The sequence below is a fragment of the Marinicrinis sediminis genome (assembly GCF_042685085.1).
Lineage (GTDB): Bacteria > Bacillota > Bacilli > Paenibacillales > KCTC-33676 > Marinicrinis > Marinicrinis sediminis.
Map to the genome: position 1 here is coordinate 1 of NZ_JBHUMM010000009.1, position 57,671 is coordinate 57,671.

The following is a 57,671-nucleotide window of genomic DNA, read 5'->3' on the forward strand; positions in this document are numbered from 1 at the left end:
AAATCCTTCTCCAGCTATCCGTTTTCTATCCAGAGCGTATTGGTCAGCATTTACCCTGAATCATCAGGTCAATCTCCCTTATGGGAGATTCCTTATAAATGAGTTTACACAAAATTATTGACAGACTCAAAAGGAACTTGAGATTTGGTTATCCAATAATCAAGATATATTCAACCAACAGATTATCCATGAAAACATCTCAATCATATACAAATAAAATGAGAAGGAGATTCGTATATTCACCAAGCATACTAAATACATTCATTGAGGTATACATATAATCATACCTGAGGTCAAAACCATACATGTCTAATATGTAACATTTCCTTATTCTTGAAAGAAATAAAAAAGTCTAGTCTCTTTATATTTCGAGACTAGACTTTTCATTAAAAATTATTGATAAATTTCATCTTATTATTTTTTACATATTATAAACATTAATTAGTAGTTCTAATCGATGTAAGTCCTAATGTGCTTTTAACATTTTGAATATAAGAGTATATTTGTCCATATCCACCAGATCCAACTATACCTTTATGAACACCTCTTAAATATGGATAATCTGTTCCACCTGCATAAGTAATACTGTATACTGCAGCTCCGCTGTCACCACTGGATGTAGAAGCATCAGTTACAGTTAACCCACTAATACTATTAAATCCATTGCTATTTTGATTAAGCACAGCATTTGTGTGAGTGATTTTACCGCTTATCGTAGTATTACTGCCAGCACCAATCGTATATACAATTTGTCCAGCAGATTCTGATCCATTATGAACACTAGATATCAATTTCCCAGTACCATCACAACACGCTCTGGCAGTTGCAATGTTTGAATTAGTTAATGATATATACCCAGCGTCAGCAGTTGTATTCCCGCTTGTACGATACTTCCAATATCCAATCAGATTGGAACTACTCATTGTAGGATGATACCAAGCATTAGTTGAACCAACTGAATCACAGTGGCCTGCCGTTACCAACACAGTTAAATAGGTGCCAGGACTTGATACATTGGGAATTTGACCATACAGACCTGTAGAACATTTATTCCCGGTGTTATCTCTAACAATCTTTGAACCTAACCATATTTTTGATTGACTACTATTTTGCTTATCGTTAGGAGTTGATTGATCATGAAAAGAGAATTCTTCTACAAAATCAATAATGCCAGGTTGCAACATCGATTTTATTTTTATTTTTTGTTTATCGTCAATTTCACCCTGAATGACGACTTTATTTGTCTTTACATCCATGTAAACTAAAGTCCCTTTTAAGGTGAAATGATCTAGAAGGACATTGAAAGCTTCTGTTAATTCACTTTCAGAAAAATTAGTATTTACCACTGTGATTTCATCTTTTAGTGATTCTACTAAATTATTAATGATTAATTCATCGTGTTTCTTTTTGTTTTTTACGCTAACAATAATTTTACCTTCCTCAGATGAGTAATACATTCCAGAGAGCTTTAGCGAAGTATTATGATTTATTTTTTTAGTTAACAGTGGAATGGCATCTTCAACTTTTTGTCTTTTTTCTAAAATCATTCTTTCTTCATCCGTAATAGGGAAACCAAAGAGTTCTTCTGCAGGTGTATTAATATCTTCTTGTAATGATTTCATAATGTACTCATCTGAGATCTCGAAGCCATGAAGTTTTCTAAATTGAACAGCATTCCTAAAAGCATCGGAGTTTTTAGTAACTTCTTCACTATTGGAATCTAGTTGGTTTGATTTTGCTGATACAGAAGTTACAAACACAAGGAGAAGAATTATTAAATATACGAATGTACGTTTCATGTGATTCCTCCTGAACATGATTTGTGATTTGATATGATTGTAAGGAATTTGGCCAATGCTTCATTTACAATATATTAGGAATAATACCATGATATTAAAAAACACACAAGAACATCTTGCACCTATTAGAAAAAAAAACTAATTTGAACTTTTTTTTCTTTTTGGTTTGGTACCATCCTCGGAAATAAATTCACGAGCATCTCTCTATTATCCCTATTACCATTAGTCACCCATTAACGCTCCTGTCCAGTAAAGCGTGTAACATCATGATCTGAAACCAGTATGAGGGTAAAGCTAAACCCATTGCCAGTTTGATATTGACATTTCGTACACGAATAATCATTCTCCTTTCTGTCAATGAATGTGACCTCTGAATCACTTCAATTCATCTCCCACGAAATAACCCCACATTTCAATCCACATATATCGTCAAATCCATCACCATGTACATCGATGTCAATTAATTATTTATATTGGCAACGAGCCCCGGTATTCATATAACGTTGGCAAAGATCATTTTGATGCACCAAATCGCTATGATTGCGAAATAAATTTCTCCAAGCGGCCAGTAAAATTAAACGGTTAACTCAAATAACCAAAAATATAACGCTTACATTCAAAAAAACGTTGATAATTTGATTATTATCGGTTATTATTTAGTTAAGCGATTAACTTAATAGAAGGTGAAGGAATGAAACGAATTACGATGAAAGATGTGGCACTGAAGGCCGGCGTCTCGACCGCAGCCGTTTCCTATGTGCTCAACGGAAAGGAAGGCAAGGTCTCTGAGACGACATTGCTGAAGATCCAGCAGGCGATGGCAGAGCTGAATTACATCCCGGATTATTCAGCCCGCAGTCTGGCCAGCAACAGATCCAATCTGATTGGTGTCGTGATCCCACAGACCGAAGATCAGGCACAGCTGCTGCTGGAGAATCCGTTTTACAGTGATCTCGTATGCGGCATTGAATCTCAGCTGAGGTTGAAGAATTACCACCTGATCCTCTCCGGTGTGGACAAGGACAAGGGGTATCTGGATGTGTCGATGCAACGCAACCTGGACGGGGCCATCATCATGGGTATTTATCAGGAAGGCTTTTACGAGGAACTGAAGAAAGTGGACATCCCGATTGTACTCGTAGACAGCTATATCGAGGATGCCTATTTTACCACTTTGGGCATCGATGATGAACATGGCGGGAAAATGGCCACAGAGCATCTTCTTGAAAGCGGTCACACCAATATTGCGCTCGTGACCGGTGCGATCCGTAAGGGAGGCGTTATCGAGAAGCGTTACGCCGGCTACAGACAGGCCCTGAGGGAGGCCAACATTTTCTACAATCCCGACAACGTTTTCGAAGGCTCGGTTTCGTATGAATACGGTGTCGAAGCGGGAAGACTGATTGCCCAGGATCATCCTCATATTACGGCGGTCTGTGCAACGAGCGACATGGTCGCCATTGGGGTCATTAACGGCTTGAATGAATTCGGCAAGCGTGTTCCGGATGACATCTCCATCATTGGCTTTGATGACATTTCCTACGCCAAGACCTTTATCCCCCATCTCACGACCATCGGTCAGCATATATCCAGCCGCGGCGTCATGGCGGCACAGCTGTTGATTGAAGCGATCGAAGGTAAGAGGGAATCGAAGCAGTCCAATATCGTGCTGCCGATTGAGCTGATCAAGCGGGACTCCGTGAAGGTCATCCCATAGCGGCAGGGTATCAGGCAATAACCATGCAAACTTGCAGCAACAATGACAGCAACAGATCATGCAGAAAGGATGGTTGCACATGGTGCAGAACAACAGATGGGCCCGGCGAATCGCCATATTCGTCTTTTTGCTTCCCAGTCTGATTGGACTGTTTTTGTTCCAGCTCGGACCGATGCTGGCTTCACTGTACATCAGCTTTACCGACTGGGACTTATTGACGGAGGCCTCCTTCGTCGGGCTCGACAACTACAAGGAATTGTTCGCCAACGACAAGTCCTTGACCTCACTCATCAACGTTTTCAAATTTATTGCCGGATACATCCCGGCGGTGCTCATTCTCGGACTATGCTTTGCGGTTCTGCTTAACCGGAAGGTGGCGGGCATGAAATTTTATCGGGCCTCTATCTTTATCCCGGTCATCACGTCCTGGGTGGCGGTATCCATCGTATGGAAATGGATCTTGAACGGAGAGAGCGGCATGCTCAACTACCTGCTCTCGCAAATCGGGATTGAGGGTCCGGTCTGGCTTCAGAGCTTTACGTGGGCGATGCCATCCATTATTGGAGTCAGTGTCTGGAAGGACCTTGGGTTTGTCACCATCATCTTGTTAGCGGGACTTCAGGAAATCTCGGAAGACTATTATGAAGCTGCTGAGATGGATGGGGCGAGCGGATGGACTCAGTTTTTCAAGATTACCTTGCCCTTGCTTACACCCGTGCTGTTCTTCGTCGTCACGATTTCGATGATCAATTCCTTCCAGCTGTTTGATCAGGTGATGATCATGACCGATGGCGGTCCGGCGGGCAGTACGAGCACCCTCGTGGAGCAAGTATATAAAAATGCCTTTGTGAATTACAAAATGGGCTTTGCCTCTGCGCAGTCTTGGGCGTTGTTCATCATCATCTTTGCTGTGACATTCCTGCAATACCAAATGCAGAAAAGGTGGGTCGTCTATGACAGGTAAAAAGAAACGCATCGCAGACGTCATGACGCACGTGATCCTGCTTGCGGCAGCCGTCACCTTTATCTTCCCGTTTGTCTGGATGCTCTCCGGTTCACTCAAGGACAATCTGGAAGTTGTGAAGATGCCGCCTAATCTCATCCCGGAAACGCTCCGATTTGAGAACTTTACAGAAATTCAGACGTACTTTCCGATTTACCGCTTTTTACTGAACAGTGTCGTCGTTGCGGTGATCACGACGGTCTTGCAGCTTCTCGTCTGTGCCATGGCAGCCTTCGTGTTTGCCAAGCTTCGCTTCAAAGGCAGAGAAGTGCTGTTCTTTGTATATCTCATTACACTCATGATTCCGATGCAGGTAACCCTGACTCCGCTGTTCATCATTTTCAGAGAACTGAATCTGTACGATACGTATGCGGGCTTGATCCTGCCAGGCATCTTCAGTGCCTATGGCGTGTTTCTGCTCAGACAGCAGATGATTACGGTACCGGATGCCTTGCTGGAAGCAGCATATATTGATGGCGCCTCCTATTACCGCGTATTCGCTACCATTATGTTGCCATTATGCAAGCCGGCGCTGGCGACCCTCATGATCTTTTCCTTCATGAGTTCCTGGAACAACTTCCTCTGGCCGCTCATTATTACGCAATCTTCTGAGCTGATGACCCTGCCGGTCGGGCTGAGCAAACTCCAGGGAAGATGGGCGACAGAGTGGAATATTCTGATGGCTGGTAATGTGATCAGCTTTGTTCCGATCTTCATCGTGTTTTTGTTTGCACAGCGATTCTTCATTCGAGGCATGACCATGAGTGGAATCAAGTAACCCTAAGCGCACAGACTTTGAGGAAAGGGGGCGCGCAGCCAGGCGAAGCATTCAGATGGGCAAGCTAGTAACAGGTTGAACATGGGCACTAGGAAACAACGGTAACACTTAACGATGGTAACACGGTAACAACGGAAACCATGAGGGTGGTCCACATCATATTGACTAAGGGGAGTGTTCAGATATGACGAAAAAATTGGCCTTGTTTTTGATGGTAATCAGCTTGATCTTTGTCGCAGCTTGCGGCTCTAATAACGGTAACGATGCATCGAACCAGTCGGGAAATGATGCCTCCAATACGAACACGAATGTCGAAGGTGAGAAGAAAGATCCGGTTACGATCAATTTTATGCAGTACACCGCTAGCGGATCTCAGGAAGATACCCTTGAGGCGATGATCGCCAAGTTCGAGGAAACGCATCCGGACATCAAGGTAAACCATGAGGTCGTTGACTATGGAAACTATTACACCAAGCTCAATGTCGGCATTGCTGGCGGGGATGCACCGGACGTATTCGAGGTAGGCTATGAGAACTTTGTTTCTTATGCAGCCAAGGATGTACTTGCAGATCTGTCACCGGTTATTGCCGCAGACAGCGAATTTGATCCATCCATTTACAAGCAGCTGGCGTATGACGCATTCAACTACAATGGCAAGCAGTACGGCGTCGTGCAAAATTTCTCCAATGTCGTACTTTTCTACAACAAAGATCTGTTCGATCAATATGGAGTCGAGTATCCGACAGCCGACTGGACATGGGAAGATGAGCTGGAAGCCGCTCAGAAATTGACCCATCCTGAAGACGGAATCTGGGGCACCTATGCGCCGATTCAGTTCTGGGAGTTCTACAAGACCATTGCCCAAAATGGCGGCGGGATCTGGAATGACAACAACGAGCCTGTCGTGAACAGCAAGGAAAATGTTGAAGCCCTGCAATGGATGATCGACAAGGCATCCAAATATGAAGTCTCTCCACCGCTGAACAGTGACACCTTCAATCAGGCGGATGCCGATTTGAATGCCTTCAGAGATGGCAAGCTGGCCATGCTGCGCGGAGGGATCTGGAACTTTGGACGTTTTGCAGATGCGGATCTGAACTGGGATATTGCACTGGAGCCTGGCAGCAGCCAAAAGGCGCATCACTTCTTCGCGGACGGCCTGGTCGTATCCAAACAAACGGATCATGCAGAAGCGGCATGGGCATTCATCAAATTCATGTCCTCTGACCCGTATGTGGTAGACCAGCGTATTGAGAAAGGCTGGAGTGTGCCAGCAGTCGCAGATGAAAAGGTACTGGAAGCCTTCTATGCCCAGACCCCGCCAGCTTCCAAAAAGGTCGTCACAGATGCACTGGACAGTCTGGTCCTGCCACCAGTTGGACCACTCGCTGAGCAATGGGGAGAGCTGACCGGTGCGGTCGGAGAAGAGCTGGACAAAGCGAGATTGGGTGCAGCAGACGTTCAGGAAGCGTTGGACAATGCACAGAAGCGAGTAGAAGAATTGTTGAGTGAATAAGCCGAAACATAGGAATGTATCTATAAAGAAATCTAAGAAGAAATCTAAGAAGGAATCTATGATGATCATCTGAACAGGCAGTGCCATCGAGTGGGATGTCGGGGGAGTGAAACCCGCATCCCACCTTTATTACAGGCCATGGTGGTCAGAAGTAGGTAAGCAAGAGACCATCAGGCAATAAGAGCCTGGAATGTATAGCGGGAGGGATTCGGAATGTGGGGAGAAATCAATCAGCTCACGACGCGGGATGCTGCGTTTTGGGCCGTTTATCAGATACGAAGAGGGGCTGCGGGAGAAGTAAAAGCTTTCCTGACAACCGAACAGGCTGAATATGTACAAACGCAGCCCTCTGCACTCGACACCAGCTATTGGCTGTGGGTGCTGGGAGAATATATGAAAGCATCAGGAGACAAGGAATTGCTGGAAGAAATGTCAACATGGACGCAGTCCGCCATTCAGCGGGTGTTGTCAGCGTGGCAGCAACCGGAAGCTCATTGGCTTGGAGTCAGGGAACCCGCGATCTATTTGAGTCATTTTGCCATCCACTATGGGGCGCTGCTGTCCATGCAGCCTTACGTGATGACAGAGGAGATCCAACAAGGGCTGAAAGCCATCCGGGAATGTGTATTTGCCCGATTCATCAAGGAAGGTCGGGTCGTCAGCAAGCTGGGCTCCACCGATATTTATGGCGATATCGTGCTGGCCGCCGTTCCGTTTGGCATGCTGGGCATCGAAGATCGCATTCTCATTGAAGCCTTGATGGTGGTACAAGAAGAACTCGTTCACAAGGGCGTCCGCTTTGCACATGACGATACGTATTTTGGCGGTTGTGAGCATACGGCTTTGTCCGGCTTGCTGGCCTGGTACTACATTGAAAAAGGAGAGCTGAGCAAAGGCAAGCGTCTGCTGGCTCAATTGGACCAGCTTGCCGATGAGCAGGGAAGATTGCCGGAGATCGATCCCGCCACCACGCGTGAACCGTTGTATGTTGACCCGCACTTGAATCAAGCGAGTGGACAGCTGAAGCCCGGTCATCTTGCCAGTATTTTAAAAGCCATGGCTCAACTTGTGCTGGAAGAAAGGGCGGCGGAACAGGCGGCATCATCCGAGTCAGCAGTGAAAATTCTGCATGAACCTACAGGCAAGGATGATCCGTACCTGACCTTTCCATATGAGCGGTATCCGAGACAGCCTCTCGCTTCAGATTTGGTACGCATCCGCATGCAGACAGAACCGGTTTCTGCCAGCCAGCAGGTACTTGTAGAATACAAAGTGAATGAACAGGAGGGTCCTGCGATCTCGATGACGCTGGAGGCCACGCCCGATGGCGAGCAGTATTGGGAAGCTTTTCTGGGCCGTTTCGCATGGGGCGATCAGGTTCAGTACCGTTTCCGGGTGGAGGACGACGGTGAGCAGGTCACTTCCAAATGGTATGCGTGTGAGATCTCGAAATGGCTGCCGCTGGAAGACGTAACCGCCATCTACCGCGATGGAGACGCAGCGAAGATTCATTTTGCACCGCTACCTGCGCCGTTCGGTAACACGGCATCCAGCCAATCTGATAATGCGGGGTCACCGGTGTTGACCTGTCACACGGGTACAGGTACAGATGCTTCCGTGCGTATGCAGATTGCGTTCGACGAGCCGGCACCCGGTCAGCAGACAGCGCATATGCCGGAAGAGGCAACGGGACTGTCATGGATGATCGGGGAATACGCAGTCCGAATTGAACGGGCGGCATCGGGGTGGACGTATCAGATTGAGCGGCAGGGGCAGCCTGTCGTATCAAGCTACACGGAGATGAACGGCTCTTTCCTGGAAGTATTGACGGATGGAAGAGGCCATATGAGCAAGCTGCGTGTAAGGCTTCACCTGCAATCTGATGAGCGTGTATTTGGCATGGGGGAGCGTTTTTCCCGCATCGAATACCGAGGATTGGAGCTGGATAACTATGTGTACAACGAGTATCGCAGCCAGGGTTTGAAAACCTACATCCCGAATCCGTTCTACCTTAGCTCGGCTGGATATGGCCTGTATGTCGATACGATGCATTATACGAAGTTTCGCTTTGGCTCCCGGATCGGAGATTTGCTGGAGGTGGAAGTGAACCTGGCGCAGGGCAATCAGCGACCGATTGCTGATATGAATCTGTTTCTCGGTCAGCCGCTGCAAATCATGGAGCAGTACGCGAACGTGTCCGGCAAGCCCGTGTTGCCGCCGAAATGGGCGTTCGGCCCCTGGATGTCCAGCAACAACTGGGACAGTCAGCAGGAAGTAGAGAAACAGGTCGCCCTGACGAATCAGTATCAGATTCCCTCTACGGTACTTGTACTCGAGCAGTGGAGTGATGAGGCTACCTTCTATATATTCAACGATGCCCAGTACGAGGTGAAGGACGGAAATGAGGCACTCACGTATGAGGACTTCACGTTCCCGGAGTGGGGGAGATGGCCGAATCCGAAGCAGATGGTGGACGATCTTCATGCCAATGGACTGAAAGTGCTGCTGTGGCAGATTCCGATTCAGAAATACATGTATGGCATTGCCCACGGACAACGGGATGCGGATGAGCAGGCCATGCTGGATAACGGCTATTATGTCCGAATGGCAGATGGTCAGCCGTACCGAATTCCATACAACTGGTTCAAGGACTGTCTGGTGATCGACTTCAGCCATCCGCAGGCGAAGGAATGGTGGTTCCGGAAACGGCGTTATTTAACGGAAGAGATTGGCTTCGACGGATTCAAGACAGACGGCGGAGAATGTATTTTCGGCGATGATCTGATGTTTGCTGATGGCAGCACTGGTGCTGAATTGCGCAACCGCTATCCATTGGATTACATCGGCAGCTACTATGAATTCGTTCAGGAGCAAACGGGCGGAGACGGCATTACCTTCAGCCGGGCAGGTTACAGCGGGGCGCAGAAGTTCCCGATGCACTGGGCGGGTGATGAGCGCTCGACCTATGAGGCCTTCCGGGCTTCGATTCGGGCCGGGCTCTCATGCAGCATGTCAGGCATCCCTTATTGGGGCTGGGATCTCGGTGGCTTTCATGGCGATATTCCGACGGCGGAGCTCTTCGTACGCTCTACCCAGATGGCGGCATTTTGTCCGGTGATGCAATACCATGCGGAGACAAAAGGGGAATTCAACCAGGATCGCACTCCTTGGAATATTGCCGAGCGGACAGGCAAGCCCGAAGTGATCGGATTGTACAAACAATATGCGGATATGCGGATGAACATCCTTCCGTATATCTATGATCAGGCCATCAAGAGCAGTCGGACCGGTCTGCCGATGATGCGGGCGATGTTTGTGAGTTTTCCGGATGATCCGCGCGGCATGATGCTGGAGGATCAGTATATGTTTGGCGATCATCTGCTCGTAGCCCCTGTGGTGGAGGAAGGACAATTTACGAGATCCGTCTATTTCCCTGCCGGATCATGGATATCTCTGCTGGGCGAGCACGAGGTGCGAGACGGAAAAGCCTGGCAGACTGTAACAGCAGATCTGGATGAGATTCCGGTCTATATGCGGGAGAACAGCATGCTGGCTCTCAATCTGGATGACAGTCTTCAGCTGGCTTCCCATGTCGGCAACCGCGTGGATCAATACGAGCAGCTTTGTTTCATGTTGTATATCACAGATCATCTGCAGGAAACATTCGAGGATGATTTGGGCAAACAGGCGGCATTCACGGCAACCAGGCACGAAGGTCATGTCGATTTGACATGCAGGCTGGCGGTCGATCATCCGGTTACCCTCATCTTCAGAGGGTTGGACAAGGTGGAGACGATCTTCATCGATGGCGAGCGTGCTCGCATGGTTCACGGTAGCGAAGATCTGGCAGTCGGCTGCTGGATGAGACAACATCACAACTGGATCGTCAGACTGGATCGTGCAGCAGCGTCATTGCAGATTCGTCTGAAGTCCTGATGAGGAGAGACACACCATGCAGACAAGTGAAACCATACATCCCGACAACATTGGACCCAAATCCCAAATGGACATGAAGCCAGCAAGAACACCTGGACGTCTTCAGTCATGGACCTTTGACCCCGAGCAAGGTATCGCTTTGCTCTACGGGGATCATGCCAACCTGGCGATTCGCTTTGTGAGTGAGGAGATCATTCGGGTGCAGCTGTTTGAGCAGGAGCAGCCTGACTGGTCTGCTACCGTAGCTGTGCTGGACTTGGAACAGGCAGTTCCGGTAATGGACGTTACAGAGACCGAAACAGAGCTGTGGGTGAGCGGAGCGAAGCACACCGTGCGGGTCTCACGTGCTGAGCTGTCCTTTCAGCTCTTGCGATCGGATGGAGAGCCGGTGACAGGCGCTCATCAGCTGGAATGGGATCGGACGGGCACCCGATGTATCGGGGAGCTGTCACCGACTGCCCAGCTGTACGGCTTGGGGGAAACGACGGGGGATTTGAACAAGCGGGGCGAACAGTACACAATGTGGAACTCCGATGTGTTCGATCCCCATGTACCGGAAACGCCGTCTCTGTATCAATCCATACCGTTCCTCGTCCATTTTGATCAGGGGCAGAGCTATGGCTGTTTTCTCGATAATCCGGGCAAATGCGACTATGATTTGCGGAATCGGCCAGACGCGTATGAAATTCAGATTTCGACCGGAAAGCTGGATATGTACCTGATTGCAGACGAGGAATTGAAGCAGGTGCTGACCCATTATACGGCGCTGACAGGACGGATCAGCATGCCACCCCTGTGGGCGCTCGGCTATCATCAGTCTCGTTACAGTTACAAGAGCCAGGAAGAAGTCATGACCATCGCGCGTACCTTTCGTGAAAAGCAGATCCCGTGCGATGTCATTTATCTGGATATTCATTACATGGATGGGTACAGGGTATTTACCTTCGACAAGGAACAGTTTCCCGATCCGCAGCAGATGATGACAGAGCTTGTGGAAATGGGCTTTCGTGTCGTGCCGATTGTTGATCCAGGCGTGAAAAAGGATGCATCCTATTCCGTCTACCGGGAAGGGATTCAGCACGATTATTTCTGCAAGAAGCTGGAAGGTGACCTTTATACGGGCGAAGTATGGCCGGGGGAGAGCGCCTTTGCCGATTTTACGAAGGAAGAGGCCGCCCGGTGGTGGGGGCGCCAGCATCAATATTACACGGACATGGGCATATCCGGCATCTGGAATGACATGAACGAGCCCAGTATATTCAATGTGGACAGTAAAACGATGGATCTCGATGTGATCCATGAGCATGATGGCCGATACAGCACGCACGAAGAAATTCACAACCTGTACGGACTGCTGATGTCACGGGCGACCTTTCTCGGGTTACGGGAACTGCTGGAAGGAGAGCGGGCCTTCGTGCTGACGCGGGCAGGGTATGCCGGCATTCAGCGTTATGCCGCTGTCTGGACAGGCGATAACCGCAGCTATTGGGAGCACTTGGCGATGGTCATGCCGATGACCCTCAATCTCGGCCTGTCCGGCATCCCGTTTTGCGGCACGGATATCGGGGGCTTTGCCCATCATGCGTCTGGCGAACTGGTTGCGCGCTGGACACAGCTGGGTACCTTCTCGCCTTATTGCCGCAATCACAGTCTCGATGGGACTCGCTATCAGGAGCCATGGCAGTTCGGAGAGGAGATCGAAGCGATCTGCAAGCAGTACATTGAGCTGCGTTATCGCTGGCTTCCTCACCTGTACTCGCTGTTCCATGAAGCTTCCCGCACGGGTTGGCCGATTTTGCGTCCGCTCCTGCTGGAATTTCCGCAGGATGCAGAGACCTATGGACTGTCCGATCAGATGATGGTGGGCAGCCAGGTGATGATCGCTCCAATCTATCGTCCCAATACGACGCGACGAGCCGTCTATTTGCCGCAGGGCAGCTGGGTGGATTACTGGACGGGTGAAGAACTGGAGGGGGGACAGTATCATTTGGCGACCGCGCCACTCGATACGATGCCCATCTATATCCGGGGCGGCGCGATTTGGACCGAAGCCGAGCTTGCGTCAAGCACGCAATACCAGCAATGGGATACGATTCATATCCAGCTGTATGCGAACGGGACGGGAGAGAGCGCGACATCGTATTATGAGGATGACCGGCAGACCTACGATTATGAGTCAGGAGCCAGTCAGATGTTTGAGCTGAAGCGGGTCCAGACAGAAGATCGCCTTTCATTCAGCGTCTCTCGTACCCATACGTGCGAGGATGCGGCATCGGTCAAGAAATGGAAGCTGACAGTCAGACATTTGCCAAGAACGCCACAATCCGTTGAAGGGCTTGAGCAACAGGGAGATAGCTGGCGGTATGACCAGGAGCGGCATGAAGTGATCGTAGAGACTTCCCGCATCGAATTTGAAATCAACATTCACTTCCCCTCCTTCCTGTCAGGTCATTCCTGTCCCAGACCTTCCGGTGATTGAAACACGCATCCCTTTCCTGCCTGATACGGGCAATGGAAGGGGATTTTTTTCATTTCTTTTTCTTGCAATATCCGGCATAATAGAGTCAGTCACTCCGGCCAAGACGGGCACGGACTGGTTTGCGTTTAAGCGATACGCTGAACGGGTACATACAGGAGGTATGAGAAATGAACGGATCAACGGACCGACCTTCATCCAGTCGGTGGAACGAATATATGAAACAGAACGGGTTGTATCTCGCGTTTATGGTGGCCCTCATCTCCACACTGGGCTCTCTTTATTATTCGGAGTTGCGTGAATTCATTCCTTGCGAATATTGCTGGTACCAGCGCATTCTCATGTACCCGCTAGTGTTGTGGTTCGCCATCGCAGCCGTTCGGAAGGATTTGGGCGTCATCATGTACACCCTGCCATTATCCATGCTCGGAATGGGCTTTTCCATGTATCACTACCTGACGCAGAAGGTAGCCTTTTTCCATGAACGTGCCGGAGCTTGTGCCGGTCTAATCAAGTGCAACGAAGCCTATGTCAATTATTTCGGATTTGTGACCATCCCGTTCTTGGCATTCATCGGATTTACCCTCATCACCCTTGTCCTGTTGCTGACCTATCGGGCTGCAAAAACCGGACAAGTATAAACCCTGTGGACAAATGAACGTACCTTTTCGCTTGCTTTGTCATAAAGTAGGTAAGGAAAGTCGTTTGAATAACTAGTAAAGGAAGCGGTGTACGTGCATCGACCGATAGCCATCTTAGATTCAGGAGTAGGCGGTCTGACGGTAGCGAGAGAGATTATGCGTCAGCTGCCGAAAGAAAAAGTCATGTATTTCGGTGATACAGAAAGAACGCCGTACGGACCCCGCTCAGCTGATGAAGTGCGCGCTTTTACCCATCAAATTGTAGACTATTTGCTTCAGTATAATCCGAAAATGATCGTCATTGCCTGCAATACAGCTACCGCAGCTGCGCTCGATGACATTCGTGCTGCCGTCGATGTGGAAGTCGTCGGTGTCATTGAACCTGGTGCCCGTTCTGCAATCACACATACCCGGACCGGGATGGTAGGCATCATTGGAACGGAAGGCACCATTCAGAGCGGTGCTTACAAGCGGGCCTTGCATGCCTTGTCTCCCCAAATCGAAGTGTACAGCCTGGCTTGTCCGGCCTTCGTACCCTTGGTGGAGAAGGGACTCTTTGATTCGGAACAGGCGACGGAGGTTGTGGCCGATACCCTCTCTGTCATGAAAACGTATCCGATCGATTGCCTGGTGCTGGGTTGTACGCACTATCCATTTCTCCAGCCCACCATTGCCAAAGTGATGGGGCCGGAGGTAGAACTGATTAACTCCGCGGAAGAGACGGCCAGGGAAATTAGCACCATCCTTAGCCACAAGCAGTTGCTGGCCCAGTCGCTGGAAGTGCCGCAGCACCAGTTTTTTTGCAGCGGAGACCCGAAAATGTTCCGCAAGATTGTACAAATCTGGCTTCATGAGGACGTGCAGGTCACGCCTGTTACCTGGCCTGTCTCCAATATGATGTAACCCTGAGATTTCGTTCACCGTATTCACGATTCCCAGATCGACTTCATGATTCCTAGATCGACATCATGATCCCTAGAGCGTCTACATGATCCCTAGAGCGTCTACATGATCCCTGGAGCGTCTGCATGCTCCCGGAATCATGACAAGCACCGAGGCATTTTCCTGCCTGGGTGCTTTTTTATTTCACCATCGCATATATATGGCAGAGGAATACGATCAGGAGGGATACGCAGACCATGTCCTTTAATTATGTAGTCAAACAAGGCGATACCCTGTATCGGCTTTCAAGAAGATTTGGCGTCAATATGCCGTCGATCATTGCCATCAATCCGCAGCTGAGCAATCCAGCGCGCCTGGTACCCGGCCAGGTGATCCAAATACCGGGTCGCATGAATCAATACTATGTGATTCAACAGGGGGATACCCTCTACAGCATTGCGATGAGCATGAATGTTTCATTGCAGCGTCTGCTGGCAGCCAACCCGGGCATTCTTCCTCAGTCTCTTCAGATTGGACAGACTATCGTGATTCCACCTGGAGCTGGCAGCGGCATCGTGGACACCCAGACAGACTATGGCTATCAGGAGATGATGAATGATATCCGTCTGCTGAAGCAGCGCTATCCCTTCCTGGAAGTGACCGATATCGGAGCCAGTGTGATGGGGAAGCGGCTTCCGCTCATCAAGATCGGGCAAGGTCCCGTTCACGTTCACTACAACGGCTCCTTCCATGCCAATGAATGGATCACAACGGTCCTGTTGATGAAATTTCTGGAAGACTATGCACAAGCCGTGGAGAACGGCACCTCCATCGGCGGCCGTTCAGCCAATGCGCTCTACAATCAGACCAGCCTGTGGATCGTGCCGATGGTCAATCCGGACGGCGTCGAGCTCGTTCAGGACGGACTCACACCGCAGCATCCTTATTATCAGCAACTGCTGGCCTGGAATGAGAATTCCCTGGATTTCAGTGGCTGGAAGGCCAACATCCGGGGAGTGGATCTCAATGACCAGTATCCGGCCAACTGGGAAGAGGAGAAGAAAAGGCGATCCCCGGCAGGTCCGGGTCCCCGAGATTATGTGGGTACCGCACCCTTGACCGAGCCCGAGGCGATTGCGGTGGCCCTGCTGACGCGCAACCTGCCGTTGTCGCTGGCCATCGCCTTTCATACACAAGGGGAAGAGATTTATTGGAATTACCGTGATCTGGAGCCACCGGAGTCTGAGAAACTGGCGGATCGGTTTGCCAGCGTGAGCGGATATCGCGCTGTGAAGCTCACGGGAAGTGATGCGGGCTACAAGGATTGGTTCATTCAGGATTTCCGCAAGCCGGGCTTTACCGTCGAAGCGGGTCTTGGACAAAATCCGCTGCCCATTGAAGCCTTCAATCGCATATACAAGCAGGTCTTGCCCCTTATGGTAGAAGGGCTGAGCCCTTGAGCAAGCCGACTGGTCGGTACCTGCCAGTTCGTCAGCATTGATTTTCCCCGTTCCTTTCTATACAATAGTGAGAGTTTACATCTGCAAGAATAGAGAGGAATACAGAATGGCGAATGATATTCGAATTTGCGATAAATGCAAGCATATGTCTATGAAGACTACCCAACAAAAACTGGCCAAGCTCGTCCCCGATGCCGAGGTGAAGGTTGGCTGCAAGTCGTACTGTGGTCCGTGCGCGCGCTATGCGTTTATTTATATTAACGGACGATATGTAACGGGGAAGACCGAGGACGAGGCCCTGGAAAAAGCCAAAAAGTATATCAAGTAAGTTCGTCAGGCTTGATTCTCCAGCATGTCCAGCACTTCATTCAACTTGCTTTTTGAAATATAGGCGGACTGATCGTACTGGCGGAAATAGACCAGATGCGTATCCCCGGCTGATTGAATCGTATAGATATATTCCAGATTGATCAGATATGAGCGATGGGACTGGATAAATCGGTTGTCCAGCCTGTTTGTCAGGGCCCCCAATGTATCATTGATCTCGTACATTCCGCTGATCGTATGCAGGATGCATTTTCGATTATGCTTCTCCACAAAAATCAGATCGGCAACCGGGATAAAGTGAGTGGTCGTTCCGCTTCGGAACACGAGTCGGTTTGTCTTCGAGTGTGGGGATGACGTCCGTCCTTGACGCGGCTCCTGCTGAACATTCAACAGTTGTCTGGATTTCTCGACCGCCTGGTACAGGCGGTCTTTTTGATAGGGCTTGACAATATAGTCAACGGCAGACACATCAAAGGCCTGCAGGGCATAATCATCATGGGCGGTAATGAAGACCACCTTCAAATGAGGCGCGATTTCCACGCATTGTTTGATTGCTTCCAGACCACTGAGCTTGGGCATGCTGATATCGACAATGACCAGCTGCGGGTCCTTTAATTTCACGAGCTGGACCAGTTCTTCCCCGTCCTCAGCCTGACCGGCCAGTGTAAGGTATGGAATGGGCTCGAGCAATCTGCATAAAATGTGCCTGGATGATTCGTGATCCTCCGCAATGATGACTTTCATTTCATCCATATGTAATCCTCCCTCAATACGCAAGGTTAAAGTCTTGATGTTTCTGAGTCCGCTGCTGGACATGTCTGATCCGTGTGCAGGATTCTCGTGATCGCTTCCAGCAGTTGAGGCACATCGATGGGTTTCGTTATGTAGTCTTTGAAGCCATAGGCTTCGGCCTGTTTGATCGATTTGGACATCGTATTCGCACTGACGGCGATGACAGGAATATGTTGGGTGGACGGCTGAGATTGCAGAACTCGCATGGCCTGCAAACCGCTCATCCCCGGCAGATGAATATCCATCAATATGAGATCAGGCTGCTCGATCTCGGCCAATTCGATGCCGATCAGGGCTTCCGGTGCGCAGATGAGCCTGACATGGGCATAGGCTTCGAAAATGCGCTGCACCAGCAGCATATTTGCTTTGTTGTCCTCGATATACAGCACCGTATAAGGCAGCAGGGTGGGCTGGAGTGCGTGATTGGGCTCTTGGTATGTCAGCGTCAGGCGATAGGGATCAGGTCTTGGCTCCAGCAGAGGAGACCGGGCATAATTTAGTTCGATCCAGAAGGTTGATCCGCTGTGAAGCTGGCTGGAAACCCCGATATCGCCTTCCATGAACTGCATCATGCGTTTGGCAATGCTGAGTCCAACCCCGGTTCCCTCCACATTGGAGTTCGGGTGGATGCGGTAAAAGGGCTCGAAGATTTGCTTGAGTTGATCTTCGGCCATGCCCTGTCCGGTATCCTCAATCCAGAATCTGAATCTCCCCTGCTCCGTTGTCCCGCATCGTAAGTAGACCTTTCCTCCGTCGACATTGTACTTGACGGCGTTGGACAGAATATTCAGCAAGGTCTGCTTCAGTCGGGTATAATCCGCATACACATAGATGTCCCGGCATTTTTCCGGTGAGAGGACCAGCTCGACGTTCCGTTTGGCAGCGGTCGACTGAATAAGGGCGATACAGTCCATGACCAGTTCTTTTACCTCCACCGGTTCCATGGAAAGCGAGACTTTGCCCGCTTCGATCTTGGACAAGTCCAGCACGTCGTTGATCAGATCAAGCAGATGATTGCCAGCTTTCATAATTTCGGCAATGTCCTGCTGCTGGGAGGCAGACAGATCTGACAGTTCCAGCAACTGGGCAAACCCCAAAATGGCATTCATCGGAGTGCGAAGCTCATGGCTCATACTGGACAGAAATTCAGATTTAGCCCGGCTGGACGTTTCGGCTTCTTCCTTGGCCAGGATGAGGGAGGCCTCCATTTTTTTGCGTTCCGTAATATCCATCAGCGTACCGGAAGTCCCCTTAATCGCGCCATGTTCATCCACATTTAGCGCCGCGTATATCTCTACCCAGCGAAAGCCGCCCTTTTTGGTTACGTACCGGATTTCATGCCGGCATTCCGTTTTCAATCCGGTCAGCATCGGCTCAAACAGTTTCAAGTTCATCTCCCGATCATCCGGGTGTACGTATTGCAGACAGATCTGCCCCAGACTCTCCTCTATCGTGTAGCCCGTAATCTCCTCCCAGGCCGGATTGAGAAACAGCCACCTGCCTTGCTCATCCGTCTGGAAGATCACTTCCTTGATCGTATCGACTACGGAATGGTACTGCGCCTGGGTTTCCCGAATGCGGGTCTCGGCCAATTTCTTGTCAGTCAAATCGCGAATATAGGCGGTGAATATCGGCTTTTCTTCTACCATTACAACCGTTACAGCCAATTCCACCGGAAATTCTTCGCCCGAGGATCGAATGAAATTAACCTCCATCCGTTTCCCCAGAATATCGTGCGCTCCCGTCTGTTTGTAGGCGTCCATCGCTTTTACATAGGGCTCTCGCAAATAAGGGGGGAGCAGCATATCTTTCATATAGGTACCGAGTACCTCGTCTTTCCGGTAACCGAATATTTTCTCTCCTGCCGAGTTAAATTCCAGAATTTTGCCTTCATCATCCACGATGACAATACAGTCGAGTGCAGCATCGAGTATAGCCTGATTGCGTGCTTCACTGATTTTGAGTCGTTTGCTGGAGTAAACGCGTTCTGAAATGTCCTTCGTAATCCCGATAATAAATGCCACCTGTTCGTCCCGAATGGCCGGAATGACCGAGACCGAGATATCGACTTCGTGACCTTGCCTGTGGCGTAGCTGGGTTTCAAAATGCTGGGGCAGGCCCTGGACGGCTTTTTGAAAATAATCAACCGTTTGCGGGAGCGCCTGTTCGGTAATCAATTGGGTGAAGGATTTGCCGATGATCGAATCGGCCTTGAAGCCAGAGATATTCTCTGCGCGTTTATTCACATATAAAAAATGCCCGTGCCGATCCAGCAAATAATTGATTTCCTCACTCTGATCGAACAGTTCCATGTAATGATGGATGCCCCATTGTTCTTGCACTTCCATCTTCTCGCCTCCCTGCCTTGTTCATGCTGTCAGAAGTAGAATCATGCTTACTACAAATCAATTCGACAAATGTGCGGAAATTCCTATTTCCAAATTGAAATTGTGACGTGCTCCAACGGCATCATGGCATGTCTGAATAGCCTGAAACGCGTATGTACAAGCCCAAATTCCCAACGTGAATCGACATTTTTCGATTCGACAGGTACTTGGAACTATCTTATATTGAATTTATTGGCACGATCGGAGGGATTCGGATGCAGGAAATCAACATGAGGCATGCAAAAATCATGGTGGTGGATGACCATGAGTCCAATGTTCGATTACTGTGCCGAATTTTGGAGCACCACGGGTTTCCGTATGTATGTGCAACGAGCGATGCCAGAGAAGTCATGCTTCTTATAGAACTTTGCCAGCCGGATCTTGTTCTGCTTGACCTGAACATGCCCTATTTGAACGGATTCGATCTGTTTGAACAGATCAAAGGAAGCGATCTGAAGCGAATATCGGTGCTGATGATGACGTCAGCAGATGATCGGGACAACAAGCTGAAAGCACTGGAGCTTGGATTTGATGATTTTATCGGCAAGCCATTCGATCAGGCAGAGTTGATGCTGCGGATTGAACACGCCCTGAAGATCAAGCTGATGAGTGACCAATTGCAGACGGCGAACGAACAACTGGAGCGACTCGTACAGGAGCAGAAGCAACATGCCGAGAATGCACAGATTGAGATTCTGGACCGTCTCGGGCTCGTAGCCAGCATGTATGACGACAACACGGGGATGCATATCAAGCGAATGAGTCTGTACGCAGAGGAACTGGGAAAGGCAGCAGGTCTTGACCCTCAGCAGTGCAGGCTGCTTCGTTATGCCAGCACCCTCCACGATATTGGCAAAGTCGGTATACCCCATCATATTTTGATGAAGCCATCAAAGCTCAACGAAGCAGAATGGCAGACCATGAAATGGCATACGAAACTCGGAGCCTATTTGCTGTCCAACAGCTCCAGCAAGGTGATACAGCTGGCCGAAACAATCGCCCTTACACATCACGAGAAATGGAACGGCAGCGGGTACCCGCTTGGACTGAAAAGATATGAAATTCCCTTATATGGTCGAATTACGGCCATCTGTGACATGTTTGATGCCCTGGTCTCAGATCGACCCTATAAGCAGGCATGGGAGGTGGATGATGCGTTTGAGGAGATTGAAGCACAGAGCGAGATCGCCTTTGACCCTGAACTGGTCCAGTTATTCGTACATATCAAGCCCCAAATCGTAGCGATCAAGAAGCAATTTGACCAAATGCCGCCTTTGTCCGCTTTCACGAGATCGTCCATCATCTCGTCCAATTATGATCAACAGGAGGATTCCATATGCTAAACAGTTTTACACTCAGGAAAAAAATGATGACCATGTTTGTCATCCCGCTCATTGCCCTCATCGTTGCCGCCACAATTGGGGCGAACAGTCTCAATCAGGTATACAAGGATCTCGTCTATTCCCTCTATTCCCAGACTTTTCAGATCAGCAACCTGATTCTCAACGGAGACCGTGATCTGTATCAGGCGCTGGAAGCGATGGATCGTTATCAATGGGAAGGAGCCGTCAATCAGGAGGAACTTCAACAATCCTATGATGAGAACATGGTGCAGGTACTCGATCGGGTTCAGCAGGCCGAAGAACTGGTCAATGGCAACACACACGGCCTGGGTGAATACCAGGGTAGTTCCAGTCAAGAATTAACCGAGCATTTCCAATTGTTCCAGGAGAAGATTCAAGCCTGGATGACGGGGAATGAAGGGTTGTTTGGGCAAATCGGTGAGTATGACGCAGAGTTGCAAATGACACTGTTCGAGGATGCTAGGCAGCATCTCAACGTGATCGGTGAAGGACTGGAGATGTACGCAGCGGAAGAAATGCATGTCAATGAAGATCGCGTCAATCAATCGGTGACGAGCATGATCGTCATATCCGTGGTGTCCTTGGCCGCAGCCATTGTAGTTGGGTTGTGGATGATCCGATTGATTATTCGAAATATACAGCACGTCGTCGATGCAACCGGAAAAATTGCCGAAGGGGATCTCAGTCATCCTCCACTGGTGATTACGACAAAGGATGAGCTGGGCACACTGGCTAATTCCGTCAATGACATGCAGCATAACCTGAGGGCGCTTGTTGAACGAGTGAAGCTGTCTGCCGAAAGCGTCGCTGCAGGCAGTCAGCAAATTTCATCCAGTACCCAGCAGATCGCATCGGGGAGCATGGATCAATCCAAGCATACACAGAACGTCAATGAGTTATTGACCGAACTGTCCAAGGCTATCAACTCGGTTGCGATCCATGCTGAATCAGCGGCTGAGATATTTGAACAGACTGCCAAAACAGCCAACGAAGGCGATAGCATTTTGAATCAGTCCAAGGAAGACCTGCTTCAGGTGAATGAACATATGCTGAAACTCGGGGAAGATGCCAATCAGATCGGAGACATTATCGAGATGATTGATGATATTGCCGAACAGACCAATTTGCTCGCACTGAACGCGGCGATTGAAGCCGCGCGCGCAGGAGATCAGGGCAGGGGATTTGCCGTAGTGGCGGATGAAGTCCGCAAGCTGGCAGAACGCAGCAGCGATGCGACCAAGCAGATTGCAGCCCTCATCAAGAAGATGCAGCAAAGCACACATTCGAGCTCCGAGGCGGTTCAGAAGGGCGTTCAATCTTCGGCTGAATCCAGCAAGGCATTCGCTGGTATTGTACATATGATCCACGATACCTCCGGCAAAGTAGTGGAAATTGCTTCTGCAAGTGAGGAACAGGCTGCACAGTCTACGGAAGTTCTGCAGACCGTTGAGAACATTGCAGCGGCTACCGAACAGTCTGCGGCAAGTGCAGAAGAGACGGCCCATGCCTCACAATCACTGGCCACCCTGGCAGAAGAACTGAACGAATTGATTAATCATTTCAAATTGAAATAAGGGCATATTCAGCATCCTGTGCAGGGAGTAAAGTAAGTGATGGAAGGAGGGGTGACCGTGTCAGAGGCACACAGCCACCAATATGTAGAAATTACCGTGGATGACGGAAAATACGCGCTGATGATTCAGGATATCCACGAAATTATTAAAATTCAGGATATTACGCAGATTCCGAACAGTCGTCCTCATATTAAGGGTGTCATCAATCTCCGGGGCATCATCGTGCCGGTGATCAGTCTGCGGAACCGATTTGGCTTGCCGGAACTGCCCTATGACAAGGCGACCCGGATTGTCGTGGTCAACCTTGAAGACGACACCGTCGGGATTGTCGTGGATAAAGTCAATAAAGTCACGTATTTTTCACAGGTTCAGCCTTCGCCGGTGCAATCGGACGATATCAGTGGCGAGTTTCTGAGTGGCGTCGGTGTGACAGATGACGGACTGGTCGGGATATTAAAACTAGAGGAAGTGCTCCATCAGTGAGGTGAAGAAAATGTCATTCGACATGGCAGAACTCAAACATATGTTTCTGGAAGAATTCGATGAACAGCTTCAGCTTATGGACGAGCAGGTGCTGAGTCTGGAACGGGGAGAAGAGCCTGGAGAGGCAGTGAGAACTTTGTTTCGCGCTGCGCATACAGTGAAAGGCTCCTCCGCCGTCATGGGCTACGAGGAAATCAAGGAATTGACGCACACGATGGAGCATGTCCTCGACAAGGTGCGCTCCAATCAGCTCACTGTTACGGACAGCTTGACGAATCTGCTGTTCGAATGTACCGATGGGTTGCATACTTTGAAGAAGCAGGTTGAGCAAGGTGTGGAAGAATATCTGTCTATTGCGCAGCTGGTGAGCAAGTTGCAGTCCTTTATTCAACCTGCATCATCGGCACAGGAACCGACTTCTCCATCTTCATCCGTTCAATCTTCTGATCCAGTGAGAAAGGGTGCTGACGAAGACGTCGCCGATTCGATGGAATCGATCGGAGGATCAGGTACGGCCTATCACCGTGGGCTCAGTCTGGATGAGCAGCTGAAAATCCAGGAGTACGAGCAACGGGGCTGGCACGTGTATGTCATCGAGCTGCATGTAAAATCGGACTGTCTGATGAAGGAAGCACGCATGCAAATCATCTACAACGAAATGGCCGCTTCTGGTGAGTGGGTGCTGACTCATCCGGCTATGGATGAACTGCTCACCATGGAAGAATCAGTCGGAAACGAACTGGTTGGCCTATATGCCTGTGAGGGCACGGCAGCGTCTATACAGACCAAACTGCAAACCATGACAGACGTGGACACGGTCAAGGTCAATCGGGTCGAGGGGATAGAGCTGGGTAGCATCGAGCGGAAGGAAGCGGCTTCCAAGGAAACCAGCTCGGCTTCCATCTCAGGCTCAGCAGGAGGCATGTCTGTCCACAAAAAGCAGACGATTCGAGTGGACGTGGATCGATTGGAAAATCTCATGAATCTCGTCGGAGAATTGGTCATTGACCAGACACGCCTGCAGCAGGTCGAGCACACGCTTAACCAGCGGTATCGCAACGATGATTCCATCGTTCAGCTTGAACAAATCTCGGATCATTTCTCCCGCGTCATTGAAGACTTGCAGGATCAGGTGACCAAGGTGAGAATGCTGCCGATTGATCAATTGTTCAACCGCTTTCCGCGCATGATTCGTGATCTGAGCAAGAAATTGGACAAGGAAGTGGAAGTCGTGCTGCTGGGAGGCGAGACCGAGCTGGACCGCACGGTTATCGAGGAAATCAGTGATCCGCTCATTCACTTGATCCGGAATGCGCTCGATCACGGACTGGAATTGCCCGCACAGCGAGTTGCAGCCGGCAAGTCTGCACAGGGCAGGCTGACGATCCGGGCATCCCAGGAGGAGAACCAGGTCGTCATTGTCGTGGAGGATGATGGGAAGGGAATCGATCCGGACCGCATTCGTCAATCCGCCGTCCAAAAAGGGGTCATCAGTGAACAGGAAGCAGAGGGACTGTCCGAGAGAGAATCGATTCAGCTTATTTTCCGTCCGGGCTTCTCTACCTCGGCCGAGCTGAGTGACGTGTCCGGCAGAGGGGTCGGAATGGATATCGTCAAATCTCATATCGAGAAGCTGAACGGCATTATCGATATTGCCTCTACCGTCGGACAGGGGACGAAGTTCAAGATCAAGCTGCCGCTTACACTCGCTATTATTCCCGGCTTGATGGTCAAGCTGGTGGATCGGAAATACGTGGTGCCGATGAATCACGTCATGGAGAGTGTCAGAGTCGCAGCAGATGAGATCCAGTGGCTGCAGGGTCAGCCTGTGATCCATATTCGTGAGGAAATTTATCCGCTTATCAGTCTTCATCAGCATTTTGGCATCGATGAACCCGTCCAGACGAAGACACACAAATCGATCGTCATTCTGGGCATGGCGGAAAAAAGGGTCGCGCTGGTCGTGGATGAACTGATCGGCAACCAGGACATCGTGGTGAAATCCCTCGGCCGTTATGTAGGGGACGTGCCTTGCATTTCGGGTGCGACGATTCTGGGCGACGGACAAGTTGCCTTGATTCTCGAGGTTTCCGGCATCTTCAAAATATAAGCATCTCATCCTGGCAAAAAGGGCACTTAAGCTGCCCTTTTTTTGCTGATTTCACAGATTCCTTGATCCTCAGGCAGGAATTTCAGTAGGTCATAGGGAAGAACTTCATACCATTTTGATATTTCCGCATCGCAGAATCTGCGGATTTGAGCGTTGATTTTGGAATGTGCATTTCTTGAAATGTGCATTTTTTGTAAAATAACATGATAGAATGAGGAAGACAATTGCAATTCAAGGGGTAATGCTATGGAATGGACATTGCTGAATGAGATCCTGTCGAGTGTGAAGGATTTACTGCTGCAAGTATTAATTGTCTTATTTCCTGTGTTTGTACTGCAAGCTTTCTGGATTCGGGAAAACAGTTTGCAGACACAGGGGAAATGCCGCTATCATCTTGTCGGTCTCGTATGCAGTCTCGGCATTCTGCTGTGTATCATCTTCCCCGTTTCCGTACAGGGGGATCTCCTCTTCGAGCTGTACAGTGTTCCGCTGGTCATCTCCTTTCTGTATGGGGGATGGGCCGCCGGAGCGATTGCCTTCTTCTCCCTTATCGTGTTTAAGCTGGTTGTTTCGGCCCAGGACCTTTGGTTTGCCATGCTCAATAACGGATTTGTCCTGCTGTTTACCTATCTATTCCAGCGACGTTATCCAGATGCCAACCGACTGTTGAAGATCTCTTTCTTTACGACACTGATCTGTCTGGCTGCGATCTTCCATAGTCTGTATAATCTGTACGTCATGTCGATGTATCGGGGCGCGGTGATGACGACAGAATCGGCTATCCTGTATATCCTCTATCCGCTGGTGAGCATGATTTCCATCTGGATGATTATTCACATGGTCGAGAACATCCGGGAGAAGCAACTGATGGAACTGGAGATTCAGAAAGCCGAGAGATTGAACATTATCGGTCACCTGGCGGCATCCGTCGCCCATGAAATTCGCAATCCGATGACGGTTGTTCGCGGTTTTATGCAAATTTTTGATAGGGAAGCCTTCGTGCCGGACAGTAAAAAGGTATATTTGAAGCTGATGATTCAGGAGCTGGACCGGGCTGAAAGTATTATCAATGATTACTTGACCCTCGCCAGACCGAGACTGGAGAAGCAAGAAAAGATCAATATCGGCGAACAGATTCAGTCCGTCATGGAGATTATCTCCTCCTTCGCCATGCTGAATAATATCTCTATTACCTATGAAGTAGAAGAGAAAATGCTCGTTTCCGGCATACCTGAGAAGCTGAATCAGGTGCTGATCAACTTGATCAAGAACGCCATCGAAGCCAGTCCGGAAGGGGAAGCCGTGCATATCACCGCCTATCGGAAGGAAGACAAGATCTGGATCGAGATTCAGGACAGCGGGATTGGACTCAGTCCGGAGGAAGTCAAAAGGCTGGGCATGCCCTTTTACACCACCAAGGAAAACGGTACGGGCCTGGGTCTGATGGTCTGCTTCCAGATTATCAAGGCGATGAACGGAAAGATCGAGGTACTGAGCCAGAAGAACATCGGAACCCACTTTATCATCAAGCTGCCAGAAGACACTTCCTCTTTTCAACCGGTAGGGAGTACAGTATAATAGTTCTGGTATCAGGCTTAAGAACCAGAGAGGAGTCTTGTTTTGAAACTGAAAAACCTGCTCTATCTTGCTCGCTTTTCCGGTTATATGGTGACGACATTGCCGAACTATTTCAAAGCGAAACGATTAAGTAAAAAGGGAGACATCGCGGGCAGCACAGCCGTTGCCTATCGTCAGTCCAAGGACTGGTCCCGTTATATATTCAAACTGATTCAGTCAGAGGTCGTCGTGAAGGGGCTGGAACACGTCCCGAAGGATCAATCCGTCTTGTTTGTCAGCAATCACCAGGCCATCTTTGATATCCCGATTATTATGCACGCGGTACCGGCACCATCCGGTTTTATTGCCAAGAAGGAACTCGAAAAAATGCCGATTATCGGGAACTGGATGAGCTATATCCATTGTATCTTCATGGATCGAAGCAACCCGAGGCAATCCTTGAAAGCGATTAACGAAGGGGCTCAGGTTTTGCGAGACGGCTATAATATGATTATTTTCCCTGAGGGAACGCGGAGCAAGACGGGTGAATTGAAAGATTTCAAAGCGGGCAGCTTCAAGCTTGCCTTGAAAGCCAAAGCGCCCGTTGTACCGGTCGTAATCAAGAATTCTTATCGGCTGCTGCAGGATGGAAAGCTGAACAAGCATCAGCAGGTAGAAGTGATCTTCACCCCTCCGATCGAAACGGCAGAATTGACCAAGGAAGAGTCTGCGGAGCTTCCGGATCGTGTACATGCACGGATCAGGCAGGAGTTGGACAAATAGCACAGTCCATGCTACGATGAGACAAGTCAAGATCAAGATAAACGAAAATGCTAGATTCATAGCCAAATAGACAAGGTGCCGCAAATATGTGATCCTCCGGATTGCATCATTGCGCTTAAAAGGGAAGTTCGGTGAAAATCCGACACGGTCCCGCCACTGTAATAGAGCAGTTCGCTGCATGCACGTCACTGTTTCAACAAACTGGTTGAAGCGGGAAGACAGCAGCAGAACGATGATGCTTGAGTCAGGAGACCTGCCTTGTGTATGCAACACCAGCAAATCCTACGAGGAATAGGAGGGTGTTCAATCCGTGACAGGTGACGGTTAGAGCGTGAGGATCTTTGTTCCAAACGCGCGGCCACTGCATATTGGATGAACATTCTTCTCCCGCACAGGAGAAGTTTTTTTTATGTCTTTTTGAGGCAGCACAATGGAGAGAGGGGAAACAAAGGATGAGAACACACGCATTTCAAAAAATGATAGCAGGCTGGATGGTCATGTTGCTGATGATCAGCACCCTGTCCACCGCTGCAATCGGAGCGGCTTCTGATCAGTCAGCCGCATCCGTACACAAGCAGGTAGAGGAAAGCCTGGCACAAGTGGCGGGTATGCTGGAGAAAAAGGAGCCGCTTTCGCCATGGGCCGCAGCAGGACTCGTACGTGCCGGATACACGCTGCCTTCGAATTATCAGGCACATATCCTTGCATCTGTGGTTGAGAAACGAGGCCAGTATCGGCTGGTAACGGATCTGGAGAAAACCCTGATTGCCCTAGTTGCTAGCGGCTGGGAGGACGAACAGGTATACGGCTATCCGTTGCTGAAGGATCTGCTGTCGCACGAAGGGATGACGAAACAGGGGACAAACGGGGTCATGTATGCCCTGATAGCCCTGCAAGCCATGGGCTACCCGGAGATGGCCACTTCTGAACAGCTGGACTGGAACGTGGAGAAACTGGTCTACTGGCTGGTACAGGCGCAGCATGAAGATGGCGGCTGGTCCTTGACCGTAGACGGAGACAGTGATCCGGATATGACCGGGATGGCCTTGTCCGCGCTCAGCGGGTTCGATGCCTATGCGGGCGTACAGGACGCGATGGATCGCGGTGTACAGTGGCTGGATGAGCAATGGCTGGCAGACGGATTCCAGAACAAGACCGCTTCGGAAAGTATTGCCCAGGCTGTGATTGGCCTGGCTTCCGTCGGCATAGATCCGGCTGGTGAGCGCTTTTCACGAGACGGCGTCAGTCTGATCGAACAGCTGTTGTCTTACCGTACCGATTCGGGACAATATGCACACGTTCAGGGAGAAGTCGGTAATGACATGGCCACCGAACAGGCGTTTTTGGCTCTCACGGCCTACACCCTGTATCTGCAGGAGCAGCCAGGACTGTATGAAGGGCTGGCTGAGGCAGATGTCGTGGTGCATATCTCTGGTCCGCAGCTATGGTCGGCAACCAGTGAGGTTGAGGCAGTAGAGGCACTGGAGGCGTTGCAGGATGCGTTGAAGCTGGAGAATTGGCCGTATACCATCCAGGATTCCTCCTTCGGTGCTTACGTGACCATGATCAATGGCTTGGAGCAAGGGACATATGGCGGCTACGACGGCTGGAATTACGCGATTGAGCGTAGTGGAGAGTGGCTGCCAGGCAATCAGTTTCTGGCGATGGCCGATTTCCATTTGCAAGATGGGGATCAGTTGTACGTCTATTACAATATCGGAACCGGACTGACTTCCGTACAGGCACCGGACATGATTCAGGCCGGGCAGGATGCGGTTCTTACTGTAGAGAGACAGGTGTGGAATTGGGAAGAAAGCCGCTATGAGGCGCAGCCGCTTGCAGATGCGCAGGTGAAGATCGGCAGCAAACAATGGAACACGAATGAACAGGGACAGATTCAGGCAACTGGATTGGCAGCAGGCCAGCATACGGTTGAAGTGAGAACGGAAGCGGACGATTCATCATGGGCCGCGATTAATTACCGGACGACGCTGCAAGTTGCACCGGAAACGGTTCCCGTCCATGTGCGGGTAGAAACGACCGACCGGACGTTGACGAAGCAGGCAGTAATGGCAGGCGATGCACTGGAGGCGCTGGAAGCCGCTCTTGAGCAAGCAGATGTGGCGTATGAAGTGGCAGACTCCTCGTTCGGCACCTATGTAACCGCCATAGATGACCTGGAGCAGGGAAAGTATGGCGGATGGGACGGCTGGAATTATGCGGTGAAGCGGGATGGGTCCTATGTGCCGGAGAGCACCTATGGGGCGATGGCCGATTTTTCGCTAATGGCAGGTGATGAACTGATTGTCTATTACAACCATGGTACAGCAAAGATTGCTGATGTGGCCATTCAGCCAGCGGTTCCACAGGCAGGCGATGCGGTCACCTTCACTGTCCGGCAGCAGAGCTGGGACTGGGAGCAAGGTGTGCCTGTTGTTACTCCTGCAGCCGGGGTGGATGTGTGGATGGGCGAGAAGTTCGTGACCACCGACGAGCAGGGAATCGCTGCTTTTACAGAGATGGAAGCGGGAACTTTCAATTGGGAAGTTCAAGCTTACCGCGATACAGGCGCCAAGGTGATTAAGGAAACCGGCACGCTACATGTTGCTCCTTCCCGTGCTGCGCAGTTCACCGATCATAAGGAGATCGCAGCCTGGGCCTATGAATCTGTGGAAGAAGCAGTTAAACGGGGATGGCTGTATGGCGTTCGAGCGGATAAACTGGTGTTTGCTCCGAAGCAATCACTCACCAGAGCTGAATTTGCAGCGCTCCTGAATCGAACTCTGGGCTTTGCGGCAACATTTTCGGAAGGGATGTTGCCAGATGTACCGGTGAATGCCTGGTATGCGGATGAAGCTGCTGCGGCGCTGGAAGCCGGATATGTGCAGGCCGATATGGCCTTCCGTGGACAGGAAGCCATTACGAGAGCAGAAATGGCGACCTGGATTGCCAAGGCGCTGAAGCTGGAGTCTACTCGAACCGCTTCGGATTATACGGATCTGACCGGAATCGATGCGGCCTATGTGCCATACATTGAAACCGTAGCAGAAAACGGATATATCATCGGCTATCAGGATTCGTTTATGCCGCAGATGTCCGTAACGAGAGAAATGGCAGCAGCCGTCATTCTGCGATTGCCGTAACGTATAAATGAACAAAATGAGAGATTGTTAGATTGCATATAGACTGAGGATGACAGGCAACGATTGCATCTGGTGAAAGAGCCCGAAAAGAGGGGCTCTTTTTCCCCTTTTCAGGAGGATGAATATGAACGAGCGTAGAATCAATGAAAAGAGCGTGAAGACAAGTTTGACGAATAGGATGGGCTGGCTGACCGGCGTGCTGTTACTGGTTCTCTTGCTGTCCGCATGCGGAGTGAAGGATCAGACTACGATTCCGGCAAACGTTGAATCGACTCCTCCTAACGCTCAGACCCAGGCAGCAGAATCCCCTTCTGATCCGGCAAGCGAATCACCAGTGGAAACGCAGTCGGAATCCTCCACAACCGATACTGAACCCGTACAATCTGCGGATGAGTGGACGAACGATTCCGATCACAAGGATGTCGGAAAGCAGGCTGATGCCGAGCGATCAGATACCCGTTCGGAAGAGAAGGATCAATCCCCGTCTGATCAGCAGCGCTTTGCAGGATCAGCCAGCTCGGCAGGATCAACTGCTTCATCAGGATCTAAGGGCTCTTCAGGCTCTTCTGGATCTTCTGAATCATTGGGTTCTTCAGGATCTTCGGGCTCATCAGAAACATCAAAATCAAATTCAGATCAGAACACACCGGAATCGAATAGGTACTCGTCTACGCCTGTGACGTCGGATAAGCCTGCTGCCTCCACCGCTGCTCCCCAAAAGCCTGCTGGCGAATCTTCCAAGCAAGCACAGACCGAGCCGCAGGTTGCCTTGATGATTCAAGGATTGGACGGCGAGGAGATTCTGAATGTGCAGGTGGAAATCGAGGACGGAGATAGCGTCCTGGATGTGCTCAAACGGGAAACGAAAGCGCGCCGTATTCAGATGGAATATCGCGGACGTGGAGCCCTGGCCTATGTAGAAGGTATTGATAATCTGTATGAATTCGATCATGGCCCGACTAGCGGGTGGACGTATACCGTCAACGGGGATGATATAGACAAAAGTGCCGGAACGATGGAGTTGTCGCCAGGCGATACGATTGAATGGCGTTATACGAAAGAGGCGAAAGCCTCATGATTTCCTATGGCTTCAGACATTTGCATCCGTTAACGGGCTGGCTGTATATGCTTGTCAGTGCCGGCACAATCATGCTGTTTTTTCATCCCTTGCTGCTGCTGGGTGTCGCACTTGTGCAAGCGGCATTGCATCTCGTCTGGCACGGGTTATCGGGTAGTGGACGCAGATTTCTGCTGCTGCTCGTCGTCTGGCTCTTTGTAACGTTGATGAATCCTTTATTTAATCACCGAGGAGCCATGATCCTGTTTTATTTCATGGATCAGCCGATTACAGGTGAAGCGGTATGGTATGGGGCCACCAATGGTTTGTTGATCGTTTCGATGCTGCTGTTGTTTGTAAATATGCAGGCGATCCTGTCCACACCCAAGCTGCTGTATCTGTTTGCCCGTGTATCACCTAAGGTAACCCTGATCCTGTCCCTGGCTGTTCGCTTTGTGCCGCTGTACCGCAAACGGTTGAAATCGATCGCCCAGGTCCATGCCGCCAGGGGGATGAGTATTCGACAGGGGCCTCGCAAGCAACGCATGCAAAATGGTATGAAGCAGGTGCAGACCCTTCTCAGCTGGTCGATGGAGTCGGCAGTACAGACGGCGGATTCTATGGCAGCCAGAGGGTATGGTTCAGGCCACCGAACCAGCTATGCCAGATACCGCTGGTCCGTGGCAGATTCTGTCCATGCCGCTGGATTTGTGGTCCTGGTTACCGCATTGCTGACGGGTTGGATGCTGCAACATGGGCGACTGGAGATTTATCCCGTTATGGAACAGGAAATGATGCACAGTGGAGACGGATGGATGATGGGCTTGCTGCTTATGCTTCATGCCCTGCCGCTGTGGATGGAAACAAGGGAGGGACTTCGATGGCGTTAATCGAGATCGATCAGCTTAGCTTTACTTATGCAGGCGAAGAGCGGCCTGCCCTGTCTGCTGTCGATCTCAGGGTCGAGGAAGGGGAGATGGTGCTTCTGTGCGGAGCTTCAGGCAGCGGCAAATCCACCCTGCTCCGACATCTGAAGCCGGAACTGACTCCGGCAGGTTCCTTTCAGGGCGCCATTCGGTTTCAGGGAAAGCCGTATCTACTCCAGGAACCGCGAATCGGATTGGTCATGCAGGACCCGGACAGTCAGATTGTGTCCGAGACGGTGGAACATGAGTTGGCTTTTGGTTTGGAATCCAATGGCGTTCCCCAGTCGATCATGAGAGAGCGAATTGCGGAGATTGTCCAGTTTTTTGGCATGGCGGACTGGATGCATCGTTCCGTTCATGAACTGTCTGGCGGGCAGAAACAGAAGGTGAATCTGGCCGCAGTTCTCGTGATGCAGCCGCGAGTGTTGCTTCTCGATGAACCGACCGCTCAGCTCGATCCGGTGGCAGCGAAGGAATTCATGCAACTGCTCCAGCGACTGCACGAGGAGATGGGCATGACGATGATCGTAAGCGAGCACAGACTGGAGGATGTGCTTCCGATGGCTGATCAGGTGGTGATGATGCAGGAAGGACGCGTTATGGCCAAGGCGAAGCCTGCTCCCTTTCTGGAACAGCTGTGGTGGCAGCATAGCATGGAATATCCGACAAGACGATATATCCCGCAGGTGCCGAAGCTATGTCTGAGTCTTCATCGGGAGTTGGAATGGAGCCAGGGAGTGAATCAATCTGACAGCAGGTGGGTCGGTACAGTCCCCTTAACGGTGAAGGATGGACGGAAATGGTGGATGGAGTCGGGCCAGTCGATTTGTCAGCTGCGCACAGAGGCAGATCACGAATCGCTGAATTCCCATTCTTCCCGTTTATTTGCGGATGTTCCACCCGATTTTAGTGCGGATGCCCGTAGAGACCGCAAAACCCCGTTGCTCTGCTGCAAGGATGTGTCCTTTAAATATGACAAGCACGCGCCATGGGTATTGAATCGACTGGAAATGAAGATTGAGCAGGGGGACTGGGTGTGTATGCTTGGCGCGAATGGCTCAGGCAAATCCACCTGGATGAAACTGCTTGCCGGACTTGAAGATCCGATCCATGGGCACATCGAATGGCACGGCAAGAAGCTGGGGAAATGGCCGGCACAGGATCGAATCGGGATGATCGGTTATATGGCCCAAACTCCGTATCTGCACTTCCTGCATGAAACGGTGCGCGAAGAACTGCAGCAGGTTGCTCTGACATCTCAAGGCGCTCAGTCCCCTCGGGGCTCCCAGACCTCACCGTCCGGGGAGTCAGATGCAAAGCTCGAGAGATGGACCCAATTTTTTGGCCTGGAGCCACTGCTGGATCGACACCCTTACGATCTGAGCGGGGGTGAACAGCAGAAGCTTGTTCTGGCCATGCTGCTGTTGCAGGAGCCACAGCTCTTGCTGCTCGATGAGCCGACGAAGGGACTGGACCCTGCAGCCAAAGAGGAGCTTGGAGCAGCGTTGCAGCAATTGAACGGCGACGGAATGACCATCGTCATGAACACCCATGATCTGGAGTTTGCCGCTGCCTTCGCCAGCCGCTGCGCGATGCTGTTTGGCGGTGAAGTGACAGCGGAAGCGAGCCCGAGAGCATTTTTCAGTCAGCAATACTTTTATACGACCAGCGTAAATCGGGTCGTTCGACAGCAGTTGCCCGAGGCGCTGCTGGCAGAGGATGTGATTCGACTGTGTCGACAGTAAATACCCGGATTTGGTACAGTCTATACTTTCTGCTTGGCGGACTGCTCTTTCTGCTGTTAATCTTGCGTCCCCAGCAATATGTTCTGCTGATGCTCCTGCTTGTCACCCTGTTCTTGTTGCCATTCTTTCATCGTTTTGAGCTTCGTTCGCTTGAAGCGAGAGAGGTCGTGCCCATTGCGGTACTGGTAGCGGTAGCCGCGGTCAGCCGAATTCCGTTTGCTCTGCTGCCAAGCATTCAGCCTACAACGTTTGTCATCATGATCACGGCGGCTGTGTTTGGGGCAGAAACAGGATTTCTGGTCGGTGCTCTCGCTGCGGTGGTTTCCAACCTGTTTCTCGGACATGGGCCTTGGACGTTGTGGCAAATGCTGGCCTGGGGGAGTGTGGGAGGTGCAGCGGGCATGCTTCGACATACCTGGCTGATGCGTACGTTGTCCGGCCGTCTGATCTTCGGCGTGCTGGCCGGTTTTTTATTTGGCTGGATCATGAATCTGTCGGGCGTCATCATTTTGCTCGGAGATTTTTCCTGGAGCGCTTTTTTTGCCTATTATGCAGCCAGCTTTTATTTTGATCTCATGCATGCGCTGGGCAATGTGTTCTTCATCTCGCTCTTTTCGGTGAGCTGGATGAAGGTGCTACATCGCTACAAGCGGAAATACCAGATTTTAAAATGATCGTGTCCAAAATAGGGTCCCAGCGCTCATTGATATGAACCAACGTGGGGTTGGATATACTGGATATAGACAAAAACAAAGACAAAGCCAAAGACAGGGACCTACAGGGTTATACAAATCCGGGTCCCTTTGTTTATTTCACTCTGTACATCCAGCTCACCGTCATGCAGGTCCACAATTTGCTTGGCAATGGCCATTCCGAGTCCGGAGCCTTTGTGCAGGCTGCTGGTATTCGTCCCTCGGTAGTAGCGTTGGAACAGTTTGTCCATGTCCTCGGATGGAATCCCTTTCCCGTTGTCTGAGATCAGCATGGTTCCATTTCGGGTGATGTGTACCTTCACCTCTGTTCCGGCCGGGTTATGTATGATGGCATTGTATAGTAAATTGGAAATGGCACGTTGCAGCAACAATCGGTGACATGACCGCATCATGGATGGCGTCTCTGATGAAAACGAGATATTGTAACCCTCGTGTGTGGAATGATTGAGAAGATCGATAACCGTTTGACGTGCAAGCTCAACAAGGTCTTCATCTACAAAGCGCTCCTGAAAATCCATTTGTTTCAATTGATAGATTAGTTTCAGATCTTCAATCAGACTTTCAATATACTGAGATTTGTCCAGCATGATACCGGCATATTCAGCTCGTTGCTCCGGAGTTATCCAGTCATCGGTATCTTGCAGCAATTCAGAATACCCTCTGATGGAGCTAAGGGGAGTCTTGATATCATGTGAGATATTGGAGATCCATTCTTCTCTCATCTTGTCGGTAGCGAACCGTTCTTTTTCTGCTTGTTGTAGACTTTTTGAAAGCTGGTTGAGATGGGTATGCACATCTCGAAACAGGCCTTTTTCAGGAAATGGTGAAGGGTAAATACCCTTTGAAAGGGATTGGATTCCACCTAGCAATTGAATAATTGGGCGGAGCAGTCCGGTACTGAAGACATAACCGATGAGACAGGTGATGGTGAGAAGGACGAAGAGGGAGCCGAACAGGAACACCCCAGTGTCTTTTATCAGGGAATCCGGTTTGAAATGAAAAGAAGCCTTGGAAACGGTCTCCATTGGAAAACCCAGCACATAGCTGAACGTCTCTGTCTCATGCTTGACTTGTCCTGCAAACAGCGTGTAGTTCGCCAGCGCTCCTGAGTAGGCGTGATAATAAATCATCTGTGCAGCAGAATAATGCCGCGGAGCCTGGACGGGTTTATAGCGACTGTAGATTTCATATCCATGTTTGTCCAACACCTGAATCCAGCTGCCGTACCTCTTTAGCTCAGAGAGATTAGCAGGAGAGATCACCACTTCGTTATCCTTCCAGTGAATATGTTGGCCAAATTCAAGGGTATAACCGGGGGCTTCAACACTCCAAAGCTCTTCCGGGCTTTCGGCTCGGTAGAAAAACACATAACCAACCAGCAACAAGAGACAAACGAATGAAATCAGGATGGTCACGATCATGGCGATTAAAAAGCGGCTCGTCAACTTCCATTTCATGATTCGGATCTCCCTGATTCGGATCTCCCTGCAGTGAGCTTGTAGCCCAGACCTTTGACGGTCTGTATATATGTCGGCTTGCCCGGATCGGTTTCCAGCTTTTCTCGCAAATGACGAATATGAACCATGATCGTATTGTCATAGCCATTGTCATCTTCACCCCATACGTGCTCACACAATTGTCGCTTGCTCAAAATCCGGTTGACATGTCGTGCCATACATATGAGAAGCTGGAACTCTTTTGCCGTGAGGGTAACCGGCTTATTTCTCAGAAGCACCTCCGACCGTTCAGGAAAGATCTCGATCTCACCGATCTGCATACTGGAATCTTCCGACTCAGGTGGGACATGTGAGAGAGTGTGCGCCTGATATTGATTTCTGCGCAGTTGCGCTTTGATTCGAAATGCGACTTCCTTAGGACTAAACGGTTTGGTGACATAGTCATCTCCTCCAACACCCAAACCCATCAGTTTGTCGATATCCTCGGTTCGAGCGGACAAGAATATGATCGGAGAGAGGCTGAAGGTCCGAATTTGCTTGCATACCTCGAAACCCTCCATGTCGGGCAGCATAATATCCAGCACAATCAAATCAGGATGATACGTTTTGCAGAGTTCGATTGCTTCCACTCCCGAACTGGCCTTATAGAGTGAAGCAAAGCCTTCCTTTAGCAGAACGGTTTCAAGCAGTTGCAGAATTTCTTTTTCGTCATCTACCAGCAGTATTTTTTTCTGTTGCAGTCCTTCAATATGGATCATCGTCTATCCACTCCTTTGATTATGAAAGGACCTCTTTATTTCGGAAGCGGATGTATCCCGCAGCCGAAATGGCCGCAAAACTGATTAAACAGATCCACATCAGCCCGTTTAGCTGGTTCGCTGTGTCACCGGTCTCTGCGAGCATCACTACAATCGGATAACACCATGGATAGAATATCCACCATGATGCGGAATTGGAAATGAGGATAGCAGGCAGAGATAGACCAACACCCAATGCAAGCGGCCAACCTGCATGACTGAACTCCGTACTTACAAGGAATATGAGTCCAATCATCGGTAAAGAAGCCACGATAGACATTAGCGGTCTGAGAAAAATCCATGTCCAAGGAAGCTGGCTGGCATCCGCGCCTTCCAGTAATCCGGCTGCCAGCATTGCGATCATGAGTACAAGCATACTATATAGGATGAGCAACAGACCGACAAGCAATTTAGACAAATAAAGATGTCCACGGTTCACGGGTCTGCTCAAGAGAAGCTTCCAGTTGTCCTGCTGATGCTCCATTCGTGCGGTCATCGTGTATATCAGCGTAATCAGAATAGGGTGAATAAGAAATACATATGGCGCAGCACTGCCGACATACAGTGAATTCCACACCTGGGATGCTTCATGATTCGAGGCAGCCCGAACATAGGCGACCCCTTCCAATACGGCAAACACAGGAAGCAGGGTCGTGATCCATAGCAACCAGGACCTTTTCAATTTCATACATTCAGATTGAATGAGGACACGCATATCTTTTTTCATTCCTTTCGCAAGAATCCATATAGGCCAATGGCCTGAAAAAGAATACTGGACATGATGCCTCCGTATACCGCATAGCTGGGATCTATCTTACTCATGTCACCAGCGATAAAGGCTTGAACATACGGAAATGCAGCAACCATTGGGGATGGATGAAACAGCAGCATACCGGAAGCAACCATACCAGCCAAGGCAGCACAAACCGGCAAAACTGGATTTCTCATAAGGATGTTCAACATGTTCTGGATGGCAGCCACGCCCCAGATCGCCACCCATTGAAACAGGATATATTGCAGGAAAAGTTGAAGCGGAAACGGTTCAGGAAAGTCCATGAGCCAACCGATCAGGATGAGTCCCGCGCTGTTCAATATAATCAGTATGAGACTGAAGAGCATGACTGTCGTGTATTTGGCAGCATAATGACAGACTTTTGGAATGGGCATCGCGAGCAATTGCTTCCACATTGGCTGCTTAAGTTCCACATGATGAATAAAGGTGCTCAGCACTGCGATAAACAGAGGAAGGAATAAACCCCATCCTAAAACCCCATGATTCTCTGCCAGCAATAACTCCCAGGATGTGCCTCCTGTCTTCGCCCATTGCGGGTGTAGATAATCGGCATAGCGCAAAACCATATCCAGTCCCATGGCCAAGGTCGTTCCGAGCGGGAGCAAGAGGACCAGCCACCAGATTCCATTGCGTTTTTGTTTGATCCATTCTGCATGAAGCATGGTCAGGATGAACAGTTTTGGGGTGGGATTCATGGTTGTGGCTCCTTCCCGGTCAGTGTGAGGAAGATATCTTCGAGAGAATCGTGATATTGACTCAGGTGGGAAACTTCAATGTGATGATGAATGAGAAACTGGTTAATAGAGGCCGGATCTATCTGCTGATTTTGTAAGATAATTTGATCGTTACGAAGCCATGTTCGAAGACCGATCTCTTCAAGCAGCCGGGTTGCCTTTTCCGAAGGGTAAGCCTTCAGACGCAGCTCAGATTTTCCTTTATCTCGCAATGACTGGATTGAACCTTGGAAGATAAGCCGACCCTGATGAATAATGCCCAGGTCACTGGCCATCAGCTCCATTTCGCTCAATAAGTGACTGGACAGCAGTATGGTGATATCGGATTCTTGAGGCAGTCTTTGAATGAGTGCCCGAATTTCATGAATTCCTGCCGGGTCCAGTCCGTTGGTCGGTTCGTCAAGAATGAGCAGCTTCGGTGAGCCTAGCAAGGCTTGTGCAATCCCGAGGCGCTGCTTCATCCCCAATGAGAATGCTTTGACCAGTTTATGGCGGGATGAGATGAGTCTGACAATCTCCAGCACACGATCTATTTCGGTCTGGGGAAGACCCAAAAGCTTGCAGGATACCTGGAGATTTTCATTGGCAGTCAGGTGTCCGTAGTAGGAAGGGGCTTCGACCATACTGCCGATTTGACGTAAAATGGGAATGCGATTGGATTGCAATGATGTTCCGAAAATTTCAATGTGGCCTGCTGTAGGGCGGATCAAGCCGAGCAGCATGCGTATGGTCGTGGATTTGCCTGCTCCATTAGGTCCGAGAAACCCGTAGATATGCCCCGCTTTGACAGTTAAATTGAGATTGTGTACCGCCTGAAAGCTGCCAAATGATTTGCACAGTTGGTGAGTCTGAATAACGGGTGTAGACATGAGTCATTCCCTCCTATCGTTTATGTATCTAGCATAGTACCCGTATCTTAAACCTGCTTTTAGCGAATCTTAATTCTTCCTTAATTTTCAAGGTGAACAAATCGCCATAAAAAAAAGAAGCGCGGATTCATTTCCTCGCTTCTTTTTCTCATGCGGACCTTTGCACCTATGTGCCGGTCCGGGCGCATGCAGTGTCATCCCGTGGTCGGATCATTTATGCATGGGCGGAGTCTGCTGACTGTTAAATGTAGAAACCTCTTAAAATGATCACGAGCAGAATAAATAGAACCAGGACTAACGGGGCATAGTTGTTGGTCGGAAGAGGCGTCGTCGGATAGGCAGGTACAGGTTGACATCCGCAATCGGATACATTCATCGGATAATTGGGTGCCTGATTAGCCCCCGCTGTGTATGCTGGCATCGCCATGTTTGGCATGTTTTCCATATGATGCATGATATTCATCCTCCCTCAAATGTCTATTCCATGTCAGTCTATGCCCCAGGGCGAATGAGGATTGGGTTATGGCCTTGTTTCATTCAAATTGTGCGAATGCGGAGGATGGGCCCTCAGTTTTTGGTGCACCCACCATGCATTCAGGAGGAGCATGACCGCTCCGATGGCAAAAACGCCGCGAATACTCAACCAGACTGCGACAATGCCGCCCAGCGTTGGCCCCACCATATTGCCAAGGGCCAGAAAACTCGTATTGAAGCTGAACGCTCTGCCTTCCATACCTTCTGGCGTATGATTGCGTATCAGGGAGTTAACCGAAGGGATCAGTCCGCCCACGAACATACCGAAGAAAAATCGGGCCGCCAGCAGCTGCCAGATGTTCTCCACGAAAATTTGAGGCACATAGGTGATGGCTGCGCCGAAGAGCGAGATTTTCAAGATGCGTTCTGACCCGATCCGATCCCCCAGTCTGCCAAGAATCGGAGAGGCGAGCATATTGGAAAGACCCGTCACCGATCCGACCAGTCCGGCATAGAGGGCAATCCGCTCGGCGTCGCCCTGCAGCTCCTGCACGAATAAGGGCAATAGAGGCATGGAGCTGAGCAGGGAAAACTGGATCATGAACGTTACGCCGAAGAGCGCCGGAAGCTGCGGAATGCGGCGCAGCTGCTTGTAACCAGCTGCAATCGACAAACTGGAGGAAGCCATCGCGCGCTTCTTGTTGAAATCTTCTCTCAGGAAAATCCAGGCGACGAGCGTGGCTGCGAACAGCAGGGTTCCCGTAATATAGAATATCGCTCGAAATCCGATCCATTCCGCCATCAGCCCGCCGATGAACGGCCCCATGATGGTGCCCGCTATGGCTCCGGACTGGAGCAGACCCATGGCAAATCCCATGTGTTCTTTTGGCGTATTGGCCGAAACGAGGGAAGTTGCAGCCGGCATAAAGCCGGAGATCATGCCGTTCAGCAGGCGCAGGAGCAGCAGGTGCCACGGCGCTGTAGAAAAGCCCATCAGCGTCATCACGATGGCCATGCCAAAGCCGGAGCGCAGAATCATGAGCTTGCGGCCGTACATATCCGCTACTTTCCCCCATAAGGGTTGAAACAGAAAAGCTGTCAAGAAATTGGCGGCAAAAATAATACCTGCCCAAACGGCTGCATCATCCGGATTGGTGACGCCGAATTCCTGGATGTATAAAGGCAAAAACGGGATGATCATCGTCATCCCGCTCATGACAAGAAATTGACCGAACCAAAGAACGATCAGGTTAAGCTTCCAATGCTGCATATCCATTCCTTCTTTCAAGGTGTCATTCTACTGGAAAGCCAACGAGATAGAAGATCGACTCTCTCTAGTATAGCACCTTGTGTATCTGGAAGAAATACAGCCTTGTTTAATGAACATACTCGGTAATCAGCCTGACCATCAGGTCGTTCAGGAATTCGACCTCATACTCGCCCACTGACGCAGGGAGATGAGAATGGCCGATGCCGCTGTGATCAGTCAGGAACACATAGGTTCCGCCTGTAATTTGGGCCAGGCTGCGCAGCCAAAACTCGGTCATCTGATTGACTCCGCTGGAAGCAACAGGAATGATGCGGATGCCTTTCTCTGATGCTTTGGCCACCGTTTGCTGAAGCTCCGAAATGGTTTCGCTGGTGGCATGAGGCGGAGCGTCGAGGATCAAAAAGCAGATGCGGGCTGCGGCCTCCTCACTCCATTCATGCTCATATACGGCCTCATAGAGCGCTTCATCAACGGCCTCTTCATAATCCCCGCCCCCGTCAGCCTTTTGCATGTTCAGCAATTGAACGGCCTGATCCACACTGTCTGTAAAGGGAAAGCTGCGTACTACGTATTCGTCTCCTTTATCCCGGTATACATTGATGCTGGTTCTAATGTGCAGCTCCTGTTCATAGGACTGCCGGACGCGCTGAATCACATCTTCTAACTCCGCTGAAATGAAAGACAGTTCGTCAGACATGGAGCCCGTCGTGTCCATCAATAGCATCAAGTCCACCGTATTAGACTTTGTTGATTCATTGTGCCCTGTATCCAGCGTAACGGACACCATTCCATCTTCTCCATTCAGTTCCTGGCTAGTCAGGCGCACGGCTTTCCTGCCCGAACCTACAGTAATGGAGAGGGGATGGTTCGAAAATGAAGTTCCTTCCTGCAGGTCAAGGCGATGGAAGGGAAACAGCGTGACAGTCCCGTCCTGATTGGTTCGACCTTTCCAGTCCTGGCTATCGTCAGATAGAATGACAGGCACATCGCGCAGCGGCTGCTGAGTTGAATCGGTAACCATCACCGTAATCCCCTGTCTTGTGTACATGCCCCAGGTCTGTTCGTATTTCCTCCATTCATCCTGCGCCAGCAGGGTTAGCCATTGATTCCGCTCTTGCAGGTCATTCCATTCGCCAGCCGTAAGCATTCCCGCCTCGATGTCCTGTTGCTGCAATTCCACGGGTTCAGGCTGGCTTGCAGGACGATCCTCTTCGCCTCGATCGGTCTCGAATTTCGGTTCACCAGCTTCGACGGGCTCATCGGTGGCTCTGTTTTCTGGCGCTGAATCTGTGAGAGCCTGATTGCCCGTATCCGATTGGAGCGCATGGTTTGTGTTCTCGTCGCTGCTGCACCCTGCTACGAGCAACAGCATGCATAGCATTCCAAGCAGCAGGACAGGTATCGATCGGATTTGATGCATGTTGAATCCCCCTTTTTGTCTGTGTTTCAAATTTATTTCTCTCTTCACCTTGTAGACGTCCTCACGGCTGGAAAGGTTACACAAATATAGGAAAAAGACATGCATACAGTCAAAGAGAAGGGGGAAATTAACGGGTGGAAATCGCATGAAAATGGCGATTTATCAAAATATAAATCCTGGAGGGAAAAAACATGCCATTTGGCGCGTATGAAACGGTTGCCGCACATGAAATCCTAGATGAAAAAATCAACATGATCCATCATTTTGACCTTTATTTGCAAGATTGTCAGGATCAACAGCTTGCCCATCTGATTCGCAAGCATCGGGAGTCCGCCATACAGGGATACAATCAGCTTGTGTCCTACACCCATGACACACATTCTGCCTCGCCGCAGAGCACATCGCAGGCCATGCCAAGTGTACAGGTGTCACAAATTCAATACGGTCTGGATCATCCGGCACAGCAATCTCCACACTTGCAAGGCCGATTGAATGAGGATCAGATTGCGTCTGCCGTGCTCAGCTGTCACAAAAATTCTGCCAAAAATCATATGGCAGCCAGTGTAGAATGCGCTGATCCCAACTTGCGTCAAATGCTGATCAACAGTGCGGTTACGTGTGCCAATGAAGCTTATGAGGTGTTCATGTATATGAACCAGAAGGGTACGTATCAGATCCCGACGATGAAGGATCACACGGCCAAAACGTATTTGCATGCTTTTCAACCTGCTCAGGCATCACAGGGTCATCAAAGCACCTACCCTGCGTATCCAACAACCACCAGTCCGTCGTATCGGTATACCAACGAACCCCATTAAGAAGCAGTGACCGCCTGGATCAGTGCCTGAATCGGTGGTTCCTGATCCATGCATCATAGAGACGGAATCGGGTTTAAATGGTCTGTCATTTGCGGAGAAGCCTTGATTCCATCGGTCTCAAGGCTTCTCCGCAAAAATAATCTAATTTTCCTACTTATACGAATAGCGAGCAGATGACATCTAATTGATGAAAACGAATCTATGAAAAACGAATTGATGAAAAGCAAAACAAAATGCTTCACCTTTATACAGAGCGGCAAACAAGGGGAAGATGATGTCGGGCAGATATAGCAAAGTCAGATATACTTGAGGCTGGCAGGTTCAGCTAGTCAGCAGAGTCGAGCAAGCTCTGCATATGCAATCCCTCTGGCGGTCAGGTCAAGCCAAAGTCAAGTCAAGGTCAAGCTGAGATCAAGGTCATGCCGGAAGCAAGCAAGGACAAGCGAGGACAAGTGAGGCTATGCCAAGGGTTCCATAGGGACCTATGGGGTCCAGAGGGACTATGGGGGTCTAGAGGGACCTATAGGGACCCGTAGGGTCCAGAGGGACCATGGGGATGGTTTTTTTTCAAGGAACGTGTAAAATAAAAACCAGCACCCTCAAAAAGGAGTTCTCACCCATGAATGATATAGAATCTCGGATCAGGCAAGAGAAAGTGATTGTGATTGCACGTGGTGTATCTACCGCACCGTTGCTGCGTACGGCGGAAGCGATGAGTGAGGGCGGTTTACGCGTGCTGGAAGTGACACTCAATACACCGGAAGCATTGACCACCATTTCGGAGCTTCGGAAATCAGGTCCCGGAGACATGCTCATTGGTGCAGGAACCGTGCTGGATCGAGACGATCTGGAAAAGGCACTGGAAGCAGGGGCCCAGTATATCGTCACGCCTCATGTAGATGAATCGGTCATAGAGACAGCCGCGAAGGCAGGCGTACCCATTTATCCTGGCGCTATGACTCCCACGGAAATCGTAAGAGCGTGGAAGGCTGGAGCATCAGCGGTCAAACTATTCCCGAATCAGGGGCTAAACTACCTCAAAGACATCCAGGGACCCCTGTCACATATTCCATTGGTGGCCGTTGGCGGGATCAGTGTGGATAACGTAACCGATTATTTGAAACAAAACGTGTATGCCATTGGCATCGGTAGCTATATCATCCATCAGCCCTCTATTGAAGCTGGCCATTTCGCCGAAATTACCAGGAGATCCAGCGTGCTGTCTGAGCAGGTAAAGAGCCTGTCGAAGGTATGAGCAGGCGCGCCGAATAGCCGAATAATGGATAGAAGGCTAGATGGTCGGCAGGAATGGAACGTTGGAGTAGAGGGATACATAAAGGTTCGCGACAGCGCATAGAGATGACGAAGTTATAGAGTGAAGTGATATAGAGCAAGGGGAGGGATACGGGTTGCAGTCCAGGCAGGAGAGACACCAAGCCGTCAAAGAGCGGCGTAAAACTCGGCAAAGAAAACAGATCAGATGGTTCACGATCGTATTGACCTCATTCATCATTTTGTTAACAACGGTTTTGGCCTGGCAGTGGCTGGATGGAAACAAGGACGACAACCAGGTATCTTCTTCACCGCCATCAACATCTACAGACCAGGAGCAAGGGGAGAACAGCCCGTCAGATCCATCAGAAACACCAGACTCACAGGAAACGGAAGCTGAGGCAGCTGAAACAGAGGAATCCGAAGTGGGAGAATCGGAAGAATCTGAACCCGGCGAACCGGAAACACCTGCGAATAACCAGCAGGGTGTTTCGTCCGATCACACTCGCGTTACATTGAAATTTGTAGGAGACATCATGTTTGCCGGCAAGGTTGAGCCGATTGTCGAGGAAAAAGGCTATGATTATCCCTTTTCACAAGTGAAAGCGCAACTCGCAGAGGCGGATATATTGGCAGGCAACCTGGAAACTCCCCTCAGCACGAGAGGAGAACCAGCCGACAAAGCTTACGCCTACCGATCCAGTCCCAAGGCAGTGGAAGCACTCTCTGAGGCTGGATTCGATATCCTGAACACCGCCAATAACCATATTCTGGATTATGGCTGGGACGCCTTTCATGATACACACCGCTATTTGAAGGAAGGCGGTCTTCAAGCTATTGGCTCCGGGGCGAATGAAGAGGAAGCCTATCAGCCTGTTGTTATAGAGCGCAACGGCATTCGGGTCGCTTATCTTGGTTTTAGTCAGGTTGTGCCAAACGGAGACTGGAAGGCGAGAGGGGACGAGCCGGGTGTGGCTTCCACGTATGATTACCGTCTGCCGGTGGCCGCGATTGAACGGGCTGAACAAGAGGCTGATCTCGTTGTCGTGATTGCCCATTGGGGCGTAGAGCGGGAGGAACAGCCAGAGGATCGCCAGATTGAGATGGCCCACCGCTACATTGATGCAGGAGCCGATCTCGTCGTGGCCAGTCATGCGCATGTCCTGCAAGGATTTGAGCAGTACAAAGGTAAATGGATTGCCTATAACATCGGGAATTTTGTATTTACGACCAATGACAACAGCAAGACATGGGAGACACTTATCCTGGAAGCGTCTTGTACAGCCGATGCAGATTGCAGCTTGTCTATGGAGCCGGTGCTGACCAAGTTTGCGCGGCCCATAGTGATGACTGAACCAGCTCGTTCTGGTCTTTTGGAACGAATCGATGCCTTGTCCCGACCACTGGGAACCCGGGTACAGGCCGATGGAAGCCTGACAGCGGAAACAGGAGAGGAGAATTAGTCGTGGAATCGAATTCAAATCTGCGCAATCTTTATTTTGTCGGACGCAATTATACCCAGCATGCAGCCGAGCTTGGAAATGCCGTTCCCGAGCAGCCCCTGATCTTCACCAAGCCGACTCATGCGCAGGCCAAATTGGAAGGAGAAATAACGCTGCCTTTTGATCGGGGAGCGGTTCACTACGAGGGTGAAGTTGTCGTACGGATCGGTCAATCATATGAACCAGGTGAACCATGGTCAGAGATGGTGGACGCCTTCGCATTGGGCATTGATTTGACGCTCAGAGATGTGCAGACAGAACTGAAGGAAAAGGGGCATCCATGGCTGGCTGCGAAGGGATTCAAACAGAGCGCGGTGCTCTCTCCCTTCGTTAGTCTGCTCAGCCTCTCCAGTCACGATGAACTGCTGGAAACGCCATTTTTCCTGCATGTGAATGGGGTTCAGAGACAGGAAGGAAGACTGGGTGAAACCATCTTCTCCTTGCAGCAAATCGTCGACTTTATCGGACAGCATTACGGACTGGATCAGGGAGATGTCATATTTACCGGCACGCCAGCAGGTGTGGGGGCACTAAAGGAACAAGATGAAATCGAGCTGTTTTGGGGCGAGACATCCGCAGGACGCTGCAAAGTGATCGCAGCACCATGATGATCTCTTGGGGCGTTGGACTGCTGTTTAGCGGCATCGTGGCCAGATATGCATATCGAAGGCGTATGCTGACAGCCAGCGGCATGGTAGCTGCGATCATATTGGGAACTGGACTTTATGCACTGGGAACGCCAGCTTGGTACGGGTCCTTGCTGGCATTCTTTTTCTCTTCCAGCCTGTTGTCCAAGTGGAAACGTCATCGCAAGGGTCATGCGAAAAAGCATGATGAGAAGGGTTCCACACGAGATGCTGGCCAGGTATGGGCCAATGGCGGGGCCGCCTTGATCGCTTGCATGTTGTATGCGTGGACCGGGCAACCTGAATGGGGACTGGCGTTTGTCGGAGCGCTGGCAACTGTCAATGCGGATACCTGGGCCACGGAGATAGGCGGACTCAGCCGCCGTCAACCGATTCATATACTGACTGGAAAGCGTGTCCCACGTGGAACTTCGGGCGGGATCTCGATGCTGGGTACGCTGGCTGCTGCTGCCGGGGCTCTGTTGATCGGGATCAGTTTTATCTTGTTGCAGCAGCTTACGGAAAAGGAATCCCTGTTCGAATGGGATGCCGCAAGTATCGTCATCCTGCTGTTCATTGCTGCTTGCAGCGGACTTGTCGGAGCAATGGTGGACTCTATGCTGGGGGCGACCGTCCAGCGTATGTTCCGCTGTACCGTATGCGGACAATCTACAGAGAAGCAAACCCACTGTGAACAAGCCACCGTCCACTTTCGAGGACTCGGCTGGATGAACAACGATGCGGTCAATGCGATCAGCTCGATCTCGGGAGCGCTGGCTGCGATCGGTCTGGGTATACTCCTTCTCTAGCAGAACCACACCCGGGTTATGAACATGCAACTTGAATAACCAATCGGGCATGCAACGTAAATTCGCCATTTAAACAAGTTCTAACAATCAAGCGATACGAATCGTAGTAAATCATACATAGCGAAATACAAAGGCAGGAAAGGATGAGGAATATGGCAGAGAACGATACGAACGCACAAAACCCAAACGAGCAACATACAAACGTGCAAGAAACAAACGTGCAAGAAACAAACGTACAAGGAACGAACGGACAGCAATCAAAATGGAAGCTGGACGATGCATTGCTCGAACTCTATCGCACCTTGATAGAAATGCCTGCGGCATCCGGATTTGAACGTGAACTCAGAATGTTTGTGAAGAAACAGATAGAGCCATACACGTCTGAGATCGTACAGGATCGATTGGGCGGAATATTCGGGGTGCTGCGAGGTCAGGAGGAAGGTCCCCGTATTATGGTCGCCGGACATCTGGATGAGGTTGGTTTTATGGTGTCGCAGATTACGGATAATGGCATGCTCCGCTTTCAGACTATCGGGGGCTGGTGGAGCCAGGTATTGCTTGCCCAGCGTGTCCATGTCATCACGAAGCAGGGACCGGTTGAGGGAGTCATTGCCTCTATTCCGCCTCATTTATTGTCGGAAGCCCAGCGCAAGGCACCGATGGAACTGGACAAAATGCTGATCGATATTGGAGCCGACAGCCGTGAGCAGGTCATGGAATGGGGCATTACCCCCGGACAGCAAATCGTTCCGGTCTGTCCATTTACACCGCTGAAGGATAGCAGGAAAATTATGGCCAAAGCATGGGACAATCGTTATGGTGTCGGGCTGGCGCTCGATTTGCTCAAGACGTTGCACCAGGAGAACCTGCCGAATGTGCTCTACAGTGGAGCGACCGTGCAGGAGGAAGTGGGGCTGCGAGGTGCAGAGACGGCCGCGCGTATGATTGAGCCGGACTTGTTCTTTGCTCTGGATGCCAGTCCCGCTAATGATACGTCCGGTGATCGAAATGCGTTTGGACAGCTGGGTAAAGGGACACTGCTGCGTATTTATGACCGAACCATGGTCACGCACCGCGGCCTGATCGAATACATCCAGGATATGGCCAGTACCCACCGGATTCCATACCAGTACTACATTTCACCAGGGGGAACGGATGCAGGCAAAGTCCACCTGCAAGGCAAGGGGATTCCGTCAGCCGTCATCGGTGTCTGCTCCCGCTATATCCATACGTCCAGTTCCATTGTGCATACGGAAGACATTGCCGCAGCCAGAGAACTGTTGGTCAGACTGGTACAGTCCTGTGACCGCACAACCTTTGAGACGATTGTGGAAAATGGCTAAAAAACAAGCAACTTCCCACTTTTGGTATGGTATACTGGAAATGGAGCAAGTATATTCGGTATGCCTTCCTGCTTGCAGGAATAGGATATATAAAACTATCATTTACAGGAGGTTTGCTGCATGTATCAGTTGAAAGAAAAAGAAATGATCTTTATTTTTACTGGTCCGGACGGGTCGGGCAGAAAAACCGTTGCAGACATGGTTGGTACGACCTTGGGCATTCCCAAAGTATTATCCTATACGACACGCAAGCCTCGTCCGGCTGAAGAAGATGGGCAGGACTACCATTTTATTTCGGAGGATGTCTTTCAGACAGCCGAGCAAAATGGGGAGTTCATTGAAACCGTTAACATCGAAGGTGTGTATTATGGCATCAAGGACAAGGATATTGAGGATTTGTTCGAACAGAACAACTTTATTTACCTGATTATCAATGCAGAGGGTGCCCGCATCCTGAAGCAGTTGTATCAGGAAAGAGCTACACGAGTCTTCATCTACGTCGATCATGACACCATTCTCGAACGTCAAAAGGCGCTGGATATGCCGGAATTTGTGCTGAAAAGCCACTCTGACCGCTACCAGGAGGATATGTCCTACAAAGAGGAATGCATGCATTCGGTCGAAAATATTGACCTGGCTCATACTGTTTTTGCTGTAACGAACATTTTGGAGGACTACATGAACCGCGACCTGGTGGAGAAAGACTAGCCCATCACGGTAGCGATCACATGATACGATAGCACATAAGTCAACTTCTATCCCTAACAGAGATAAAAGTGAAGCCCGGATCGATGCAGAAATGCATGAATCCGGGCTTTTTATGTTTCATATATTTTATACTAGTATACTTTATTACTTTAATCCTTCTATCATTCTCATGTCTGTCCAAGCTGCTGAAATAACGAAGGTTCACATTTCAAACGCAGCTTTTTGCGTCAGCTTTTATACGAGTTTTTTATCGTAGTTTCATTAGCCCATTGCAACAGCTGCCCTCCTTAGCTGCCCGTGCTCTCGAAGGAGCGAAGGCCGCGATTCCAGAACAGATAAGCAATCACACTAATTACAATCGCCACCAGCGGGGTGAAGATGGCCGTATTCTGAAAGCCGGAATGATCGATGAAATAGGCAGAAGGGTAAAAGGCCGTGAAACCGTAAGGTACGATCCAGGTCAGCAAAAAGCGAATCGACGTATGATAGATGGTAATGGGGTAGCGGGCGAAATCACTTACACTGTGGACGGCGAAAATAATCGGCATGCTGTCCACCATCCAGAAGGACAGCGTAGCGAATATGAGATTGATGGCGACAAAAATAAGGCCGCTGGAAACAACCATGAGCAGCAGCAATAAAATTTCGAGCACGCCGAAGGATAGATCAATATGCATGGCCGCAGTCGTAAGAATGATCATTCCGATGAGCAGCTGGCCGAACCCGTCCTGATTGACTTTATCCGCAACCAGGTGAAAGAGCGGGTTAACGGGACGCACCATCAGTCGATCAAAATTGCCGGGCCGAATATAGTTGGCGCCTATCATCCACAGATTGTCAAAGAACACCTGATGAATGGCCCGGCCGCAGGAAGCGATGCCGAAGATAAACAAAATCTCATAAAAACTCCAGCCATTTAACTGCTGGATATGGTTGAACACAAACCCGATAAACAGGATCGCAGTGCCCTGGGATATAAAAAGGGAAGTCATGCCAATCAAAAAATCAAGCTTGTATTCAATCATCATTTTGAGATGGTTTTTCAGAAATTGTATATATAAATGACTGTAGCGTTTAAGTACCGTCATGGCTGTGAACGCCTCCTATCCTCCAAATATGGTTACCCTGCGCAGCGCCAGTGACCAGAACATGCGAATAACGGTACATACGATTCCGAGCCATACGATTTGCAGCAACACCGCATACAGGATGTCTGGTCCCGTGATCGTTCCGGTATAAATGGAAACAGGAACGTGTACTATCGATTGAAACGGCAAATAAAAGCTGGCCGTTTGCAACCAGTCTGGAAACAGATAAAGGGGCATTAAGGCGCCTGAAAAGAACAACAGGGTCGTATTGACCAGCATACGTGCGCCCCAAATATTGACCGTCCAGAAGGCAATCAGTCCCACGACCAGTTCCAGATGTACGCCAATCAGGATGCCAAAGACTGCACTGACGAGAAACAGGATGCCTGCCGCCAGGGATGGAGGACCCTGAACAGACAGGAAAAACATCGCCAGCAAAACAAGGGGCAACACTTCCCGAAAGGTCTTCATCACTTTGTTTCCCATATTCAATGAGACGAGCTTGAGCAGCAGATCATACGGCTTCATCAGTTCAGTTGCGATGCTGCCGTCCCGTACACTGTTAGCCAGCTGCACGCCGGTACCGTATACATACGTCCCCAGGAACATCGCGATGACGACATAGGTAACCATTTGTTGCTGAGAAACGCTGGCGATTTCCCCCTGGTTCGCGAAGACGGCGTTCCAGAACGCATAGATGATTAACAGCTGCATCACCTTGGATATCATATTCGCCCAAAACCAGGCCTTGTAATGAAGATCGATCTTAATCTGTGATTTGAACAGTTCCCAGTATTTTTTCATCGCTACACCCCCCGCTCATAAATATCCCGGACGATGGATTCAATATCCGTATCCTGCATGGTCAGATCCAATACACGGTATTGCTGGAGCATCAGACCGATGACGTGCGAGGCGGAAATATCCTCATTCTGAAAGGTCAGGCTGACCTTGCGCGACGGCGCATCAAATTCAAATTGGACATGGGGAGCGAGTTCACTCGGGAGCACGGCCTGTTCTTCCTCGATATCGAACTGAATGATGCGCTTGTGTCCAAATCGCTCTCGTATGGAGGCTATCGGACCGTCATAGAGCAGATTGCCGTCATCAATAATGATGATCCGTTTACAGATTTCCTCGATATCCTGCATATCATGGGTGGTCAAAATGACCGTGGTTTGCATACGGGCATTCATTTCCCGGATAAAGGCGCGAATTCTTCGTTTTACGGCTACATCCAGACCAATGGTAGGCTCATCGAGATATACGATGGCAGGGTTGTGCAAAAACGCGGCTGCCAGTTCGCAACGCATTTTTTGACCGAGAGATAGTTTGCGCACCGGCATCCTCAATAGCGGTGTCAGATTCAGAATCTCGCTGAATTCCTTCACATTCTGCTGATAGATTTCCTCGGGAATGTCATAGATATGCTTGAGCAAATCAAATGATTCCTCCACCGCAATATCCCACATGAGCTGGGAACGCTGTCCGAAGACGACGCCGATGCGCTTGGCATTTTTCTGTCTCTGCTGATAGGGGACCAGCTCATTCACCCGTATCTCACCGGAAGAAGGGGTGAGAATGCCGCACAGCATTTTGATCGTTGTGGACTTGCCAGCGCCATTGGCTCCAATAAATCCGACCAGTTCTCCTTCGGAAATGGAAAAGCTGAGACCATTTACAGCCGTTTTGATTTCGTATTCGTGGGAGAACAAACTTTGAACCGCGCCGCGAAGCCCCGGCTTTTTCTTGACGATCTTGTAATCCTTGGTTACGTTTTTCAGTTCGATCATGACAACTTTCTCCTCTCTTATGTCTACAGCAAACCAAAATCTTTCACCCCAAATTCACTTTCTCCTGTGAAAACTCTGACCCCAAATTCACTTTCTCCTGTGAAAACTCTGAACTTTCTCCTCTGAAACCTTGAGTTCAATAAATAACTGATCTGTGGAAACTATTCCCCCATTCATCGCGCCAGTGAAGCCTTTGCGCCGTAAGTAACGCTGGTGTTGTCGCATCTCTTTCCCCAAGATTAATCCTTCTTTTGTGGAAGCAATGCGTGATGAAATCTTCTGAAATCCTGCCATCACTATGCTTCTAATCCTTGTTAACAGATCAATCCTGAGAGGGAGATGGACGAAATACCGTTGACAACAAATTATGTAAAAATAAAGATGATACTCCATGATAATAAAATATGGTAAGATATGCAACTCTTTTTTTAGTTGCTTTTCCAGTCAGTAAATTCACTTAGCGACAACAAAAAGAAGCCTCCAATTCGGAGACTTCCAGCCTTCTCATCTATTCTGATGTTATGCACACTCGCAGGCAGCATGAATGAACCTAAGTCTGGATTTATCCTTAATATTGTAGGCCTCTCCATCGGCTATATGCTCAATCCAGCCTTGTGGTTATGACAGGGGCGCAAGTGCATAAGCAGAGAGCAGTGTAACCGTTGACTGGATGGCCTGCAAATGGGTGCGTTCCATCGCATGGGAGGCATGCACCCCCGGGCCGATCAAGGCCGCCCGAATATCGTGGCCTGCGCTCAGGGCGGCAGAAGCATCTGAGCCGTAATGGGGATAAATATCGACGGCGTAGGACAGTTCATGGGTCTTGGCTAGCTCAATCAGCTTCGTCACCATCCCGTAGTCATAGGGGCCGGTGGAATCTTTGGCACAGATGGAGACATCCATTTCTGTACAGCTCAAGTCTTCCCCGATCACACCCATGTCAACGGCAATCATCTCTTCCACATCTGACGGGATGTAGGCGGAGCCGTGCCCGATCTCTTCGTAAACGGAGAAGAACAGCTTCAAGGTGCGTTTCGGTACGAGCTTTTCCCGATGAAACAGCTCCAGCAGAGTCAGCAGCGCTGCCACACTGGCTTTGTCGTCCAGATGTCTGGATTTGACATAACCGTTGTCCAGGAGTACCGTTCTGGCATCGAAGGAAATAAAATCTCCTGCCTGGATGCCGAGCTTCTGCACCTCTTCTTTAGAGGTAACGGCTTCATCAAGGCGGATTTCCATGTGTTCCTCGGTTCGCGCCAGATCCTTCGCTGCTCTGGAGGCATGTACGGAGGGCTTGGTTGGCAGAATCGTTCCGGTATACACCCTGCCATCACGGGTATGAATCTGGCAATACTCTCCCTCAATGGCATGCATGGTAAACCCGCCTACGGGGGTGAGACGAAGCGTACCGCTGTCGTGGATCGATCGTACCATGGCACCGAGAGTGTCCACATGGGCAGAATACAGCAGCACCTTTTCATGACTTGACTCACCTGGGATTGTGACCATCCCGCATCCTTTCGCCGTCCATGCCAGCTGATAGCCAAGCTGCTCCACCTCATGGGCGACCTTGCCCATAATCTGCTGACAGAAGCCGGTCGGACTGGGGGTTTGAAGCAACATAAGCAGCTGTTTTTTTAGAAAATCTGTATCGATCTTGAATGGGGTCTCGTCTTTTGACATGGTGGCATCTTCCTTTCGTCCATTCCCTCAAGTATCTATCAGGATCGGTATCGTTCCGTCTGACTGAGCAGAGGCGGTGATCCAACGGATTTTGCGTGTTCTTTCGTTATGGTTGACCGGCCCCCATTGGGACGAGATCCCCATCCCGCTCCAGCAGTTCAATGCGGCGCGGATACGCAATCCGGATGCCTCTCAGCTTCAGCTGTCGGATTAGCTCCTTGCGCATTTCTTTGCCCGCCGTCCAGTAATGCACATCCTTGACGAGAGCGATGACCGCATATTTCGCCCCGAGCGCCTGATTCTCCACATCTGTGATCCCGTATAGCTGGGGAGGCTCTACGACCTGCTCCTTGTCATCGAGCAGGAACAGATGCTTGTGATGTTGAACCAGTTCTGTGGACATGGCATAGATGGCCTGCTCCACATCGGCCGGATCGACCTCATACGGAACGGTCACATTCACAATGGCCCGCATGCGGTGACGGTTGTAGTTTTGACTGATGCGAATCTCTGAGTTTTGAATGACGACCACATGCTGGGCCCAGGTGCGAATCTTGGTGGCACGCAGTCCGACTTCCACCACTGTTCCATTGATTTCCCCGTTGTTAATGGTGACATAATCACCGACTGAAAACTGATCCTCGAAAATGATGAAAAATCCGGTAATAAAGTCCTTGACCATCGTTTGTGCCCCGAAGCCTATGGCCAGTCCCAGCACTCCGGCTCCGGCAATGATCGGTCCGACCTGAACCCCGAGATTGCTGAGAATCATCAGGGTAGCAATGATAAAGATAATATACTTCGTCAGGGACAGCAATAGCGATTGCAGCGTTTCTTTCTGCTTTTCCTCCAGTTTGGTGATGCGAAACACACGCAAAATAAAAATCCGGCGGAGTTTGAGGAGCACCCATGTACCTCCCAAAATTGCAAGCAATGTCAGAATGATGGTTGTACTGTCCTGAAACACGCCTTTCCAGTAATCAAGCTCAATCAGTTCTTCCCACTTAAAATCAAACAATGAACATAAACCTCCTTTAGCAGATCCATCTACTATGATAACGAAAGAAATGACGAGAGTACATAAGCAGACTTACTTCGATTGTTGTTCCAGATAACTTTCTTAGGATTCACAAAATAAGAATGATACGAAAAATTCAATAATATATATGTTTATTTATGGAGAATTTAAGGTGGCATATGACTTGAAAATGATACCCGTCTAAAAATAAAAATTGTTCTTTACCAATTTTATTGGAATATGTTACTATATCATTGAAATGTTGGCCAACATTCAAAAACTAGGCGAATGAGGGATTGGCAATGTTAAAGAAAATTTTTGTTGGTGGACTCAGTTTATTATTAAGTATTTCTTTTTCAGTCAGTGTTTTTGCAAAACCTAAAGCTGATAGTAATATTGTTTTTAGCACTACCCCAGATGCACAGGAACAAAAAAGATTAGAACAGTATACCTTAACACCAGGTACAGCTTATGAAATAGATGTACATGGAATAAAGAAAATGACTGAATATAAAGTGGTGAATGCTAAGTCAGGTGAAGTGACAACTCAATGGACTGATGGTAATGGTTATATTTATACTTTTGATAGCTATGTACAAAATAACTACTCTACTGATCCTAAACGTTTCTATGTTTCTGACGTCTCAGTGTATAATAATAGTAGTCAATCAATTCCAATCAAGTATATACAAAATAACAGTGTGACGACTGGCTGGAGTGTATCTGCTAATATTCAAGCTGAAGGATCATTAAAAGCTGCTTTTCTAGGAAAATTATCATACTCGGTGGGCGTTACTTATACTGATAGTAAAACTACAACTAGCAGCACAACTGTAGAATTGGGGCCAATAAATGTTCCTGCTAGAAAAGCTGGTAAAATAACGAAGTATAGAGCGGGAGGATATGGAGCAGGGCAAGCTGCTTGGAGAAAGTATTCCCCAAGTGGTACATCCTATATAGGAATGTACTATACAGGTGAGAGTGGATGGGCAGTAAATCCAAATTCAACGACTCTTGCATATACTGAATGGTCAATTTAATCATGAAGTCAAAATATTTGATTGTTTTTCTAATTTTGTTGTTCTCTCTAGCTGGTTGTCAGGAGAAAAATCAAAATTTAAAGGAAAGTAAAAATGCTGGGGCGAAAGAAATATTTTCATATGCAGAGTTTCGTGACCTGTTTAAAGACATGTCACAAAACATACAAATCCTTGATTTTAAGAAAATAGAGCAAACTGAAGGAACTGATATGATCGCCATTGATAAAGAGTTCTCTTTTGGTAAAAGGAAAATGTTAACTTACAGTGGTGAACAGAATGATGATGAAACACAGGAAACGATTAGATTTGAAGATAAAGCCAACGGGATCATTATTATCATTGACCTTATCTATTTAAGAAACTCAATTGGAAATGACATGCTTTTCTGGTCTATTAATAACAGTGAATATTTTAAGGATAATGTTAATGTAAATCGTTATAAAGAAGGTATTTTTTCAATCGAAAATATTTTGGTAAAGGTGGAGATAATTTCTGATAATGGTAATCTCCCTACAGGTAGCGATTATGATATTTTTAAATCTGTAGTTGATTACTTAGAAGATTATAACGAGAATCTAAATTGATTTATCTAAGTTCTAGAATCAATAATCAAAGATGACGTACTGATAATCAATTTAATTTATGACTGAATTTAAAGAAGGAGTCAATGCATATGCATTGACTCCTTCTTTAAAAACTGCAAAATAAATCTTATCTTTATAACAATCCCTTTAGAGCATCCTGAATGATTTTTTTAGGTTTACACACTAAGGGGATTGTTAACGTGAAATTGCACGATGGTATGGATTGCAAAAGATGCAGGCCACAAACTTCATGCAATAATCCTTAGAGGTTTTTAGCCTTGCAACTCGGCAATGGTCGTTTCCATTTCATTAAGGATCTCTTCGAACACACTCATGGCCTCTTCGATCGGCTTAGGCGAAGACATATCCACGCCTGCCTCTTTGAGGATGTTGATCGAATAATC

At 49.4% G+C, this 57,671-nt stretch carries 48 protein-coding genes and 1 riboswitch (1 of these 49 running past the window's edge); of the genes, 30 read left to right on the top strand and 18 right to left on the bottom strand.

All coding sequences use genetic code 11. The features are described from left to right. Window positions 1-437: 437 nt before the first annotated feature. The gene (locus tag ACFSUC_RS05555) at window positions 438-1,799 is read right to left on the bottom strand and encodes a hypothetical protein (protein WP_379928496.1); all 1,362 of its coding nucleotides are present in this window, start codon (window positions 1,797-1,799) and stop codon (window positions 438-440) included. A 691-nt stretch (window positions 1,800-2,490) separates the two neighbouring features. On the opposite strand from ACFSUC_RS05555, the gene ACFSUC_RS05560 reads away from it, so the two are divergent. The 10 genes from ACFSUC_RS05560 (at window position 2,491) to ACFSUC_RS05605 (ending at window position 16,536) form a co-directional block, all read left to right on the top strand. Further along, on the top strand, window positions 2,491-3,516 hold the full coding sequence (locus ACFSUC_RS05560) for a LacI family DNA-binding transcriptional regulator (RefSeq protein WP_379928497.1): 1,026 nt from the start codon (window positions 2,491-2,493) through the stop codon (window positions 3,514-3,516). A 79-nt stretch (window positions 3,517-3,595) separates the two neighbouring features. Then, on the top strand, window positions 3,596-4,480 hold the full coding sequence (locus tag ACFSUC_RS05565; protein ID WP_379928498.1) for a carbohydrate ABC transporter permease: 885 nt from the start codon (window positions 3,596-3,598) through the stop codon (window positions 4,478-4,480). Beyond that, window positions 4,470-5,297, top strand: a complete 828-nt coding sequence (locus ACFSUC_RS05570) for a carbohydrate ABC transporter permease (RefSeq protein WP_379928499.1) — start codon at window positions 4,470-4,472, stop codon at window positions 5,295-5,297. Before ACFSUC_RS05565 ends, ACFSUC_RS05570 begins: the two co-directional genes overlap by 11 nt. Window positions 5,298-5,481: 184 nt before the next feature. Then, window positions 5,482-6,813 carry an ABC transporter substrate-binding protein gene (locus tag ACFSUC_RS05575; RefSeq protein WP_379928501.1) on the top strand — a complete coding sequence of 444 codons (1,332 nt, stop codon included), beginning with the start codon at window positions 5,482-5,484 and terminating at the stop codon, window positions 6,811-6,813. A gap of 213 nt (window positions 6,814-7,026) precedes the next feature. After that, window positions 7,027-10,749 (top strand): TIM-barrel domain-containing protein, encoded by a 3,723-nt coding sequence (locus ACFSUC_RS05580; RefSeq protein ID WP_379928502.1) that lies wholly within the window; start codon window positions 7,027-7,029, stop codon window positions 10,747-10,749. Between the two features lie 16 nt (window positions 10,750-10,765). After that, entirely contained in the window at window positions 10,766-13,228 is a 2,463-nt protein-coding gene (locus ACFSUC_RS05585; protein ID WP_379928503.1) for a glycoside hydrolase family 31 protein, read from the top strand. Window positions 13,229-13,395: 167 nt separating this feature from the next. After that, window positions 13,396-13,866, top strand: coding sequence for a disulfide oxidoreductase (locus ACFSUC_RS05590; RefSeq protein WP_379928504.1), 471 nt, complete (start codon window positions 13,396-13,398; stop codon window positions 13,864-13,866). 93 nt (window positions 13,867-13,959) lie between these two features. Further along, window positions 13,960-14,769, top strand: a complete 810-nt coding sequence (gene racE, locus ACFSUC_RS05595; protein WP_379928506.1) for a glutamate racemase — start codon at window positions 13,960-13,962, stop codon at window positions 14,767-14,769. Between the two features lie 236 nt (window positions 14,770-15,005). Next, the gene (locus ACFSUC_RS05600) at window positions 15,006-16,208 is read left to right on the top strand and encodes a M14 family metallopeptidase (protein ID WP_379928507.1); all 1,203 of its coding nucleotides are present in this window, start codon (window positions 15,006-15,008) and stop codon (window positions 16,206-16,208) included. A gap of 106 nt (window positions 16,209-16,314) precedes the next feature. Continuing rightward, window positions 16,315-16,536: a DUF1450 domain-containing protein gene (locus ACFSUC_RS05605; RefSeq protein ID WP_379928508.1), complete on the top strand. Its 222-nt coding sequence runs from the start codon at window positions 16,315-16,317 to the stop codon at window positions 16,534-16,536. 5 nt (window positions 16,537-16,541) lie between these two features. Here ACFSUC_RS05605 and ACFSUC_RS05610 read toward each other — a convergent pair whose 3' ends face one another. Then, window positions 16,542-17,288: a LytR/AlgR family response regulator transcription factor gene (locus tag ACFSUC_RS05610; RefSeq protein WP_379928509.1), complete on the bottom strand. Its 747-nt coding sequence runs from the start codon at window positions 17,286-17,288 to the stop codon at window positions 16,542-16,544. A 26-nt stretch (window positions 17,289-17,314) separates the two neighbouring features. After that, window positions 17,315-19,675 (bottom strand): hybrid sensor histidine kinase/response regulator, encoded by a 2,361-nt coding sequence (locus ACFSUC_RS05615; RefSeq protein ID WP_379928510.1) that lies wholly within the window; start codon window positions 19,673-19,675, stop codon window positions 17,315-17,317. Window positions 19,676-19,929: 254 nt separating this feature from the next. Between ACFSUC_RS05615 and ACFSUC_RS05620 the strand changes: the two genes are divergently transcribed. The 11 genes from ACFSUC_RS05620 (at window position 19,930) to ACFSUC_RS05670 (ending at window position 35,130) form a co-directional block, all read left to right on the top strand. Next, the gene (locus ACFSUC_RS05620) at window positions 19,930-21,057 is read left to right on the top strand and encodes an HD domain-containing phosphohydrolase (protein WP_379928511.1); all 1,128 of its coding nucleotides are present in this window, start codon (window positions 19,930-19,932) and stop codon (window positions 21,055-21,057) included. After that, complete coding sequence (locus ACFSUC_RS05625) at window positions 21,051-22,652, top strand: methyl-accepting chemotaxis protein (protein ID WP_379928512.1); 1,602 nt, start codon at window positions 21,051-21,053, stop codon at window positions 22,650-22,652. Before ACFSUC_RS05620 ends, ACFSUC_RS05625 begins: the two co-directional genes overlap by 7 nt. Before the next feature lie 57 nt (window positions 22,653-22,709). Beyond that, window positions 22,710-23,135 (top strand): chemotaxis protein CheW, encoded by a 426-nt coding sequence (locus tag ACFSUC_RS05630; protein WP_379928513.1) that lies wholly within the window; start codon window positions 22,710-22,712, stop codon window positions 23,133-23,135. 10 nt (window positions 23,136-23,145) lie between these two features. Beyond that, a complete protein-coding gene (locus tag ACFSUC_RS05635) occupies window positions 23,146-25,245 on the top strand; it encodes a chemotaxis protein CheA (RefSeq protein WP_379928514.1) in 2,100 nt (699 codons plus the stop codon). A gap of 246 nt (window positions 25,246-25,491) precedes the next feature. Further along, window positions 25,492-26,823, top strand: coding sequence for an ATP-binding protein (locus ACFSUC_RS05640; RefSeq protein WP_379928515.1), 1,332 nt, complete (start codon window positions 25,492-25,494; stop codon window positions 26,821-26,823). A 42-nt stretch (window positions 26,824-26,865) separates the two neighbouring features. Continuing rightward, window positions 26,866-27,585: a lysophospholipid acyltransferase family protein gene (locus ACFSUC_RS05645; RefSeq protein WP_379928516.1), complete on the top strand. Its 720-nt coding sequence runs from the start codon at window positions 26,866-26,868 to the stop codon at window positions 27,583-27,585. A gap of 56 nt (window positions 27,586-27,641) precedes the next feature. Then, a riboswitch (cobalamin riboswitch) is annotated at window positions 27,642-27,860 on the top strand. Window positions 27,861-28,037: 177 nt separating this feature from the next. After that, window positions 28,038-30,728, top strand: a complete 2,691-nt coding sequence (locus ACFSUC_RS05650; RefSeq protein WP_379928517.1) for an S-layer homology domain-containing protein — start codon at window positions 28,038-28,040, stop codon at window positions 30,726-30,728. A gap of 124 nt (window positions 30,729-30,852) precedes the next feature. Next, window positions 30,853-31,806: a DUF4430 domain-containing protein gene (locus ACFSUC_RS05655; protein ID WP_379928518.1), complete on the top strand. Its 954-nt coding sequence runs from the start codon at window positions 30,853-30,855 to the stop codon at window positions 31,804-31,806. Then, on the top strand, window positions 31,803-32,675 hold the full coding sequence (locus ACFSUC_RS05660) for an energy-coupling factor transporter transmembrane component T (protein WP_379928519.1): 873 nt from the start codon (window positions 31,803-31,805) through the stop codon (window positions 32,673-32,675). Before ACFSUC_RS05655 ends, ACFSUC_RS05660 begins: the two co-directional genes overlap by 4 nt. Further along, window positions 32,666-34,456, top strand: a complete 1,791-nt coding sequence (locus ACFSUC_RS05665; protein WP_379928520.1) for an ABC transporter ATP-binding protein — start codon at window positions 32,666-32,668, stop codon at window positions 34,454-34,456. The genes ACFSUC_RS05660 and ACFSUC_RS05665 overlap by 10 nt, the downstream gene beginning before the upstream one ends. Continuing rightward, a complete protein-coding gene (locus ACFSUC_RS05670; protein WP_379928521.1) occupies window positions 34,444-35,130 on the top strand; it encodes an ECF transporter S component in 687 nt (228 codons plus the stop codon). The genes ACFSUC_RS05665 and ACFSUC_RS05670 overlap by 13 nt, the downstream gene beginning before the upstream one ends. A 101-nt stretch (window positions 35,131-35,231) precedes the next feature. Here ACFSUC_RS05670 and ACFSUC_RS05675 read toward each other — a convergent pair whose 3' ends face one another. The 8 genes from ACFSUC_RS05675 to ACFSUC_RS05710 all read right to left on the bottom strand — a co-directional run bounded on the left by ACFSUC_RS05675 (window position 35,232) and on the right by ACFSUC_RS05710 (window position 42,983). Beyond that, window positions 35,232-36,626, bottom strand: coding sequence for a sensor histidine kinase (locus ACFSUC_RS05675; RefSeq protein ID WP_379928522.1), 1,395 nt, complete (start codon window positions 36,624-36,626; stop codon window positions 35,232-35,234). After that, window positions 36,623-37,384 (bottom strand): response regulator transcription factor, encoded by a 762-nt coding sequence (locus ACFSUC_RS05680; RefSeq protein WP_379928523.1) that lies wholly within the window; start codon window positions 37,382-37,384, stop codon window positions 36,623-36,625. The genes ACFSUC_RS05675 and ACFSUC_RS05680 overlap by 4 nt, the downstream gene beginning before the upstream one ends. 19 nt (window positions 37,385-37,403) lie before the next feature. Beyond that, window positions 37,404-38,150 (bottom strand): ABC transporter permease, encoded by a 747-nt coding sequence (locus tag ACFSUC_RS05685; RefSeq protein ID WP_379928524.1) that lies wholly within the window; start codon window positions 38,148-38,150, stop codon window positions 37,404-37,406. Beyond that, window positions 38,147-38,911, bottom strand: a complete 765-nt coding sequence (locus ACFSUC_RS05690) for an ABC transporter permease (protein ID WP_379928525.1) — start codon at window positions 38,909-38,911, stop codon at window positions 38,147-38,149. The genes ACFSUC_RS05685 and ACFSUC_RS05690 overlap by 4 nt, the downstream gene beginning before the upstream one ends. After that, window positions 38,908-39,819, bottom strand: a complete 912-nt coding sequence (locus ACFSUC_RS05695; RefSeq protein WP_379928527.1) for an ABC transporter ATP-binding protein — start codon at window positions 39,817-39,819, stop codon at window positions 38,908-38,910. The genes ACFSUC_RS05690 and ACFSUC_RS05695 overlap by 4 nt, the downstream gene beginning before the upstream one ends. A 241-nt stretch (window positions 39,820-40,060) precedes the next feature. Continuing rightward, window positions 40,061-40,273 carry a hypothetical protein gene (locus ACFSUC_RS05700; protein ID WP_379928528.1) on the bottom strand — a complete coding sequence of 71 codons (213 nt, stop codon included), beginning with the start codon at window positions 40,271-40,273 and terminating at the stop codon, window positions 40,061-40,063. 66 nt (window positions 40,274-40,339) lie between these two features. After that, a complete protein-coding gene (locus ACFSUC_RS05705; protein WP_379928529.1) occupies window positions 40,340-41,563 on the bottom strand; it encodes an MFS transporter in 1,224 nt (407 codons plus the stop codon). Window positions 41,564-41,669: 106 nt separating this feature from the next. Continuing rightward, the gene (locus tag ACFSUC_RS05710; protein WP_379928530.1) at window positions 41,670-42,983 is read right to left on the bottom strand and encodes a vWA domain-containing protein; all 1,314 of its coding nucleotides are present in this window, start codon (window positions 42,981-42,983) and stop codon (window positions 41,670-41,672) included. Window positions 42,984-43,174: 191 nt separating this feature from the next. Between ACFSUC_RS05710 and ACFSUC_RS05715 the strand changes: the two genes are divergently transcribed. From ACFSUC_RS05715 to ACFSUC_RS05745, 7 genes are all read left to right on the top strand, one after another. Next, on the top strand, window positions 43,175-43,801 hold the full coding sequence (locus ACFSUC_RS05715) for a spore coat protein (protein WP_379928531.1): 627 nt from the start codon (window positions 43,175-43,177) through the stop codon (window positions 43,799-43,801). Window positions 43,802-44,420: 619 nt separating this feature from the next. Beyond that, complete coding sequence (locus ACFSUC_RS05720) at window positions 44,421-45,056, top strand: bifunctional 4-hydroxy-2-oxoglutarate aldolase/2-dehydro-3-deoxy-phosphogluconate aldolase (protein ID WP_379928532.1); 636 nt, start codon at window positions 44,421-44,423, stop codon at window positions 45,054-45,056. A 154-nt stretch (window positions 45,057-45,210) separates the two neighbouring features. Next, complete coding sequence (locus ACFSUC_RS05725; RefSeq protein ID WP_379928533.1) at window positions 45,211-46,536, top strand: CapA family protein; 1,326 nt, start codon at window positions 45,211-45,213, stop codon at window positions 46,534-46,536. Window positions 46,537-46,538: 2 nt separating this feature from the next. Then, complete coding sequence (locus tag ACFSUC_RS05730) at window positions 46,539-47,183, top strand: fumarylacetoacetate hydrolase family protein (protein WP_379928534.1); 645 nt, start codon at window positions 46,539-46,541, stop codon at window positions 47,181-47,183. Next, the gene (locus ACFSUC_RS05735) at window positions 47,180-48,010 is read left to right on the top strand and encodes a DUF92 domain-containing protein (RefSeq protein ID WP_379928535.1); all 831 of its coding nucleotides are present in this window, start codon (window positions 47,180-47,182) and stop codon (window positions 48,008-48,010) included. Before ACFSUC_RS05730 ends, ACFSUC_RS05735 begins: the two co-directional genes overlap by 4 nt. Window positions 48,011-48,279: 269 nt before the next feature. Beyond that, on the top strand, window positions 48,280-49,353 hold the full coding sequence (locus ACFSUC_RS05740; RefSeq protein WP_379928585.1) for a M42 family metallopeptidase: 1,074 nt from the start codon (window positions 48,280-48,282) through the stop codon (window positions 49,351-49,353). A 120-nt stretch (window positions 49,354-49,473) separates the two neighbouring features. Further along, on the top strand, window positions 49,474-50,061 hold the full coding sequence (locus ACFSUC_RS05745) for a guanylate kinase (RefSeq protein WP_379928536.1): 588 nt from the start codon (window positions 49,474-49,476) through the stop codon (window positions 50,059-50,061). A gap of 287 nt (window positions 50,062-50,348) precedes the next feature. On the opposite strand, the gene ACFSUC_RS05750 is transcribed toward ACFSUC_RS05745, so the two are convergent. From ACFSUC_RS05750 to ACFSUC_RS05775, 6 genes are all read right to left on the bottom strand, one after another. Further along, window positions 50,349-51,149, bottom strand: coding sequence for an ABC transporter permease (locus tag ACFSUC_RS05750; protein WP_379928537.1), 801 nt, complete (start codon window positions 51,147-51,149; stop codon window positions 50,349-50,351). Between the two features lie 15 nt (window positions 51,150-51,164). Then, window positions 51,165-51,953: an ABC transporter permease gene (locus tag ACFSUC_RS05755; RefSeq protein ID WP_379928538.1), complete on the bottom strand. Its 789-nt coding sequence runs from the start codon at window positions 51,951-51,953 to the stop codon at window positions 51,165-51,167. Between the two features lie 2 nt (window positions 51,954-51,955). Beyond that, complete coding sequence (locus ACFSUC_RS05760; RefSeq protein WP_379928539.1) at window positions 51,956-52,942, bottom strand: ABC transporter ATP-binding protein; 987 nt, start codon at window positions 52,940-52,942, stop codon at window positions 51,956-51,958. An 87-nt stretch (window positions 52,943-53,029) separates the two neighbouring features. Further along, window positions 53,030-53,236, bottom strand: a complete 207-nt coding sequence (locus ACFSUC_RS05765; protein ID WP_379928540.1) for a hypothetical protein — start codon at window positions 53,234-53,236, stop codon at window positions 53,030-53,032. A 324-nt stretch (window positions 53,237-53,560) separates the two neighbouring features. Beyond that, window positions 53,561-54,625: a M42 family metallopeptidase gene (locus ACFSUC_RS05770; protein ID WP_379928541.1), complete on the bottom strand. Its 1,065-nt coding sequence runs from the start codon at window positions 54,623-54,625 to the stop codon at window positions 53,561-53,563. 106 nt (window positions 54,626-54,731) lie between these two features. Further along, window positions 54,732-55,643 (bottom strand): mechanosensitive ion channel family protein, encoded by a 912-nt coding sequence (locus ACFSUC_RS05775; protein ID WP_379928542.1) that lies wholly within the window; start codon window positions 55,641-55,643, stop codon window positions 54,732-54,734. A gap of 302 nt (window positions 55,644-55,945) precedes the next feature. Between ACFSUC_RS05775 and ACFSUC_RS05780 the strand changes: the two genes are divergently transcribed. Both ACFSUC_RS05780 and ACFSUC_RS05785 read left to right on the top strand, forming a co-directional pair. Then, complete coding sequence (locus ACFSUC_RS05780) at window positions 55,946-56,683, top strand: hypothetical protein (RefSeq protein WP_379928543.1); 738 nt, start codon at window positions 55,946-55,948, stop codon at window positions 56,681-56,683. Between the two features lie 2 nt (window positions 56,684-56,685). Next, window positions 56,686-57,267 (top strand): hypothetical protein, encoded by a 582-nt coding sequence (locus ACFSUC_RS05785; protein WP_379928545.1) that lies wholly within the window; start codon window positions 56,686-56,688, stop codon window positions 57,265-57,267. A 272-nt stretch (window positions 57,268-57,539) separates the two neighbouring features. Here ACFSUC_RS05785 and pepF read toward each other — a convergent pair whose 3' ends face one another. Beyond that, window positions 57,540-57,671, bottom strand: the 3' end of a protein-coding gene (pepF, locus tag ACFSUC_RS05790; protein ID WP_379928586.1) for an oligoendopeptidase F. 1,671 nt of this gene lie beyond the right edge of the window; the window shows 132 of its 1,803 coding nt (coding positions 1,672-1,803); the start codon falls outside the window, past its right edge; its stop codon occupies window positions 57,540-57,542.

Coding starts and splice junctions, on each gene's coding strand:
- ACFSUC_RS05600 (WP_379928507.1), top strand. CDS start 15,006: ATGTCCTTTAATTATGTAGTCAAACAAGGCGATACCCTGTATCGGCTT.
- ACFSUC_RS05650 (WP_379928517.1), top strand. CDS start 28,038: ATGAGAACACACGCATTTCAAAAAATGATAGCAGGCTGGATGGTCATG.
- ACFSUC_RS05620 (WP_379928511.1), top strand. CDS start 19,930: ATGCAGGAAATCAACATGAGGCATGCAAAAATCATGGTGGTGGATGAC.
- ACFSUC_RS05780 (WP_379928543.1), top strand. CDS start 55,946: ATGTTAAAGAAAATTTTTGTTGGTGGACTCAGTTTATTATTAAGTATT.
- ACFSUC_RS05765 (WP_379928540.1), bottom strand. CDS start 53,236: ATGGCAGGATTTCAGAAGATTTCATCACGCATTGCTTCCACAAAAGAA.
- ACFSUC_RS05575 (WP_379928501.1), top strand. CDS start 5,482: ATGACGAAAAAATTGGCCTTGTTTTTGATGGTAATCAGCTTGATCTTT.
- ACFSUC_RS05685 (WP_379928524.1), bottom strand. CDS start 38,150: ATGAAAAAAGATATGCGTGTCCTCATTCAATCTGAATGTATGAAATTG.
- ACFSUC_RS05635 (WP_379928514.1), top strand. CDS start 23,146: ATGTCATTCGACATGGCAGAACTCAAACATATGTTTCTGGAAGAATTC.
- ACFSUC_RS05625 (WP_379928512.1), top strand. CDS start 21,051: ATGCTAAACAGTTTTACACTCAGGAAAAAAATGATGACCATGTTTGTC.
- ACFSUC_RS05560 (WP_379928497.1), top strand. CDS start 2,491: ATGAAACGAATTACGATGAAAGATGTGGCACTGAAGGCCGGCGTCTCG.
- ACFSUC_RS05615 (WP_379928510.1), bottom strand. CDS start 19,675: ATGGAAGTGCAAGAACAATGGGGCATCCATCATTACATGGAACTGTTC.
- ACFSUC_RS05770 (WP_379928541.1), bottom strand. CDS start 54,625: ATGTCAAAAGACGAGACCCCATTCAAGATCGATACAGATTTTCTAAAA.
- ACFSUC_RS05710 (WP_379928530.1), bottom strand. CDS start 42,983: ATGCATCAAATCCGATCGATACCTGTCCTGCTGCTTGGAATGCTATGC.
- ACFSUC_RS05720 (WP_379928532.1), top strand. CDS start 44,421: ATGAATGATATAGAATCTCGGATCAGGCAAGAGAAAGTGATTGTGATT.
- ACFSUC_RS05655 (WP_379928518.1), top strand. CDS start 30,853: ATGAACGAGCGTAGAATCAATGAAAAGAGCGTGAAGACAAGTTTGACG.
- ACFSUC_RS05665 (WP_379928520.1), top strand. CDS start 32,666: ATGGCGTTAATCGAGATCGATCAGCTTAGCTTTACTTATGCAGGCGAA.
- ACFSUC_RS05690 (WP_379928525.1), bottom strand. CDS start 38,911: ATGAATCCCACCCCAAAACTGTTCATCCTGACCATGCTTCATGCAGAA.
- ACFSUC_RS05715 (WP_379928531.1), top strand. CDS start 43,175: ATGCCATTTGGCGCGTATGAAACGGTTGCCGCACATGAAATCCTAGAT.
- ACFSUC_RS05585 (WP_379928503.1), top strand. CDS start 10,766: ATGCAGACAAGTGAAACCATACATCCCGACAACATTGGACCCAAATCC.
- ACFSUC_RS05570 (WP_379928499.1), top strand. CDS start 4,470: ATGACAGGTAAAAAGAAACGCATCGCAGACGTCATGACGCACGTGATC.
- ACFSUC_RS05700 (WP_379928528.1), bottom strand. CDS start 40,273: ATGCATCATATGGAAAACATGCCAAACATGGCGATGCCAGCATACACA.
- ACFSUC_RS05555 (WP_379928496.1), bottom strand. CDS start 1,799: ATGAAACGTACATTCGTATATTTAATAATTCTTCTCCTTGTGTTTGTA.
- ACFSUC_RS05745 (WP_379928536.1), top strand. CDS start 49,474: ATGTATCAGTTGAAAGAAAAAGAAATGATCTTTATTTTTACTGGTCCG.
- ACFSUC_RS05605 (WP_379928508.1), top strand. CDS start 16,315: ATGGCGAATGATATTCGAATTTGCGATAAATGCAAGCATATGTCTATG.
- ACFSUC_RS05750 (WP_379928537.1), bottom strand. CDS start 51,149: ATGACGGTACTTAAACGCTACAGTCATTTATATATACAATTTCTGAAA.
- ACFSUC_RS05580 (WP_379928502.1), top strand. CDS start 7,027: ATGTGGGGAGAAATCAATCAGCTCACGACGCGGGATGCTGCGTTTTGG.
- ACFSUC_RS05610 (WP_379928509.1), bottom strand. CDS start 17,288: ATGGATGAAATGAAAGTCATCATTGCGGAGGATCACGAATCATCCAGG.
- ACFSUC_RS05675 (WP_379928522.1), bottom strand. CDS start 36,626: ATGAAATGGAAGTTGACGAGCCGCTTTTTAATCGCCATGATCGTGACC.
- ACFSUC_RS05590 (WP_379928504.1), top strand. CDS start 13,396: ATGAACGGATCAACGGACCGACCTTCATCCAGTCGGTGGAACGAATAT.
- ACFSUC_RS05695 (WP_379928527.1), bottom strand. CDS start 39,819: ATGTCTACACCCGTTATTCAGACTCACCAACTGTGCAAATCATTTGGC.
- ACFSUC_RS05755 (WP_379928538.1), bottom strand. CDS start 51,953: ATGAAAAAATACTGGGAACTGTTCAAATCACAGATTAAGATCGATCTT.
- ACFSUC_RS05680 (WP_379928523.1), bottom strand. CDS start 37,384: ATGATCCATATTGAAGGACTGCAACAGAAAAAAATACTGCTGGTAGAT.
- ACFSUC_RS05735 (WP_379928535.1), top strand. CDS start 47,180: ATGATGATCTCTTGGGGCGTTGGACTGCTGTTTAGCGGCATCGTGGCC.
- ACFSUC_RS05565 (WP_379928498.1), top strand. CDS start 3,596: ATGGTGCAGAACAACAGATGGGCCCGGCGAATCGCCATATTCGTCTTT.
- ACFSUC_RS05660 (WP_379928519.1), top strand. CDS start 31,803: ATGATTTCCTATGGCTTCAGACATTTGCATCCGTTAACGGGCTGGCTG.
- ACFSUC_RS05760 (WP_379928539.1), bottom strand. CDS start 52,942: ATGATCGAACTGAAAAACGTAACCAAGGATTACAAGATCGTCAAGAAA.
- ACFSUC_RS05705 (WP_379928529.1), bottom strand. CDS start 41,563: ATGCAGCATTGGAAGCTTAACCTGATCGTTCTTTGGTTCGGTCAATTT.
- ACFSUC_RS05785 (WP_379928545.1), top strand. CDS start 56,686: ATGAAGTCAAAATATTTGATTGTTTTTCTAATTTTGTTGTTCTCTCTA.
- ACFSUC_RS05640 (WP_379928515.1), top strand. CDS start 25,492: ATGGAATGGACATTGCTGAATGAGATCCTGTCGAGTGTGAAGGATTTA.